Source organism: Streptomyces sp. NPDC102278 (assembly GCF_044766345.1).
In the GTDB taxonomy this organism is placed as follows: Bacteria; Actinomycetota; Actinomycetes; order Streptomycetales; family Streptomycetaceae; genus Streptomyces.
The window spans coordinates 1-50,284 of the sequence record NZ_JBIWLV010000030.1 but is presented as its reverse complement, the minus strand read 5'-3'; the positions used below and the strand labels follow the sequence as shown (position 1 = coordinate 50,284).

Genomic DNA, 50,284 nt, shown 5'->3' with positions numbered 1-50,284 from the left:
CGCTGTTGAGTTCTCAAGGAACGGACGCTTCCTTCGTTCCTGTTTCCAGGCCCTCCGGGCGCTTCCTTCGTTTCCGACTCTATCAGACTCTTTCGGGTCCGATTCCCGGTCGAAGCGGGTTTTGCTTTTGCCTTCCAGGGGGCCGCTTTCGCGTTTTCCCTTTTCGGCGAGTCCGACTCTACCAGTGGATTTTCACCACTCCGACCACTCGCCGTTCTGCCAAAAGGCACACGGAAAGGCAGAGGATGAAGATCAATACTGGAGAGGGGGTTCCCGTCCATCAGCAGTTCGCGAGATGTTCACGCGGTGCGTCCCGGCGGGAGTCACGACAGTACAGGTCGGCCAGTGCCCAGGCAAATCGATTCAGGCGTATGGTCTAGTCCACTACGTTGGTGTCGCGGCCGCACGTCGCAGCCCTGTTTGAGGGGTGCGCTTCATGCGGAACCGGGACATCTCATGACTTACCCTTCTCAAAGTATGCCGTCCAGGACAGGTTGTGACGGCGACAAGAAGAAGCCCCACCCCTGGGAGGCCCCCCATGACCAGCGTGACGTCCCCACTTGCCGGGCGCGCCATCGGACTCGCGGCAGTGCCCGATCCGGTGTTCTCCGGCGCGATGGTGGGACCGGGCACCGCTATTGACCCCGTGCGCGAGCCCTCGGAGGCGGTGGCCCCCGTAGACGGTGTGGTCGTCTCCCTGCACCCGCACGCGTACGTGGTCGTCGACGGCGAAGGCCACGGGGTGCTGGTGCACCTCGGCATCGACACCGTTCAGCTCAACGGCGAAGGCTTCGAGCTGCTCGTGAACAAGGGCGACACCGTGACGCGCGGCCAGGCCGTCATTCGCTGGAACCCCGCCGCGGTCGAGGCCGCCGGCAAGTCCCCGGTCTGCCCCGTCGTGGCACTGGAGGCGACGCCGGACTCGCTCTCCGACGTCATCGACGACGGTGACGTCAAGACCGATGACGTTCTCTTCAGCTGGCAGTGACGTGTCCGCCTCCACACGTGGGTCGGACATTCATCGCGGCGGCGGGGCCGTCGCTCAATCGGAGACGGGTGAAATGGAGACAACGCTGCGAGGCGTCGGCGTGAGCCACGGTGTGGCGATCGGCGAGGTCCGGCACATGGGCACGGCGGTTCTGGAACCCCCGGCCAAGCAGATCACCGCGGATGAGGCAGAGCGCGAACAGGGGCGCGCCCGTCAGGCCGTGGAGGCTGTTTCGGCCGACCTCGTCGCGCGCGGCCAGTTGGCCGGCGGCGAGGCCCAGCACGTGCTGGAGGCCCAGGCGATGATCGCGACGGACCCCGAGCTCATGGCAGACGTCGACCGGCGGATCGCCGTCGGCAGCACGGCCGAGCGCGGTATCTACGACGCGTTCGCCTCCTACCGCGACCTGCTCGCGGGGGCCGGCGAGTACATGGCCGGGCGCGTGGCCGACCTGGACGACGTGCGCAACCGCATCGTGGCGCGCCTGCTCGGCGTACCGATGCCGGGCGTGCCCGACAGCGACGAGCCGTACGTGCTCATCGCCCGGGACCTCGCTCCCGCCGACACCGCGCTGCTCGACCCGGCGCTGGTCCTCGGGTTCGTCACCGAGGAGGGCGGGCCGACCAGCCACAGCGCCATCCTCGCGCGGGCCCTGGGCGTACCGGCGATCGTGGCGCTGCCGGGTGCCGGTGAGATCGCCGAGGGCACCCTGATCGCCGTCGACGGCAGCACGGGTGACCTGTTCGTGGACCCGTCGGCCGAGAAGCGTGCCGAGCTGGAGGCCGCGGCCGCCGAGCGCAAGGCGGCTCTCGCCGCTTCCTCCGGACCGGGCGCCACCTCCGACGGTCACAAGGTGCCGCTGCTGGCCAACGTCGGTGGGCCGGCGGACGTGCCGGCGGCCGTCGAGGCGGGCGCCGAGGGTGTGGGCCTGTTCCGCACCGAGTTCCTGTTCCTGGACGACAGCAAGAAGGCGCCGTCCGAGGAGAAGCAGGTCGAGTCGTACCGCAAGGTGTTGGAGGCCTTCCCCGAGGGGCGGGTCGTCGTCCGTGTGCTGGACGCCGGCGCGGACAAGCCGTTGGACTTCCTGACTCCGGGGGACGAGCCGAACCCGGCGCTGGGTGTGCGGGGGCTGCGGTCGCTGCTGGACCACCCGGACGTGCTGCGCACGCAGCTCACCGCGCTGGCGAAGGCCTCCGCCGGGCTGCCGGTCTACCTTGAGGTCATGGCCCCGATGGTGGCCGACCGGATCGACGCCAAGGCGTTCGCGGACGCGTGCCGCGAGGCCGGTCTGCAGGCGAAGTTCGGCGCGATGGTGGAGATCCCCTCCGCCGCGCTGCGGGCGCGCTCGATCCTCCAGGAGGTCGAGTTCCTGTCGCTGGGCACGAACGACCTGGCTCAGTACGCCTTCGCCGCCGACCGTCAGGTCGGGGCCGTGTCGCGGCTGCAGGACCCGTGGCAGCCCGCGCTGCTCGACCTGATCGCCATGTCGGCCGATGCCGCCAAGGCCGAGGGCAAGAGCTGTGGCGTCTGTGGCGAGGCCGCCTCGGACCCGCTGCTCGCCTGTGTGCTGACGGGTCTGGGTGTCACCTCTCTTTCCATGGGTGCCGCTTCGATTCCCTATGTGCGGGCGACGCTCGCCAAGCACACGCTCGCGCAGTGCGAGCGCGCGGCCGCGGCCGCGCGTGCCACGGACACCGCCGAGGAGGCCCGTGCGGCCGCGCAGGCGGTGCTGTCCGGCGAGTAGTCGGGGCACGTCGTTCGATGGAGGGGCCTTCGCCGGTGGCGAGGGCCCCTCGGTCGTTACGCGGCGGTTGCCCCGTTCGTTCGGGTCAGTGGTGGGGGCCGGGATCGTCCACCTCGTAGCCGGGGCAGTACTCGACGCCCGGTTCGGGGGCCACCGGGTCGCCGGTGTCGGCGTCGGTGCAGTAGGCGTTGAACACGGCCGCCGCGGAGAGGGGGACCAGCCGGCCCCGGTCCAGGCGCCAGCCGTGGACGCGGTCGCGGGACTCCTCGGTGGTGCTGCGCAGGACCAGGCCGCCGGCTCCGCCCAAGGCGATGCCGGCGGCCAGGACGGTCATGAAGTCGAGGCCTTCGCGGCCCTCGATCCGGGGTGGGCGGTCCTGGTCGGCAGTGGTGTCCGCGTGCAGCACGGCGACGAGTTGCTCCGTGTCGGTGGGAATGCTGCACACGAGGTGGTGGTGGCCGGGGCCGGCTCCGTCGACCAGGCGTTTCACCGCGTCGGCGGCCCGTTCGAAGGAGGCCCGGCCGATGTCCTCGCCGCAGTCCGCGCAGGTGCCGGCCTCGGCGAGGAGGGTGCCGGCGTACTCCCAGGTGGCCTGTCGGACGGCCTCGTCGAGGAGGAGGGGGACCAGTTCGTCGATGGGTTGGCCCTGGTATGGCAGGCCCGCGCCGCTGCCGGCGAGTCCGGCGGTGAAGCGGGTCCGGGTGTCGGCGGTGTCCGGATCCAGGCCGTGGTCCGCGCAGTAGTCGGCGTACTCCTCGGGATCGAAGAGGGCGACCGTGGTGTGGATGCCCTGGGCCGCGAGGGAGCGGAGCAGGGCGTCCACGTGGCGGAGGTAGTCCTGGTGGTCGTCGAAGGTGAAGCTGCGGTAGCCGCGCATGGCCGCGAAGTCCCCGGCGTCGGCCAGGAGGCCGACCGTGCCGGGGACTTCGCGACGCAGCGTGCGGCGCAGGACGCGGCGGCGCCTGGCCCCGGGTGTGTCGTTCGAGCGGGTGTTCTTCGGTGGCATGGCTCCCCCTGAGTGATGCGACGGTTCGCTCACTCACCGTAACCATGACCACTGACAGTCACTGTCGGGTGCGGGCCAGCTCCGCGTAGAAGTCGAGGAGTTCCGGGCGGTCGACCGAGCCGATGTTGACGGCCTTGGCCATGGGTGCGCCTTGGAGGAGGCGCTTGACCGGGACCTCGATGCGCTTGCCCGTGAGGGTGTGCGGGACCGCCGGGACCTCGATGATCTCGTCGGGGACGTGGCGCGGGGAGAGTTCCGCGCGGATCGTCGCCTTGATGCGGTCCCGCAGGGCGTCGTCGAGGGTGGCGCCGGGCGCGAGGTGGACGAACAACGGCATCCAGTAGCCGCCGTTCGGTTCCTCCAGGCCGATGACCAGGGATTCCTTGATCTCCGGAAGGCGTTCGACGGCCTCGTAGATGTCGGCGGAACCCATGCGGACGCCCTGCCGGTTCAGGGTGGAGTCGGAACGGCCGTGGATGATCACCGATCCGCGGTCGGTGAGGGTGATCCAGTCCCCGTGGCGCCAGACGCCGGGGAACATCTCGAAGTAGCTCTCGCGGTAGCGGCTGCCGTCGGGGTCGTTCCAGAAGTGGATCGGCATGGAGGGCATCGGGTTGGTGACGACGAGCTCGCCGACCTCGCCGACGACCGGCTTGCCGGCCGGGTCCCAGGCCTGCAGGTCGGTGCCGAGGCCGGGCGCCTGGAGTTCGCCGATGTAGACGGGCAGGGTGGCGACCCCGCCGGCGAAGCAGCTGCACACGTCGGTGCCGCCGCTGACGGAGACGATCCAGAGGTCGTCGGCCACCTCGTCGTGCAGCCAGCGGAAGCCGTCGGGCGGGAGCGGGGAGCCGGTGGTGGCCACGGCCTTCACGGAGGAGAGGTCGAAGTCGCGGGAGGGATGGACGTCCGCCTTGCGGCAGGCCATCACGTACGCGGCGGAGGTCCCGTACAGCGTGGCCCGGGTCCGCTCCGCGATCCGCCATTGGGCACCGGTGTCCGGGAAACCGGGGCTGCCGTCGTAGAGGACGACCGTGGTTCCGGTGAGCAGGCCGGAGACGAGGAAGTTCCACATCATCCAGCCGGTGGAGGTGTACCAGAAGAACCGGTCCTCGGGCCCGAGCTCGCAGTGCAGGCCGATCTGCTTCAGGTGCTCGAGGAGGATGCCGCCCTGGGACTGGACGATGGCCTTGGGCAGGCCGGTCGTGCCGGAGGAGTAGAGGACCCACAGCGGGTGGTCGAAGGGGACCGCCTCGAAGACGGGCTCGGTGTCGGCCGCGGTGAGGTCGGCCCAGGCGCGGGTGCCTTCGGGGGCGGGGGTGCCGAGCAGCGGGATGTGCACGACGGCGCGCAGGGAGGGGAGCTCGGCGCGCAGCTCGGCGACGGTGTCGCGCCGGTCGTGCTCCTTGCCGCCGTAGCGGTAGCCGTCGACGGTGAACAGGACGACGGGTTCGACCTGCTGGAAGCGGTCCAGGACGCTGCGGGCGCCGAAGTCGGGGGCGCAGGAGGTCCAGACCCCGCCGACGGAGGCCGTGGCGAGGAAGGCGACGACGGCCTCGGGGATGTTGGGGAGGTAGCCGCTGACGCGGTCGCCGGGGCGTACGCCCGCGGCGCGCAGTTCGGCGGCGAGCGAGCCGACCTGCCGGCGGAGCTCGGCCCAGGTGACGGGGGTGGGTTCGTGGGTCTCGTCGACGCTGATCAGGGCGGGTTCGTCGGCGCGGGCCGGGTCCTCGCCGGCGCGCAGGGCGTGCTCGGCGTAGTTGAGGGTGGAGCCGGTGAACCAGCGGGCGCCGGGCATGGAGCGGTCGGCCAGCACGGAGGTGTACGGGGTGGTGAACCGTACGTCGAACCATTCGGCGACGGCCTGCCAGAAGGTGTCGAGCGCGTCGACGGACCAGCTGTGCAGGGCCGGGTAGCCGCCGTCCGCGGGGGCTCCGAAGCGCTCGGCGGCCCAGGCCTGGAAGGCGGTGATCCTGGCCGCGGCGATCCGGTCGGGGCTCGGGGACCAGAGGGGTTCCGGCGGGGTGGCTGAGGTCATGGGTCGGCTCCCGGTCAAGTCTGTGGCTCGCGCTTCGTGTGCGTGGGTGCCGTCGCGCGTTCGGTGCGCGCGCGGCGGCTCACAGGGACCATGCCATGTGATCGACATCAGCACCAGGGTCGTCATGGGCGGCGCGTTGTTCCCCCTCCTCGCCCCGCCGGCGGGTGAACGGCGGCTGAACGCCGCCCGCGCGGTCGGGGGCCGGTGGCAGGGTGAGCGGCATGGACGGTCGTGATCTGGTGCGTGCGGTGATGGAGATCGGTACGGCGGGCGGGAGGCGCGCCTGGCGTTCGGCGTTGCGCCACCGGCGCGCGGACGCGGTGGGGCTGCCGCGCCGGGGCGCGGAGCGGGCGCGGGTGCCGGGGTCGCTGACGGGTACGGAGCCCCGGCCGGGCGGGGGTGTGCTGCGGTTCGCGCGCTCGGAGCTGCTGGTACGGGTGACCGTGGGCGGGGCGGTGTTCTGGGGCTGGGACGGGGCGGAGCCGGCTCCGTCGCACGCGGTGGTGGGCGGCGGGCCGGAGCCCGATCCCCGGGCGGTGCTGGAGCCGGACACCGGGGGTGGCTGGCGGGTGGTGTCGGAGCGGGTGACGGTGGCGGTGTCCCGGCTCGGGGCGGTGGAGGTGCGCACGCCGGGCGGGGCGGTGTTGCGGCGGGAGCTGCCGCCGCGCTGGTGGGAACCGGTGGAGGGGTCCCCGGGCGAGGGGGGCGGCGGGGCGCGGTGGCTGGTGCGGGCGGAGGTGCCGGCGGATGCCCGGTTCTTCGGGCTGGGGGGCCGGGCGGGCGGACCGCGGCTGCGGGACGGCTCGTACCGGCTGTGGAACACCGATCCGAAGGGCGGGTTCGGGCCGGGTGACGATCCGCTGTACATCACCATGCCGGTGCAGTGGGTGGTGGCGGACGCGGGCACGCATCTGGCGTTCCACGACAACACGTGGGACGGGCGGGTGCTGCTGCGCGAGGGCCAGGAGGGGGCCGGGTCGGGGGCGGACCGACCCGGGACGAGTGAACTGCGGCTGGAGGGCGGGCCGTTGCGCTGCTGGGTGTTGGTGGGGACGCCGGCCCGGGTGGCGCAGGGCTGGGCGGGGCTGACGGGGTCGCCGGCGGTGCCGCCGGAGTGGGCGCTGGGCTACCAGCACGCGCGGTGGGGGTTCGGGAGCGCGGCGGAGGTGCGGCGGGTGGTGGCGGGGTACGTGTCGCGGGGGCTGCCGCTGTCGGCGGTGCACCTTGACATCGACCACTACGACGGGCACCGGGTGTTCACGGTGGACCGGGAGCGGTTCCCGGACCTGTCGGGTCTGGCGCGGGAGTTGTCGGACCAGGGGGTGCGGTTGGTGTCGATCGTCGACCCGGCGGTGAAGGCGGGCGACGCGCTGCACGACGCGGGTCGGGAGGTGGGGCCGCGCGGCGCCTTCGTGCGGGACGCGGCGGGCGAGGAGGTCCGGGGTGAGGTGTGGCCGGGCGAGTGCGTGTACCCGGACTTCACCGATCCGGCGGTGCGCGACTGGTGGGGCGGGTTGTACGAGGAGCGGCTGAAGCAGGGCTTCGCCGGGGTGTGGCACGACATGAACGAGCCGGTGTCGTTCGCCCCGTTCGGGGACGCGACCCTGCCGAGGTCGGCGCGGCACTCCCTGGAGGGGGCCGGCGGGGATCACCGGGCCGCCCACAACGTGTACGCGCTGGGGATGGCGCGGGCCGGGTGGGAGGGGTTGGTGCGGCTGCGGCCCGAGGAGCGGCCGTTCCTCTTCTCCCGTTCGGGGTGGGTGGGGATGCAGCGGTACGGGGGCACGTGGTCCGGGGACGTGGAGAGCGGTTGGGAGGGGCTGCGGGCCTCGCTGGCGCTGGTGTTGGGGCTCGGGTTGTGCGGGGTGCCGTACTCGGGGCCGGACGTGGGCGGTTTCGGCGGTTCGCCCTCGCCCGAGCTGTACCTGCGGTGGTTGCAATTGGGGGCGTACCTGCCGTTGTTCCGGACCCATTCGGCGATCTGGGCGGGGCGGCGGGAGCCGTGGGAGTTCGGGCCGGAGGTGGCCGAGCACGCCCGGGGGGTGCTGGCGGAGCGGGAGCGACTGCGGCCCTACCTGGTGACGCTGGCCCACCTGGCGCGGCGCACGGGCGCTCCGTACGCGCGGCCGTTGTGGTGGGGGGCGCCGGAGGACCGGGTGCTGCGGGACTGCGAGGACGCGTTCCTGCTGGGGGACGCGCTGCTGGTGGCGCCGGTGTTGGAGTGCGGGGCGGACCGGCGGGCGGTGCGGCTGCCGCGCGGGCGCTGGTACGACACGGTGACGGAGGTCGTGTACGAGGGGCCCGGGCAGGTGCTGTTGGAGGCTCCGCCGGGTCGGACGCCGGTGCTGGCGCGGGCGGGCTCGGTGGTGCCGGTGCGGGGCGGGGACGGGTCGGTGGCCTTGGAGGTGTGGGCTCCGGCGCGGGGGCGCACGGGTGGCGGGGTGGTGATCCGGGAGCCGGGGCCGGGGTTCGAGCCGGGTGTGGTGGAGCGGTACTCCGTGCGGTGGGTCGGGGAGTCGGTGGTGGTGGAGGACGTGGCCGGGGAGGTGGTGGAGGGGGTCGTGGTGCGGGGTCTTGGTGGCCGGTCGCCGGGGCGTCAGGCGTAGGAGCCCGCGAACCAGGCGGCCGCCGCCTCGGTGTGCAGGGGGAACGCCAGGTCGGTCGCTTCGCGCAGCAGGTGCCAGCCGGTGGTCTCGGCGGTGGCGACGGACCTCGGGAGGTCGGCGGCCGGGCGGCGGGGCAGCAGGCCGAAGAGGAGCAGGTGGCCCGCCGGGGAGCTTTTGGCGTCGGCCAGGGTGACCTCGCGGGCGTCGGCCTCGATGCCGGTCTCCTCGCGCAGTTCGCGGACCACCGCCTCCCGCCAGTCCTCGCCGAAGTCGATGAAGCCGCCGGGGAGGGCGACACCGCCCAGGGCCGGCTCGATGGTGCGGGTGATGACGACGAGGCCGGCGCCGTGCGCGTCCTCGACGGGGAGGAGGGTGACGGCCACCGGGAGGGGGTTGCGGTAGGCGGTGGCGCCGCACGTGGTGCACGTGCGGGGCCAGGCGGTCGTGTCGAACAGTGCTCCGCAGGTGGAGCAGTGCGAGTCCCTCGGCTGTACCGGCATCCGGCGATGGTATGCCAAGGCGCATGAAGACGACCGTGGTTGTGGCCCTGATGGGTGCGCTGGTGACGGGTCTGACGGGTCCCCCGCCGCCGGGGTCCGTGGCGCGGGAGGTCGCGCCGGCGGGGTTCGTGGCGCGGGAGGTCGCGCCGGCGGGGTTCGTGGCGCTGGCGGAGGTGGATCCGACGATCGGCCAGGACGTGCGGTACGCGTCCGCGCGGAACTTCACGGGCCGGCCCGTCGAGGGGTACGAGGAACCCGTCTGCCTGCTGGCCCGTCCGGCCGCCGAGGCCTTGCGGCGGGCGCAGGTGCGGCTGTTGAGCGGGGGGCTGTCGCTGCGCGTGTACGACTGTTACCGGCCGCAGCGGGCCGTGGACCGGTTCGTGCGGTGGGCGGGGGACGAGCGGGACCAGTCGACGAAGGAGGAGTTCTATCCGCGGGTGGACAAGTCCCGGCTGATCCCGGAGGGCTACGTGGCCCCGAGGTCGGGGCACAGTCGCGGGAGCACGGTGGACCTGACGCTGGTGCGGGTGCCGGGCGGGGGGCCGGTGGACATGGGGACGCCGTTCGACTTCTTCGATCCGCTCTCCCACACCGATGATCCGCGGGTGGTCGGGGCGGCGCGGGAGAACCGGGAGGTGCTGGGGCGGGCGCTGGCCGAGCAGGGTTTCGTGAACCTTCCGCAGGAGTGGTGGCACTTCACGTACCGGCCGGAGGTCTTCCCCGACCGGTACTTCGACTTCCCGGTCTCTGTCGCGGCGGTGCGGCCCTGAGTACGGTGCCCGCATGACTTTCGGTTCGTACGAGGAGTTCTGGCCCTACTACGTCGCCATGCACTCGAAGGCCGCGACCCGCTGGGTGCACCTCACGGGGACGCTCGGCGGGCTCGCCCTGTCCGTGTACGGGGTGGCGCGCGGCCGCCGGCGCCTCCTGGCCGCTCTGCCGCTGATCGGTTACGGGACGGCCTGGCCGGCGCACTTCCTCATCGAGGGGAACAACCCGGCCACCTTCGGGCATCCGGGCTGGTCGCTGCGCGGGGACGCGCGGATGATCCGGATGATGCTGGCCGGGCGGGACGCGGAGCTGGACGAGATCGCCCGAAAGTGGCTCGCCGAGAACCGGTGACCGGGGGCCGGCCCCGTGCGAGACTTTCTGACGATGCGTCAGAAGTCGATTCGGGGAGGGGCCTTGGAACGCACACGCACACCCGTCGTGAGCGGATGGTTCACCGGGACGGAGGCGGCCGGCGACTTCCGGCTGCTCGGTACCCGGTGTTCCGCCTGCACCGCCGTGTTCTTCCCGCGCGAGGACTCCTGCTGCCGCAACCCGCACTGCCCGGGTGACGGGAAGCTCGTGGAGGTGCCGCTGTCCCCGCGCGGGCGGGTCTGGTCCTACACGGACGGGCGGTACCGGCCGCCCGCGCCCTACGTGTCCGATCCCGCCGAGCCCTGGGAGCCGTACACCCTGGTAGCGGTCGAGCTGGAGGCCGAGGGGATGGTCGTCCTCGGGCAGGCGGCGCCCGGGGTGGGCGTCGCGGACCTGGCGGTCGGGATGGAGGTCGAGGTGGTCGGCGGGGTGCTGAACGAGGACGCCGAGACCGTCTGGACCACGTGGCGGTTCCGGCCGGCGAAGGCGCGCGCGTGAGCGCCGACGTGGCCGTCCTCGGGGCCGGGATGCATCCGTGGGGCAAGTGGGGTCGGGGGTTCGTCGAGTACGGCCGGATCGCCGCCCGATCGGCGCTGGCCGACGCACGGCTGGACTGGACCGACGTGCGGTCGATCGTCGGGGCCGACACCGTGCGCTCCGGCTATCCCGGCTACGTGGCCGGCGCGACCTTCGCGCAGGCGCTCGGCTGGCAGGGCGCCCGCGTCACCAGCGTGTACGCGGCCTGCGCCTCCGGCGCGCAGGCCATCGGCGCGGCGCGGGCGCAGATCCTGGCCGGGTTGGCCGACGTGGTGCTGGTGGTGGGCGCGGACGCCGCCCCCAAGGGGTTCTTCGCCCCTGCCGGCGGGAACCGGCCGGACGATCCGGACTGGTTGCGCTTCCGGGTGCTGGGTGCCACGAACCCGGCCTACTTCGCGCTGTACGCCCGCAGGCGGATGGCCCTGTACGGGGACACCGGCGAGGACTTCGCGCGGGTCAAGGTGAAGAACGCGGCGGCCGGCGCGCTCAACCCGCACGCCCGCTACCGCAAGACCGTGACCGCCGAGGAGGTGGCCGCCTCCGCGATCGTCGCCGACCCGCTGCGGCTGCTGGACATCTGCGCCACCTCGGACGGGGGCGCCGCCCTGGTGCTGAGCAGCATGGACTACGCCCGCTCGCGCGGGGTCACCGACCCGGTGCGGATCCGGGCGGTGTCCACGGTGACGCCCACGTATCCGCGTACCGTCCTCGACCTGCCGGACATCGCCACCGATTCGATGACCGCCGTGCGGCCGGCGCCCGGGTCCTTCCGGGCGTCCATCGCCCGGGCCGCCTACGAGGAGGCCGGGCTGGGACCCGACGACCTGTCGCTCGCGGAGGTGTACGACCTGTCCACGGCACTGGAGTTGGAGTGGTACGAGGACATCGGCCTCTGCGGTGAGGGCGAGGGCGCCAAGCTCGTCCGGGAGGGGGCGACCGCGCTCGGGGGCCGGGTGCCGGTCAACACCAGTGGCGGCCTGGCGTCCTTCGGGGAGGCGGTGCCGGCGCAGGCCATAGCCCAGGTGTGCGAGCTGACCTGGCAGTTGCGGGGCACGGCCGGGGAGCGACAGGTACCGGGCGCGCGGGCCGGGATGACCGCGAACCAGGGGCTGTTCGGGCACGGATCGGCCGTCGTCGTCGTGCGGTGATCCGAGTACGGCGACGACCGCGGTCCGGGGGCTTGACGACCCCTGGTGGCGGGTTCACACTCGCTGCACGGTCCCGCGCCGCGACCGGGATCCCGTGACCCCCCATGAGAGCTGCGGCCCGTACCCCAGTCGGCGGGGGTACGGGCCGCCTCCATGCGCGGGCAGAGCGCGGGGGGCTTCCCGATCCGGTCGTCGGGCCGAACCGGGGCGGTCCCGGTCCGATCGCGGGCCGATCGTTCAGGCGCCGGCCCTCGTCATCCGGCGGCGGGCCCGGGCCAGCGACATGGCGTGCTCCACGACCCCCACCAGCACGTCCTTGACGGACTCGCGGTCGCGGGCGTCGCACAACAGCACCGGCACCCCGGCGTCGAGGTCGAGGGCGTCCCGGACGATCACGACCGGATGCCGGTCGGCGCCGTCGAAGCAGTTGACCGCGACCACGAAGGGAATGCCGCGCCGCTCGAAGTAGTCGACGGCGGCGAAGCAGTCGGCGAGCCGGCGGGTGTCGGCGAGGACGACCGCGCCCAGGGACCCTTGGGCCAACTCGTCCCAGAGGAACCAGAAGCGATCCTGTCCGGGCGTGCCGAACAGGTAGAGCACCAGGTCCTCGCGCAGCGTGATGCGGCCGAAGTCCATGGCCACGGTGGTGGTTGTCTTGCCCTCCACTCCCCCGATGTCGTCGACGCCGATGCCGGGTTCGGAGAGTTGCTCCTCCGTCCGCAGCGGTCTGATCTCACTCACCGCACTGACCAGGGTGGTCTTGCCCACCCCGAAGCCGCCCGCGACCAGGATCTTCAAGGTCAGCGGCTCGACCGGCGATACGGCATGCATCGCGCCGGTGCGGCTAGAGCGCCCGAAGGCCATTGATCACCTCACGCAGAATGGATTCGTCGGGCAGTTCGGCCGGGGGTACCGGCCGGGTCACGTGGACCAGTTCGTCGTCCACGAGATCGCCGATCAGGACGCGGACGACCCCGATCGCCAGGTCCAGCTCGGCGGCGAGTTCCGCCACCGACTGGGGGCGTCCCCGGCAGAGCCCGAGGATGTGGGCGTGTTCCGGGGACAGGGTCACGTCCCAGACCGGATCGTCGGCCGCCGATTCGGCGACGACGAGCGCGATCAGGTCGAGGCGGTGTTGGCCCGAGTGGCTGGTCCGGCCGCGGGTCATCGCGTACGGACGGACGACCGGGCCCGCGTCGTCGTCGAACCAGTGCGTGGGCCCGGGCGCCGTCTCGGGGCTGCCGGGGACGGCGGGGTGGTCCTGACCTGAATCGCTCATGCCGTCCGACTCACCCTCCGGCTGGCAGCCCGGTGCGCGGGGCGGTCGCCAGGTGGTCGCCTACGCGCTTGACCATCAGGGTCATCTCGTACGCGACCTGGCCGACGTCGGACTCGGCGTCGGCGAGCACCGCCAGGCAGCTGCCGTCGCCCGCGGCCATGACGAACAGGAAGGCCTCGTCGAGCTCGACCACGGTCTGACGGACCCGGCCGGAGTCGAAGTGTCGGCCGACGCCCTTGGCCAGGCTGTGGAAGCCGGACGCCACGGCGGCCAGGTGCTCGCTGTCCTCGCGCGTCAGGTCCTTGGAGCTGCCGGTGGGCAGGCCGTCACCGGAGAGGACCACCGCCTTGCGGATGCTGGCGACCTTGTCGACCAGCTCGTCGAGGAGCCAGTTGAGCGGGCCGGAGCCGCGGCCCCTGGTGTCGTTGCCGGTCTGCGGTGCGGTCATCGACCGTCCCCTTCGTTCTCGTATCCGGGATCCGCGGCGGCGGGGGTGCCCGCCGCGGCCGCGGACTGCTGCGATGCGTGCTGATTGCGTCCCGCGGTCCAGCCGCGCTGGAGGGCGGACATGCGGGTGCGTACGTCCTCCGCGTCGCGGTCCTCGACCGGTTCGGCGGCGGTGTCGGCCGGGGCGGCGGCCGGGGAGTTCTTGAGCTGGGGCGCCAGGTTCGCCTGGCGGACCCGGCGGGGCAGGCCGGCGGGGGCCTGGGCCGGCCTGGGGACCCGGGCGGCCCCGGAGGCCTGCGGGGATCCGGACGCCTCGGGTCGGGGGGTCTCGGGTCGGGGGGTCGTCTCGTGCTGGAGTGGTCCGGCCTTGCCGACCGGGGAGAGCGGGGGTGTCTGGCGGGGTTCCACGCGGCGGCCGTGCTCCGCCACCAGGGTCGGGGCGGGACGACGGCGGGGCAGGGGCGCCGTGCCCGAGCCGCGCGGGGCGTCCGGGCGGGCCGTGGACACGGGGTCCAGGCGCGGGCGCGCGGGCCGTACGGGGCCGGTCGGGGCCAACGGCTCGCGTTCGCCGTCGCCGCCGTGTTCGCGGTTGAGGTCCCGGTGGCGGTCCGTGCCGCGGTCGGCGATCCGGTCGCCCTTCCAGGCCGCGCCGCGCTCCGCGAGCCGGTCGGTGTTCGGGCGGCCGGCGGGGCGCAGGCCCAGCAGGGCGCTGCGCGGTATGCCGCCGGGCGGGGTCTCGTCGTCGAGCGTGGCCATCGGGGGCCGGCCGCCGACTCCGGTCAGGCCGGCGATCCCGGCGGTGACCTCGTCGGGGGCGGTCGGTTCGTCGATGCCGTCCAGCCCGAGGAGACCGAGGGGGCTCTCCAGCTCGACCGGGCCGTTCAGGACGCCCGGGGGCAGCGGCCGGCCGGCCGGCGCCCCCTCGATGGCGGTGGATCCCGGCCGGCCCGCGCCCTTGCCGACCTTCGCGGCGGCGGCGGGCTTGAGTCCGTCGAGGCGGATGCCGGCGCCGTTGGTGTCGGGGGCCTCGGTGAGGAGTTCCACCGGGAGGAAGACGACCGCGGTGGTGCCTCCGTACGGGCTGTGTTGGAGGACGACCCGGATGCCGTGGCGGCGGGCGAGCCGGCTGACGACGAACAGGCCCAGCCGGTCGGTGTCGGACAGTTCGAACTCGGGGGTCTCGGCGAGCCGGAGGTTGGCGTCGAGGAGCGCTTCCGGGTTCATGCCGAGGCCGCGGTCGTGGATCTCCAGGGTGAAGCCGTTGGCGACGCGTTCGCCGTGCACCTGGACCGCGGTGTGCGGCGGCGAGAACACGGTGGCGTTCTCCAGGAGTTCCGCGACGAGGTGGGTGACGTCGGCGACGGCGGGGCCTTCGATGCCGATGCGCGGCAGGCGTCGGACCTCGATGCGCTCGTAGTCCTCGACCTCCGCGACGGCGGCGCGTACGACGTCCATCAGCTGGACCGGCTTGCGCCACTGGCGGGAGGGGGCGGCGCCGGAGAGGATCACCAGTCCCTCCGCGTGGCGGCGCATGCGGGTCGTCATGTGGTCGAGGCGGAAGAGGTCCGCGAGTTCCTCGGTGTCCTCGGTGCGCCGTTCCATGGTGTCGAGGAGGGTCAGTTGGCGGTGCAGCAGGACCTGGTTGCGGCGGGCGAGGTTGACGAAGACCTCGGACACGCCCCGGCGCAGTTCCGCCTGCTTGACGGCCGCCTCCACGGCGGCGCGCTGGAGGCTGTTGAGGGCGAGGGCGACCTGGCCGACCTCGTCCTTCTCGAACTCCAGCCGGGGGGCTTCCGTCTCCACGTCCACGTGTTCGCCGGCGGCGAGCCGACGCATGACGCCGGGGAGGCGGACGCCGGAGGCCTCGTGGGCGTCCTTGCGGAGCCGGGACAAGTCGCGGATCAGGTCACGGCCGATGCGTACGGACAGGACGAGGGAGACGAGCAGGGCGATGAAGCCGAGGATGCCGGCGACGGCGGCCTGGACGAGGACGGTCATGGCGGCGGGTTCGACCCGCCGCTGGTAGCGGTCCCCGGCCTCGGTGCCCATCGTGGCGAGTCTGTCGAGGACCTTGCCGGCGGCCTCGTCCCACTGGGCGGCGGTGAACGCGCGCGGGTTGCGGCGGGCGCCGTCGGTGATGAACCGTTCCTCGGCGTCGCGCAGGGCCTTGGTCTCGGGGCCGCTCCAGTAGTGCTCGAAGAGGGTGCGGTCGTCGGCCGGGAGGATGGCGAGGTTGAACTCGTAGAGCAGCGCGCGGTTGGCGGCGAGGTCCGACACGCCGCGCACGTCGAGGGGGCTGACGACCTTGGCGGCCAGGGCGGCGGCGACGACGGCGTCCTCGCGGGAGAGCGTCTCGCGGGCCCGGGTGATGCCGACGAGGGCGCGGCCCTGCTTGTCCATCTCCACGTTCTCCAGGGCGTGGAGATTCATGAGGAACTCGTGGCAGGGGTCGACGAGGCGGCTGTAGAGCTCCAGGGCCTGGTTCGTGTCGAGGCTGTTGCGGTCGACGGACCGGCGCAGCGCCTCGATGCCGCGGAAGGCTTCGAGGATGGAACGCAGGCGTTGGGCGGTCTCGGGGGCGAGTTCGTCCATCACCTCCGGGTCCTTGGCGTTCTCGGTGATGGTCCGGACGGCGGCGTCGGTGGCGCCGCGGCTGCGGGTCAGCTCGGCGGTGGCGGCCGAGGCACGCGGGTCGCCGATGAGGACGAGGGTCTGGCGGCGTTCCTTCTGGATGACCCGGACGACGTCCTCGACGGGGTAGCCGACCTTCTCGATGACGTAGGCGACGTCGAGGAGTTGGACGGCCTGACGACCGGTGATGACCGTCGAGAAGCCCCAGAGGGCGGTCAGGGAGACGAGCGGCACAAGGAGCAACGCCACGATCTTCCGGCGGATGGACTTCCCGCGAAAGCGCATGGCCTCCCCAGCCTCCCCCAGCTCAACCCCGTTGCCGGGGGTAGGTGTTCCGTCTTTTAAACGGCGTGAGCCTACTACTGCCACCGGGCGCCTTCGAAGGCCTGTCCGGACGTTTTCGGCCGACACCCCTGACGAAGATCATGAGTTGTCCGATTGATCCGGTCACGTCCGGCCCGATATGCGGCACATGGCACCTGGTGGGGCGTCAGTTCCCGCAAGTAAGCGGTTGGCTGGAATTCTTTGTTCCGTGCCGATCGGCTGTTCGGGAGAAGTCCGCGATGCGGGAATCTCCGGGCCGTCCTGGACGTCTGTCTGTGCGAGGGGACGTTTTGGGGACACTTTGGTGGAGACGTTCGAATCGTCATCGTCGGGCACGCATGGCGGACGGCGTCGTGGGGAGTGAGCGGACATGAGGATGTACGAAGAGGACGGCGCGGTGGCGGAGGGGCTCGGGCACGGGCTGTGGATCGAGGAACCGGCCAGGCGGTACCGGTTGCCCGATCCGGTGCGGGCGTCCGCGGTGCGGGCGGCGCTGATCGTCTCGGTCACTCTGATTCAGTCCACGATCACCTTCTTCCTCGCGCTGACCGGGTCCTGGCTGGTGCTGCCGATGGCGCTCGGGGCGATAGCCGGCACGGTCGTGGCCACGTGGGGCGTACTGGACGTGCTGATCACGCGACAGACGTGGAACCAGCGGTACGGGGTCGTCTCGGCGCCCGGCAGCACCGCGCGCGACGGGCGCCGGGAGCGGCTGCGGGCCCGCGGGGAGGCCGGCGCCGGGCCGCCGACCGGCCGCCCCGCCCACCGCATACGCCACCCCGCCCCCGGCCGGGGATAGTCCGGGCCGGGGAGCGGGATGCGCCAGGCCGGGTGCGGTCAGGCGCCCACCGCGGAACGGCGGTACATGCGGGTGGCCGTGATCTCGCCGTGGATCGTCTCCTCGTCGGGCGACTGGTGGGGCAGGCCCGGACGCAGGTGCTCCTCGACGCTGATGTACTTCAGGCCCGCGCGCAGGTCCGCGTCGTTGCGCAGCCGGATGACCAAGGGGAACTCCGCGAGCGCCGTGGTGTCGAACAGGCCCGTGGTGTAGAGGAGTTGGACGCCGAGCGCGTCGGAGACGGCCCGCTGGAGTTCCAGCAGGTAGGTGGCGTTCGCGCGGCCGATCGGGTTGTCGAGGAACAACGTGCCCGCGTGGCGGTGCTTGTCGCGGCCCCGGTCGTTGCTGCGCAGTGCCGCCATCGTGCAATACAGGGCGATGGCGGCGGTGAGCAGTTGCCCGCCGGAGAACACGTCGCCCATCTGGCCGACCGGGACGCGCTCGGCGCGCAGCACCGCGTCCGGCTTGAGGATCTCGACCGCGATGCCCTTGGGTTCCAGGGCGGCCTGCACTCCGCGCAGCAGCAGCGACATGCCGTCGCGCCGGCCCTCGCCGAAGGAGGCCGCGCTGTTCTTCTTGACGGCCGCGCGGGTGGCCTCGTCGATGACCTCGCCCAGCCGCTCGGTGAGCGTGGCCTGGTCGGGCTCCTCGAAACGGATGCGCAGGAACTCCTGCCCCGACCACTCCCCCAGGCCCTCGGGCAGTTGGGAGAGCCGCTGGGCGGAGCGCAGGGTGGCCAGGGCGGACTCCACCAGGCCGCGCAGCCGGTCGACGATGCTGCCGCGATTACGTTCCAGCTGTTCCAACTCGTCGGTGAGCACGCGCAGTCGGGGCGCGAAGGCGGTGGCCCAGGCGGCGGCGTGCTCGGGCAGGGCGGAGGCGGGGAGTTCGCGGATCTGCTGGCGGGCGGGGGTGCGGACCTGCTCGTAGCGGTTGGCGTTGGCGTGCCGGACGAGGATGTCGCTCGCCTCGCGCACGGCCGATTCCGCGGCGGAGAGGTCGGCGGCGCAGGCGCGCAGGGAACGGCGTGCCTCGGTGGCCGACTGGCGGGCCTCCTCCAGGGTTCCGGGATGGGGCGCCGGCTCCTGCTCGTCCTCCTGGTGGGTGTGGTCGCGCAGCAGGTCCCGGAGCAGGGCCGCGGTCTCGTCGAAGCCGCCGGCGCCGTCCTCGGCGGTGCGGTGGGCGCGCAGCAGGTCGGCGTGGGCGGCCCGGGCGCTCTCCACGGCGGCGGTGTGGGCGGCGAGGCGGGCGGTGGCGGCGCGCAGCAGGCCCTGGGCCTGTTCCACGTTCTCGGGGACGAGGTCCTCGGGGAGTTCGGTGTGCGCCTCGCCCTCGGCGGGCGCGTGCCGTTCGGCTTCGCCGCGCAGTCGACCGAGCTGCTCGCTCGCGGTCGAGGCGCGGGTCTCCAGCATCTGTACGAGGGATTCGGCGCGGGCGGCGGCGGCCTGCCGGGACGGGCCGTCGGCCCCGTCGGTGCCTTCGAGGAGTTGGGCGGCGCGGGTGCGGACCTTGTTGGTGAGGCGGTCGAGTTCGGCGAGGGCGGTGCTCTCGGCGTTCTCGGCGCGGGCCTGTTCGGCGCGCAGGTCGGCGCCGACGCCGACCTTCTCGTAGAGCTGCGAGGCGGCCCGGTAGGCCTCGCGCAGGTCGGGCAGCGGGGCCTTGGCGGAGCCGTCGTCCACCGGGAGCGGCTCGGGGGCGCCGGCGATCTCGGAGCGCTCGGCCCGCAGTGCGCGGGAGGTGCGGCGGGCGTCGTCGGCGGCGCGCTGGGCGGCCCGGCGGTCCTCGTCGGCGGCGCGGGCCCGGTCCAGGCAGACCTCGGCGCGGGCCTCGGACTCGGCCGCCTCGTCGGCGAGTTCGCGCAGCCTGGCCTGCCAGCCGGCGCGCTCGCGCAGGCGGTGGGCGAGGCCGGCGAGGGCGTCGGCGACGCGGCGGGCGCGCTGGGCGGTGTCCTGGCGTTCCTCGCGGACGCGGGCGGCGTCGGCGGCGGCCTCGTCCGCCTCGGCCCGTACGGTGCGGGCCTCGGCCAGTTCGGCGTCGGCCTCCTCGGCGAAGGCGCGGGCGGCCTCGGCGTGCCGGGCGAGTTCGGTGAGGCGGCCCGGCGGGCAACCGGTGCGCCAGGAGGCGAGTCGGGCGGCGAGTTCGCGGTCGCCGGAGAGCCGGGCGGCCAGGTCCCGGATCTCGGTGTCGCGGGCGGTGGCGCGGCCGCGCAGGGCTTGGCGTTCCGCGTCGGCGGCCTGCTCGTCGTGCATGGCGGGGTTCGGCGCCACGATGAAGATGCCGCTGACGTCGCCGTCGGCTTCGGTCGGGGGCAGCGGCGCCAGCAGGGCGGCGGCGGTGCCGACCGCGACGGTGGAGCGGGGCAGCAGCGCGGCGCCGGACAGGGCCTCGCGGGCGCGGGCGTGGGTGTCGGGGTCGGTGATGACGACGCCGTCGACGAGTTCGGGGCGGGCGGCGAGGACGGCGGCGTGGTCGGCGGGGTCCACGGACTGGGCGAGGTAGCGCCAGCCGGGAAGGGCGGGGATGCCGTGTTCGCCGAGGTACTCGACGGTGGCGAGGACGTCGGGTCCGGGGGGCAGGAGTCCGCCGTCGCCGAGGGCGCCGAGGATGCGGGCGTCGTCGGCGGCGGCGGTGCGCAGCTCGAAGAGTTGCCGTTCGGCGGCGGCCACCCCGTCGGTGAGCAGGGTGCGGAGGTCGTCGGCGCCCCGGTCGAGGTCTTCGACGGTGAGGCCGCCGTGCGCCGCGGGGCCGTCGGAGGCGTCCGAGCCCTGCTCGGGGGGCGCGGGGGCGCCGTTCGGGGTGCCGTCGTCGCCGCGCGGGTGCGGGACGGTGGCGTCGGGGGCGGCCGGGAGGCCCAGGAGGGCGGCCAGGCGCGGGGCTTCGGCGAGCGAGGCGGCGGCGCGGGCCTCGGCCTCGTGGGCGGATTCGGCGGCGTCGGCGGCGTCGGCCGCGCGGGCGGCGGTGAGTTCGGCGCGGGATTCCGCCGTGGCGGCCTCGCGGGCGGTCTCGGCGGCGCCGCGGGCGGCTTCGCGGGCCTCGTCCCAGGCCGCGACGGCGGTCTTCTCGGCGTCGTTGGCGGCGAGGGCGGCGCGGGCGGGGTCGGCGTCGGGTTCGCAGTCGTCGAGCCAGCCGGCGCTGACGGCCTCGGCGGTCTCCTGTCGGACCTCGTCGAGGCGGGCCCGCAGGTGCTCGGCCTCGCTGCGGGCGCGTTGGGCGGAGGTGGCGGCGGAGGTGGCGTCGCGGTGGGCGCTCTCGCCGACGGCCTGGAGTTCCGCGGACCGTTCCTCCTCCTCGTTGGCGAGGGTCTCGCCGTGTTCGGCGGCGGTGTGCAGGGCCCGTACGAGATCGGCGGCGGCGGTGGCGCGGGCGGCCAGGGCCGGGGCGGCGTCGCGCTCGGCTTCGAGGATCGCGGCGGCGACGCGGGCGGAGCGGTCGGCGGCGGCCCGGTGGCGCAGCACGATCTCGGCGGCCTGCCAGGCGGAGTGCAGGGTGCGCGCTTCGAGGAGTTCGCGGCGTTGGGCGGCGGCCGCCTTGTCGGCGACGGTGAGGGCCAGCGAGGCGTGCCGGTAGGCGAGTTCGGCGGACACGGCTGCGCTGCGGGCGCGGGCGGTCTCGGCGCCGGTGACCTCGTGGGCGGCGGCGGTGACCCGTTGGGCGAGGTCGGCGGCGCGGCCCCGTTCCTCGACGGCGCGGGCGGACAGCCGCCGGGCGAGGGTGCGCGTGCGGCGTTCGGCGCCGGCGTGGACGTCGCGCAGCCGGGAGCGGGTTCCGGCGGCTTCGACGATGCGGTGCAGGAGGTCCACGGAGCCGGCGGTGAACTCGCGTTCCGCCATGAGTTCGGCGCGACGGCCGAGTTTGTTGCCGAAGCCGTGGACGAGGTCGGCGAGGCCGTCGGTGTCGCGGGTGTCGGTGACGGCGCGCAGCAGCAGGTCGGTGAAGTCGGAGTCCTTCTTGACGGCGAAGAGGCCGGCGGCCTCGCCCTCGTCGGCGTTCATCTCGCGCTGGTAGCGGAACAGTTCGGGGTCGAGCCCGACCTCGGTGAGGTGTTCGTTCCAGCGGTCGTGGATCTCCTCCCAGTACACCTCCAGGTGCGGGTACGCCTTGCCGGCCTCGGTGAGGGCGTCGCGGAAGCCCTTCATCGTGCGGCGGCGGCCCTGGGCGCCGGACGCGCCCTCCGCGGGCGGTCGGACGGCGGTGGCCTCGGCGACGGGGAGGTTGTCGAGGCCGAGTCCGGGGCCGGGGCGGAAGGAGTACCAGGCCTCGGCGAACTTGCGGGGGTCGTTGGAGACCTGGCGGCCGCGCCATTCGCTGACCTTGCCGACGACCACGCACTCGCCGGTCTGGGTGTGCTGCCATTCCAGGGCGACGTGGCCGCAGTCGTCGGCGAGCAGGAACTTGCGCAGGACGCCCGAGCTGGCGCCGCCGAGGGTGTTGCGGTGGCCGGGGAGCATCACCGAGAAGATCAGCTTGAGGAGGACGGACTTGCCGCCGCCGTTCTCCAGGAAGAGCACGCCCGCGGGCGCCGGGCGCCGGGGCGGTCCGGTGGGCTCGTCCTCGAAGAACTCCGCCTGGGTGGGCGCCGGGTGGGGCACCGGTTCGCCGACTCCGCGCAGGTCGAGCACGGTGTCGGCGTAGCGCGCGCCGGCGGGCCCGATGGAGTAGAGGCGGATCCGGGACAGCTCGTACATGGCGGCGGACTCTCGTGGTCTCTCGTGGGTCGTACGGCGGACGGGTCGTACGGGTCGGGTGGCGCGGTGGCTCAGGCGTGGAAGGGGAGCCCGGCGTCGGCGGCGAGCTCCAGGTCGTCGCCCTCGGGCGGCGGCAGCAGGGTGGCGGAGCCGTCGCTGACGCGGATCACGCCGAGTTCCAGCAGTTCGGCCATGGCCGAACTGCCCGCCATGTCGCGGACCTGGAGCTGGTAGCGGGGGGTGGTGCGGTAGGTGCCGCCGGAGTCGTCCCCGGTGCGCTGGAGGAAGCCGGACTCGGTGAGGAAGGCGGCGGCCTTGCCGACGATGCCGGTGGTGGAGCCGGCGAGCCGGCGCGCGTCCTTGGTGGCACCGGTGGCGGAGCGGCGGGCGTAGACCCGCCAGGCGGCCTCCAGGCCGGGGGCGTCGGAGGCGGGGTCGGTGTTCTCGCCGAGTTCCCCGGCGCGCTCTTCGAGGCGGCGGCAGGTCTGCCGGACGAAGGCGTCGACGCCGTTGACGGTGATCCGGCCGATGTAGCCGTCGTCGGCGAGGTCCTCGGGGCGCGGGAAGGCGAGGGCGGCGACGGCCAGGTGGGCGAGGCCGTGCAGGAAGCGGTCGCCGCCGTCGGCGGTGGTGCGGCGGGCGTAGTCGCCCATCCGGACGGCGAAGACGGAGTCCTCGCCGGCGGCCACGGCCATGCCGGCGCGCGGGGAGACCTCCAGCACGATCAGGCCGAGTCCGGTGGCGACGGCGTCGGCGAGGCGGCCGAAGGCGGGCTCCTCGCGGTAGCGGCGCAGCAGTTCGGCGTACTCGGCGTCGCGGGCGGGCAGCAGCTTGGGCTGGAGTCCGAACGCGACGAGGCGCGCCGCGTCGGCGGCGTCCGCCGGGGTCACGGGGGTGGTGGTCCCGGTCGGAGCCGACGCCGCGTCGGGCTCGCTCCACGCGGGGTGCTCGGCGTGGGTCTCGCTCACGGGTGCGGCTCCTCGGCAATGCGGTACGGGTGGTGGTGGTCTCGGGGTGCGCGGGCCGGGTCGGCGCCGGGCCGGGAGGCGGGGCGGCGGCGCCGCGGGAGTGCGTGCGCCGGGGGCCGCGGGCCGTCCGGGCGGTGGTCGGCCCGTGCCTGTGTGACGGGCGCCCCGGCCGTGGCCGCACCGGTCGTGGTCGCACCGGTGGCGGTGACGCCGGCGGCGGTGACGCCGGTCGTGGTGATGCCGGTGGTGGTGATGCCGGTGGGCCTCATGCCGCCTCCGTGCGGTCCGCGGTCATCGCCGCGGAGTCCAGGAGCGCGGTGCCGACGATCAGGTCGGCGCCGCCGAACTCCGGGTCGTCGAGCTCGGCGCCGTCGTCGACGGCGAACAGCAGGCGCTCCTCGCCCTGCCGGTAGGCCGTGCCCACGGCGGGGCTCGCGGCGTGGACGGCGAGCAGCGCCACCAGGTACGGCAGGTCGGGGTCCTCGCGGCGGGCCTCGGCGAGCAGTCCGGAGAGCCGGCGCGGGGCGTCGTGCGGCAGGTCCAGCAGCTTCATGGCGGCGGCCAGTTGCTCCTCGCTGAACCGGCTGTCGTCGGGGGTGGCGATCAGGTCCGGTTCGGGCATCTCCACGCCGAGGTGTTCGCGTTCCAGGGGCGGGGTCAGCAGGATCTCGACCAGGTCCGTCAGCCGGACCGAGACGGGGGTGCGCAGTCCGGTGCCCGCCGCGAAGAAGGCGTCGGTGACACGGGTGGCCTGTTCCAGCGGCAGCGGCAGGACCGGGGAGACGAGTTGTCCGTACAGGTCGATGCCGGTGCGCGGCGCGGGGGCGGCGAAGGCCTGGCGGTCCTGTTCGGCGCGGAAGAGGGGGCCGGCGTCGAGCAGTCGGGACTGGAGCTGGGTGTGGCGGCGGATGCAGTCCTTGACGATGTCGACGAGTTCGGCGGCGCGCCGCTTGTTGTCGGGGTCCTCGGCCTCGTCGCGGGCCTTGCGGATGTTGGTCAGGATCGCGTTCTCGTGCCGGTAGCGGTCGGCCACGTGCTCCAGCGCTTCGGCGATCATGTCCGGGACGGCCTCCAACCAGTCCACGGCGCGTACGTTGCGGCGCGTGGCGTCCAGGGTGCGGCGCAGGGTCTCGGCGTACTGGACGGTGCGGTAGCGCGCCTGTTCGGCGGCCAGTTGGGCGTCCGCGAGGCGGCCCCGGCTGATCAGCACCTCCAGCTTGACCTCGGCGGCGATCTGCGCGCTCGTGACGTCGGTGTCGAGGGCTCCGACGAGGACGTTGACGGCCTCGTCGGTGGTGCGCAGGTAGACGGCTCCGCCGTGGCCGGGGACCTCTTCGATCAGCTTGAAGTCGTAGTCGCGGCGGACGTACACGCCGTCCGGGCCGAAGGTGCCGTAGATCGCGCGGAAGCCCCGGTCCACGCTGCCGACGTTGATCAGGTTCTCCAGGACCCAGCGGGCCACCCGCTCGTGCTCGGCGACCGGCCGGGCGGGCGCCTGTGCCGCGACGCGCGGCAGCAGCCTGGCCACTATCTGCTCGTGGTCCGCGCCGGTGTCGAAGTCCATGTTGAGCGTGACCAGGTCGATCGCGGACAGGGCGACCTCGGCCATGGCGTAGACCCCGTACTCGCCGGCCAGATTGGCCTTGCGCACGTCGAGGTCGTGGAGCGGGGCGGTGCAGGCGAGGGCGCGCAGCCGCCGGGCCAGGCCCTCGTCGGCGGCCGGGCCCGGCGCCGGGGACGGAAGGGTCTTCGCCGGGGCAGGGAGAGTCACGACGGAAAGACTAGGCGCTGACACGGACAACATCCCAAACGGCATGGTTCGGCCGGATCGTCCCCGGCCGTTCGGAGCGGACGCTGTTCTACGCTCACCGCATGGCTTCCATGATCACACCGATGGCCGCGGCCGCGCACCCGCCCGTGATCGACCTCAACGCCGACCTCGGCGAGGGGTTCGGTCGCTGGACGCTGACCGACGACGAGGCGTTGCTGTCCGTCGTCACGAGCGCCAACGTGGCCTGCGGTTTCCACGCCGGGGATCCGTCCATCATGCGTCGCGTGTGCGAGCTGGCCGCCGAGCGGGGGGTGCGGATCGGGGCGCAGGTCTCCTACCGGGACCTCGCGGGTTTCGGCCGGCGGGCGATGGACGTGCCGGCGGGCGAACTGGCGGACGAGGTGGCGTACCAGATCGGGGCGTTGGAGGTGTTCGCGCGGGCGGCCGGTTCCCGGGTGTCGTACGTGAAGCCGCACGGCGCCCTGTACAACCGGACCGTGCGCGACGCGGGGCAGGCGGGCGCGGTCGTCGCGGGCGTCCGGTTGGCGGCCGGGGCGGCCGGGTTGCCGGTCCTGGGCCTGCCCGGGTCGCTGCTCCTGTCCGCCGCCGAGGAGGCGGGGCTGACCGGCGTGCCGGAGGCCTTCGCGGACCGGGCGTACACGGCGGCGGGGACGCTGGTGCCGCGCGGCGAGCCGGGGGCGGTGGTGCACGACCCCGACGCGGTGGTCGCCCGCGCGGTGCGGATGGCCGCCGAGCGGGCCACGACCGCGATCGACGGGTCCCCGGTGGCCGTGCCGGCGCGCTCCCTGTGCCTGCACGGGGACACCCCGGGGGCGGCGGACCTCGCCCGGCGGGTGCGCTCGGCGTTGGGCGCGGCCGGGGTACGGGTGGAGGCCTTCGCGTGAGGGCGCTCCCGGTGGGCGGGCGGGCCCTGCTGCTGGAGGTGGACTCGGCCGGGGAGGTGGCGGCGCTGCACGCGGAGCTGCTGCGGCGGCGCGCGGAACTGGGCGGGGTGCGGGAGATCGTGCCGGCCGCGCGGACCGTCCTGTTGGACGGGGTGGCGGAGCCCGCCGCGCTGGCGGCCCGGATCGCCGCGTGGGGGGTGCCGGCGCTCGCGGAGAGCGAGGGGCCGCTGGTCACCGTCCCGGTCCGCTACGACGGGCCGGACCTGGCGGAGGTCGCACGGCTGTGGGGGGTGGGGCCCGGGGAGGTGGCGGGCATCGTGGGGTCGGTGGACTTCCGCGTCGCGTTCTGCGGGTTCGCGCCCGGCTTCGGCTACCTGACCGGGCTCCCCGAGCGGTTCCACCTGCCCCGGCGGGCCACGCCCCGTACGGCCGTCCCGGCGGGCTCGCTGGCCCTGGCGGGCGCGTACGCGGGGGTGTACCCGCGCTCCTCCCCCGGTGGCTGGCAGCTGATCGGGTCCACCGGGGCCGTGTTGTGGGACCCGGGGCGGGAGCCGGCGGCGCTGTTCGCGCCGGGGGTGCGGGTGCGCTTCGAGGAGGAGGGGTCGTGAGCGCGGTCGTGAGCGGTCTGCTGGTGGTGCGGGCCGGTGCGCTGACCACCGTCCAGGACCTGGGCCGGCCGGGGTACGCGCACCTGGGCGTCCCCCGTTCGGGCGCGCTGGACGTCGGGGCGCACGCCCTGGCCAACCGGCTGCTGGGCAATCCCCCGGACGCGGCGACGTTGGAGACCACCCTCGACGGGGTCGGGCTGCGGGCCTCGGCCCCGGTCACGGTGGCGGTCACGGGGGCGCCCTGCGCGGTACGGGTCGACGGTCGTCCGGTGGCCTGGGGGGCGCCGGTCCCGCTGCGGGCGGGGGCGGAGCTGGAGGTGGGGGCGGCGGAGTCGGGGTTGCGCGGCTACGTCGCGGTGCGCGGGGGCTTCGCCGTGGCCCCGGTGCTGGGCAGCCGGTCCACGGACCTGCTGTCGGGTCTGGGGCCGCCGGTGCTGTCGGCGGGCGCGCTGCTGCCGGTGGGCCTCCCCGGCGGGGATCCGGTGCCGGGGGTGGACGCCGCGGGGGTGCCGGGGCCGCCGGCGGAGCTGGTGCTGCCGCTCGGGCCGGGGCCGAGGGCCGACTGGTTCGAGCCGGATTCGGTGGCCCGGCTGCTGCGGGCCCCGTACCGGGTGTCGGCGAGGTCGAACCGGATCGGACTGCGCACGGAGGGCGGCCCGGCCCTGGTCCGGCGCCGGGCGGGGGAACTGCCGAGCGAGGGCATGGTCCTGGGGGCGGTCCAGGTGCCGCCGGACGGGCTGCCCGTCGTCTTCCTGGCCGATCATCCGGTCACCGGCGGCTACCCCGTCGTGGGTGTGGTTGCGCCGGGCCCCGCCCTGGACGCGGCGGCCCAGGCCCGGCCGGGGGTGACGGTCCGTTTCGTGCGGCGCCGGTGAGGCGGCTCCGGGGCGCGGGCGGCTCGCCGGGCCGCCCGCGTCATCCGGTCACACCGTCGACTCCGGTGCGATGCGGCTGCGGACCGCCGACTGCACGTCTTCCTCCTCCGCCGGGTCCGCCGCCAGGCGGCGCAGGCGGGGGGCGACGCGGGCGTCGGCCGTCTCGGCGTGGCGGGCGGCCACCTCGCGGGTGGTCTCCTCGCAGTCCCACAGGCATTCCACCGCGAAGCCGGCGCCGAACGACGGATCGGTCTGGGCCAGGGCCCGGGCGACGCGACCGCGCAGGTGGGACGAGGCGGTTTCGCGGTAGACGTGGCGCAGTACGGGCGCCGCGCAGCCGATGGCGAGGCGTCCGGCCCCGTCGACGAGGGCGAACAGGCTCCGGGTGTCGGGCCCCGAGCCGCGCACCGTGGAGCGCAGGGCGCCCAGGACCAGGCCGGCGTCCTCGGCTCCGCCGCGGGCCGCCAGGAGGGTCGCGGCGGCCGCTCCGAGGGCGTCGGGGCGGTGCACCCAGCGACGGGCCCGCTCCACGGCCCCGGGGCCGCACATGCGCTCGTAGGCGGCCACGGCGGGCTCGTCCCCGGCGGCTTCGATGAGGTCCAGGACGGCCGGGTTCTCCGGTTCGGCGAGGACCAGGTGGTGCAGGGCGGTGGCCCGGGCCGCCTCGCCGCAGGCGCCGGCGGCGGCCGCGAGGATCGCGGGGCGGTCCTCGGGCGCGGCCACGGCGGCCAGGCAGCGGGCCGCTGGGACGTGCAGCGGGGTGCCGCGTCCCAGTCCGTCGGCGGCCCAGTCGAAGACGGCTTGGACTCCCCAGCCGGGCTGCGGGCCCTTGGGGGTGAGTTGGCGTTGCCAGCGGTCGAAGGAGCCCTGTTGACGGGCGGCGCGCAGTCGTTCCCCGTGGGGGGCGGACTCTTCCCACAGGCACCAGGGCCGGGGTTCGTACGCGTCGCGGATGGCGGCGGCCAGCCGCGCCTCGCCCTCGACGGTGGCCGGGAAGCGGGCGATGACGGGTGCGGCGAGGGAGCGCAGCCCCTCGTCGTCGTCGCGCAGCGCGAGTTCGTCGAGGGCCCAGGCCCAGTTCGCGCCGGAGGCGGCGTAGCGGCGCAGCAGCATGAGCGCGTCGTCACGGCCGTACGAGGCGAGGTGGCCCAGTACGGACAGGGCGAGCCCGGTGCGGTGGTCCTCCTCGTCGAGGAGGTCGTCGGCGCTGAAGAGGTGGCTCTCGATGGCCCCGAGGGGGCCGTCGAGATCGAGGTAGAGCCGTGCGTAGTAGAGCGAGCGGTTCTCGACCTGCCAGTCCTGGCGCGGATCGCTGATCACGCACTGGTCGAGGGCCTCCAGGGCCTCCGCCCGGGGCGCCGCGAGTGCGTGCAGCGTGCCGTCGCCGCGGCCCCTCTGGAGGAGCCCGAGCAGGGTGCCGCTTGGCGCTATGACTGGTTCGAACATGGGAGGGGCCTCAAATCAAGCTGGGGACGCAACCGGGAATCGGGATTCACAGGGCCGCGTAACAGCATGTGAGGACGTCCGCCGTCATGTTCCGCTCGATGTAGACCATTGCCTTCTCACTCTCGTCGGTGCTCCGCGACCACACCGGCCGGTTCGGCAGGGAGGGTATGGACACCTCTTGTGTCCAGCCCGCTCCTGCCCGTCCGTCATGTTCGCGAATCGAATCCGACGCCATGATGACCCAGGCGGTTTGTGCACCGCGACCACATTTACGGCCGCCGTGACCAACCCGTGAGGTCCGGGACCGGTCAGACCTTGCCAGGTCACGGCTAAAACCGGACTACTTGGCTCCGAACAGTTCCAGCAGGTCGGTCTTGGCGAACATGCGCGCCGTGTCCACCGCGGAGGGGGTTCCGGCCTCGGGATCGGCTCCCCCGGCGAGCAGTGCGCGGATGACGGCCTCCTCGCCCTTGAAGACGGCGCCCGCGAGCGGGGTCTGGCCCCGGTCGTTGGCCCGGTCCGCCTCGGCGCCGCGGGCGAGCAGGGCCGTGACGGCGTCGGCGTGGCCGTGGTAGGCGGCGAGCATGACGAGGGTGTCGCCGCGGTCGTTGGTGAGGTTCGCCGGGACCCCGGCGTCGAGGTAGGCGGCCAGGGTCTCGGCGTCACCCTGACGGGCGAGGTCGAAGATCTTGGTGGCCAGCTCGATGACGTCCTCGTCGGGAACGCCCTGCGGGCCGGCGCCCTCCGGGGTGTGCTCGCTCATCGTTCGTACCGCCTTTCGCTTCGCCGTCACGACACGGGTTTCCCCAGGCCGGGCGGGCAGGGGGACGCACGGCGCTGCGTCCGTGCGGGTGAAGCGTCAGAGTAGCGCCCGATCCGGCACATGACGGGCGCGGCCCGAGGCAAGGATCACCCATGCCCCCCGGAGCCCGGCGCGCCAGCCGGGCAGGTCCAGTCAAGTGAAAATCGCCGGGATTCACCCGTATGCACCTTTTGTCGCATTGATACTTGCTGTGAGCCTGGAAGGACTGATGGTGACCGTCCCCACCCACCAGGAGAACCCCTCATGGTCCTGTCCATCTCAGGTGTCGTCCTGCTCGGCATCATCTGCTTCCTCTTCTTCAAGAAGGACGGGATGAAGCTGAGCCACGCGTTCGTCTGCGCGCTCTTCGGCTTCTTCCTCGCCGGCTCCGCCATCGCACCCAGCATCACGGCGAGCACCGCGAGCCTCGCGAGCCTTCTCGGCGGGATCAAGCTCTAGGGAACGTCGTCGAAGTGGCGCCGGCCGCCCGCCGGCGGGCGGGACTTCGGCGACACGCCCCAGGACTCCCGACCGCACCGTCCCGCCACCACCACGACTCCAGGAGACGCCCGTGGCCAGGCGCCCACTCCCCCGCATCCTCGGCAGCGGCACCCTGACGCCGGCCCGGGGCCGCGACCTCGCCCGCACGGCCGCCGACAGCGCCACGGACGTCCTCCATCCGCTCCTCGTCATCGGACGCGGCCTGCGCGTCCTGGCCCGCGCCGGGCGGCGCAAGTGGTCCGACACCCCCAAGGACAAGCGCGGTCCCGCGCTGTTCCTGGGAGCCGCCTGCGTCCTCGTGGTCGCGCTCGTCCCCTACGGCCCGCTGATCGCCCTGGTGAGCCTGATGGCGGCGGCGGGCTGGCACGGACGCGACCGCACCCCGGTCAAGACCGGCCCCAGCGACGCCGAGACGGAGCGGCTCGCCTCCCTGTACGAGGCCCTCGTGCCGTACTTCTCCATCCCGGAGGACCCCAACCCGCTCTTCGCCCACGGCGGGGAGTGGGACCGGGCCTTCAGCGGCCACGTCTTCGACGACGCGGGCCGTGTCACCCGGCTCCGCATCCGCTACCCGGCCTACTTCGCCGACGGCGATCCCGCCTCGCGGGCCCGGATCGAGGCCCTGTTGCACGCCAAGTCGGGGCGCGGGCGCGAGTACCTCTTCGACTGGGACGAGGAGGCCAACCAGCTCGACCTCAGCGTGCTGGAGGCGCTCGCGACGGGCATCGCCGCCCAGCGGTTCGTCACCTCCCCCGGGGAGACCGTGCTGGGCCTCACCGACGCGGGGGGTGTCCAGCGCACCCTGCCCGTCGTGGAGGGCGAGCAGAGCCGGGACGTCCCCCCGGTGATCTGGCGCACCGGCCCCCGCTCCACCGAACCGCACCTGCTGGCCGTCGGCCAACCCGGCAGCGGGACGTCCACCCTGCTGCGCTCCATCGCCCTCCAGGCGCTCCACCACGACGGCGACGTGCTGATCGTCGAGGGCGGCGGCAGCGGCGAGTACTCCTGCCTCTCCGGCCGCGCGGGCGTCCTGGCCGTCGAGTGCGGCCCGACGGGGGCACCGGCCACCCTGGAGTGGGCCGCGCACGAGACCGAGCGCCGGCTCGTCGCGACCCACCGGGCCCGCGAGGCGGGCCGGCCCCTGCCCGAGGACACCCGGCGCCCCCTGTGGATCCTGCTCGACCGCCCCAGCGTGCTCACCCACCTCGCGGCGGCCGAGGGGCGGCCGGACCCCCTGGCCCGGCTCCAGGTGCCGTTGCGGCACGGCCGGGCCGCGCACGTCACGGTGGTGGTCGCGGAACAGTTCGAGCACCTGGAACTGCTCGACGACGCCGTCTGGCAGCACACCCGGGCCCGTGTCGTGCTGGGCTCCGCGTCGATCCAGCAGATCACCGACGTGCTCGGGCTGCCCCCGCACACCACCCCGACCGCGACGGTGCCGCCCGGGCGCGGGTACGCGCGCCTGGGCACGGGCCCCGTGCACCGGGTGCAGGTGCCCGCGACCCCGGACCCGTACGACGACGCCGCGCATCCGGCGCACCGTCAGGCGGTGCTGGAGCTGCTGCCGGAGCGACAGGCCCGGCCGGCGCCGGTCGCGGAGCACGTCACGACGGCGACGCCGCTGCACATCGTCCAGCCCCCGGCCCAGGCGCAGGGCCCCTCGATCGACGCGCGGGAGGTCCCGGCGGCGCCGGCGGAGACTCCGCACGCCCGCGGCCCCTGGCCGGTCGGGCCGTAGCGATCGGACGGGCCCGCGCGGCCCGGCCGTCGACCGTCAGGCGACGAACGTGCGCGGGGGTTCCGCCCCGCTGCCGCCGGCGCCCGTGCCGACCAGCCGGGCCGCCGCCGCCAGACGTGCGGCGGCCTCCTCGGCCACCGGGCCGCCGACCGTGAACGGCAGCCGGACGTACCCCTCGAAGGCGCCGTCCACGCCGAACCGGGGGCCCGAGGGGACCCGTACGCCGACCCGCTCCCCCACCTCGGCCAGCCGGGACCCGGACAGTCCGCCCGCGCGGGCCCACAGGGTGAGCCCGCCCCGGGGGACCTGGAACTCCCAGTCGGGCAGTTCCCGGCGCACCGCGGCGACGAGCGCGTTGCGGTTCTCCCGGGCCTGGTCGCGGCGGATCCCGACGGCCTCCTCCCAGCCTCCGGTCCGCATCAGCCAGTTCACCGCGAGCTGTTCCAGCACGGGCGTGCCGAGGTCGGCGTACGCGCGGGCCGCGACCAGGCTGCGGATGACGTCGGGGGCGGCGCGGACCCAGCCGATCCGCATGCCGGCCCAGAAGGCCTTGCTCGCGGAACCGACGGTGACGACCGTCGAGCCGGCCGGGTCGAAGGAACACACCGGGCGGGGCATCTCCACGTCCGGGTCCAGCAGGAGTTCGGCCATGGTCTCGTCGGCGACGAGCACGGTGCCGGCCGAGCGGGCCGCCTCCACCATCGCGCGCCGCTGCTCGTCCGAGGCGAGGGCCCCGGTGGGGTTGTGGAAGTCGGCGACCACGTAGGCGAGGCGCGGGGCGGAGTCGCGCAGCACCTGCCGCCAGACGTCCATGTCCCAGCCGCTCAGCCCGGCGGCCATCGCGACGGGCACGAGGCGCACGCCGGCGGCGCGCATGAGTTGGAGGATGTTGGCGTAGGACGGGGACTCGACGGCGATGCGCTCGCCCCGCCCCGCGAAGAGGCTGCAGATGGCGTCGATGGCGCCCATGGCCCCGGTGGTCACCATGATCTGTTCGGGCATGGTGGGGATGCCGCGCTCGGTGTAGCGGTCGGCGAGCATCCGGCGCAGGGCGGGCAGGCCGGCGGGGTAGTCGCCGTGGGTGTGCGCGTAGGGCGGCAGTTCCTCCAGGGCCCCCTGGACGGCCTTGGTGAGCCAGGGTTCGGGGGCCGGCAGGGCGGCGCAGCCCAGGTCGATCATCGAGCCGAGGGACTCGGGCGGCAGGGGTTCCAGGCCCCGGGAGGGAAGGGGGTTCCCGGCGGGCACGGCGGTCCAGCTGCCCGCGCCCCGGCGGGATTCCAGGAACCCTTCGCCGCGCAGCGCCTCGTAGGCGGCGGCGACGGTGGTGCGGCTGACGGAGAGCGCGACGGCCAGCTCCCGCTCGGCGGGCAGCCGGGCGGCGACGGGGACTCGTCCTTCCAGGACGAGGAGTCGGATGCCGTCGGCGAGGGTGCGGTAGGCGGGCGGCTTGCGCGTGCCGGTCGCGGCGGAGCGTCCCTGTTGCGAGGCGATGAGGCGGGCGAGCTGTGCGGCGCCGACCGCCGAGGTCCACTGAGCCATGCTGTCCGGTCCACCTTCGTCGAATTGGCCCCGTCCGGCCCGAGGGGCGACCGGTATTGGATTGGTTCCGCGCGATCCAGGGTGTCACGGGGCGGTCCATTCGAGCCACAGGGCTCCCGGGGCGGGCCGCGGAGGGGACGGAGAGGACGGGCCGCGAGGGCGGTCACGGAAGGGCCGGCGCCGCCCCGCGCGGGCGCGTTCATCCCGCGGCCATCCGGACGCTCCCGTCCCAGCCGCGACAGGGGGCATACTGCGGCTTTGTGACGCACGCACGCCTTCGGCACCCGTATCTGGACCATCCCGCTCCGATCCCCTTCGCGCACCGGGGAGGGGCCGCGGACGGGCTGGAGAACACCGCCGCCGCCTTCCGCCGGGCGGCCGACGCGGGGTACCGCTACTTCGAGACCGATGTGCACGCCACGGTCGACGGGAAGCTGGTCGCCTTCCACGACTCCACCCTGGACCGGGTCACCGACGGGCGGGGACGGATCGCCGAACTGTCGTGGAAACGGATCCGGGAGGCCCGGGTGGCGGGCACCGAGCCGCTGGCGCTGTTCGAGGACCTCCTGGAGGAGTTCCCGGACGCCCGCTGGAACGTCGACGTCAAGGCCGAGTCCGCCCTGCACCCGTTGGTGAACCTGATCGCGCGCGCCCGGGTCTGGGACCGGGTGTGCGTGGGCTCCTTCTCGGAGAGCCGGGTGGCCCGGGCCCAGAAGATCGCCGGCCCCAGGCTGGCGACCTCGTACGGGGTCCGCGGCGTGCTGGGGCTGCGGCTGCGGTCGTTCGCCATCCCGGCGGCGCTGCGCGCGGGGGCGGTGGCGGCGCAGGTTCCGGAGACCCAGGGCGGTGTCCGGGTGGTCGACCGGCGCTTCGTGCGGACGGCGCACGAGCGGGGGCTCCAGGTGCACGTGTGGACCGTGAACGAACCGGAACGCATGGAGTCTCTTCTGGACCTGGGAGTCGATGGCATCATGACCGACCGGATCGACATCCTGCGCACGGTGCTGGACCGGCGCGGAGCCTGGGCCTGACCGCCCGTTCGGACTCCGCGGGGGCCGCGGCGGCCGGGGCGGCACGGGACAGCGAGGGGGCACCGGCATGACGGCGCGAGACACATCTCCACCGGAGGAAGCGGATCCGGGGACGGAGGACGCCGGAGCAGGCGCCGGTCGCGACCCGGAGAGGGCCGCCCGAAGACGCGAACAGCACGGCTGGTACTTCTACGACTTCGCCTGCTCGGTCTACTCGACCAGCGTGCTCACGGTGTTCCTGGGGCCCTACCTGACGGCGGTGGCCAAGGCCGCGGCGGATGCCGAGGGCTACGTGCACCCGCTCGGCATCCCGGTCCGGGCCGGTTCCTTCTTCGCGTACGCGGTCTCCGCGTCGGTGCTCGTGGCCGTCCTGATCATGCCGCTGGTGGGGGCCCTCGCCGACCGGAGCGGCCGCAAGAAACCACTGCTGGCGGTGGCCGCGTACACGGGCGCGGCGGCGACGGCCGGGATGTTCTTCCTCGACGGCGAGCGCTACCTGCTCGGCGGGTTCCTGCTGATCGTGGCGAATGCCTCGCTGGCCGTCTCGATGGTGCTGTACAACGCCTTCCTGCCGCAGATCGCGGCGCCGGACGAGCGGGACACCGTCTCCTCGCGGGGTTGGGCCTTCGGCTACACCTCGGGCGCCCTGGTCCTTGTCCTGAACCTGGTGCTCTACCAGGGCCACGACTCCTTCGGGCTGTCCGAGGGGGCGGCGGTGCGCGTCTGTCTGGCGTCCGCGGGGCTGTGGTGGGGCGCTTTCGCGATCATCCCGCTGCGCCGGCTGCGTGACCGGGCGGTGGTCCGGGAGGCGGGTGCGGCGCCACCGGTCAGCGGGTGGCGGCAGTTGGTGGCCACCTTGAAGGACATGCGGCGCTATCCGTTGACGCTGTCGTTCCTGCTGGCCTACCTGATCTACAACGACGGCGTGCAGACGGTGATCTCCCAGGCCTCGGTCTACGGGTCGGAGGAACTGGAGCTGGAGCAGTCCACGCTGATCGTGGCGGTGCTGCTGGTCCAGGTCCTGGCGGTGGCGGGAGCCCTGGGGATGGGTCGGCTGGCGCGGGTGTACGGCGCCAAGCGGACGATCCTCGGTTCGCTGGCCGCGTGGGCGGTCACGTTGGCCGCCGGGTACTTCCTGCCGGCCCGGACGCCGGTGTGGTTCTTCGCGCTGGCGGCGATGATCGGGCTGGTGCTGGGCGGGAGCCAGGCGCTGTCGCGTTCGCTGTTCTCGCACCTGGTCCCGGCGGGCAAGGAGGCCGAGTACTTCTCCGCCTACGAGATGAGCGACCGCGGGCTGAGCTGGGTCGGACCGCTGGTCTTCGGCCTGACGTACCAGGTCACGGGCAGTTATCGGGACGCGATCATCTCGTTGGTGGTGTTCTTCGCACTGGGTTTCGTGCTGCTCGCGAGGGTGCCGGTGCGGCGCGCGGTGGAGGCGGCGGGCAATCCTGTTCCCGAGAGGATCTGACAGCGGGTCCGGGAACCGAATTCGGAACGAATTTCGACGTTCAAGCGAAGGGCCGGTAGTGTACGCCTTTGGCCTGCCAGGCGGACCGTTACTGCGCGCTCAAGAAGAGTGGACGTTGGGTGACATCTGCTGCCAGATGTGACAAAACGGGCACTGGTGGGTACAACAAGGGGCGGTACGACGGGCGACGCATGACCCGGAGCGGGAATCTATACCGCCGACCGGACGTTGACCGGATGACGACGACAGCGACACCTGTCCTGTGGGCGACAAGCCCGGGAGGCACGATTCATGAGTGAGCGAGCTCTCCGCGGTACGCGGCTCGTGGTTACCAGCTACGAGACGGACCGCGGCATCGATCTGGCCCCGCGCCAGGCGGTGGAGTACGCATGCCAGAACGGACATCGATTTGAGATGCCGTTCTCGGTTGAGGCAGAAATTCCGCCGGAGTGGGAGTGCAAGGCGTGCGGCGCCATGGCACTCCTGGTGGACGGGGACGGGCCCGAAGAGAAGAAGGGCAAGCCTGCGCGAACGCACTGGGACATGCTCATGGAGCGACGCACCCGCGAGGAGCTGGAGGAAGTGCTTGCCGAGAGGCTCGCGGTCCTTCGTTCCGGCGCCATGAACATTGCCGTGCATCCGCGGGACAGCCGCAAGTCCGCCTGACAACCGGACTGAGAACAAAGCCGAGGGCCCCCGCCACATCCGTGGCGGGGGCCCTCGGCGTGCCCGGGGGTCGGCGGATCAGGGAGTCAGCGGCGGCCGGTGACCGGCGTCCGGGCCGGCCTGGCCCGCTCCGGGCCCCGGCCGGTCCTCACGGATGACCTCGCCCTGGACGACCTTGCCGTCTGGCTGGTGGATCCGGGCCTGCTGGAAGGCGTCACCGAAGGTGCCGGCGGGAGCGGCGGCCATCTTGCGCTCCAGGGAACGCGTGGCGCGGCGGCCGACGAGTGCCCGGACGGGCGGGAGCAACAGGAGCAGTCCGGCCACGTCGGAGATCAGCCCGGGCAACATCAGGAACAGGCCCGCGAGCATGATCAGGCCGTTGCCCTGACCGGGCTGCTGCGCGGCCTGCTCGGGACCCTGTCCCCGCTGGGCGCGCTGGAGGGTCTCGGTGAGGTTCTTGAAGGCGCGCCGCCCGGCGCGCTTGATGACGACGGCGCCGAGCAGCATCCCGCCCGCGATCAGCAGGGCGACGGTCAACCCGCCGGCGGCCCCGGCGACCAGGCTGAGCAGCCAGATCTCCAGGATCAGCCAGGCGGCGACCGCCAGGGGAAGGAGAGTGCGGGCGGGCGAGCGCCGTCGTGGGGCCGTCGAAATGCCGGTCGTCATGTCACCAGTGTGCCTGGGGCGGTGTAAAAGCGACCTCAGTCGGAGGTACCGGACATCCCTTAGGGGCTGCCGTGGGCATCCGGGAGGCGGGCCGGTGCGGGGGCGGGTCCGTGCGGAGGCGGGTCGGCACGGAGGCGGGTCCGTCCGCAGGCGGGCCGGTGCGGGGGCGGTCCGTCCGCAGGTCCGCCGGTCAGTACGGGGGCCTGCCGGTCAGCTTGGCGGCCCGGGCCCTGATGCCCCACTGGGTGACCCGCCACAGGGCCTCCACCACGATGTCCTTGCTCATCTTGCTGTCGCCGAACTCGCGCTCGACGAAGGTGATGGGCACCTCCACGACCCTGAAGCCCTGGCGGATGGCCCGGCGGGCCAGGTCCACCTGGAAGCAGTAGCCGGCGGAGGCCACCTCCTCCAGGCCCAGGCCCTCCAGCGTCTCGCGGCGGAAGGCGCGGTAGCCGCCGGTCACGTCGCGGATCGGAACGTCCAGGAGCAGCCGGGAGTACGTGGAACCGCCGCGGGAGAGCATCTCCCGGCTCTTGGGCCAGTTGACCACGCGCCCGCCCGGCACCCAGCGGGAGCCCAGGACCAGGTCGGCGTTGCCGAGCGCGGTGAGCAGGCGGGGCAGTTCCTCGGGGCGGTGGGAGCCGTCGGCGTCCATCTCCACGAGGACGCCGTAACCGTGCTCCAGGCCCCAGGAGAAGCCGGCCAGGTAGGCGGCGCCGAGCCCTTCCTTGCCCTTGCGGTGCAGGACGTGGACCTGCTCGTCGGCCGAGGCCAGCTCGTCGGCGAGCTTGCCGGTGCCGTCGGGGCTGTTGTCGTCGGCGACCAGGACGTGTGCTGCGGGGACGGCGGCCCGGACCCGGCCGACGATGAGGGCGATGTTCTCGGCCTCGTTGTACGTCGGAATGATCACCAGGGTGGTGCCGAGCGGCCCGTAGGTCCGCTGTCCGCCATCGCTCACTGGGTCCCCTTGCGTGTTTTCTCGTCCGGCCGGCCTCGTACGTCCCGTCACAGCAGGATGATTTTAGAACAGCGATCGGAGCCGGCGGTCCTTCGGGCCGGCCCGGCTCCCGCTGGCTGCGGGTCACCGTGGCCGTTGTCTACTGGACCGCCGGGCACCGACCTGGGGCCACCAGCCGCCGGCGAAACCTTCCCTCGCCCCCGAGGCGCGGGTGCGCTGAGCGGACGGATCCGTCCGGTACGGACGTCCTGTGGTGGACCCGGCCGAACCTATCCGGGTCGGGCCGCCCGGACCGAACCGAGGCCGGTCGGATCACCCCTGTGGGCGTACGAAAACCTCCCGGCCGCCGACGACGGTGGCCAGGCACACGGGCAGATCCCCGCCGGGGGTCAGGTCGGGCAGCCCCGGGGTGCCCGAGCGCGGGTCGGTGGACCAGCGGGCGACCCGGTCGTCGGGGGCCTGGACGACCAGTTCCTCGGTCCGCCAGACGGCGTAGTCGGCAGGCGCGCCGGGGACGAGGGTGCCCGCGTCGTCCCGGCCGAGGGCCCGCCAGCCGCCCCGGGTGTGGGCGGCGAAGGCGGCCCGTACGGAGATCCGGTGCTCGGGGGTGCGGTGGAAGGCGGCCGCCCGGACGGTGCCCCACGGGTCGAGCGGGGTGACGGGGGCGTCGGAGCCGAAGGCGAGCGGGACGCCGGCCTTCAGCAGGGCCGCGTACGGGTTGAGGGTGCGGGCGCGCTCGACGCCGAGCCGGTCGGCGTACATGCCGTCCTCGCCGCCCCAGGCCGCGTCGAAGGCGGGCTGCACGGAGGCGGTGAGGCCCAGTTCCGCGAAGGCGGCGATGGTGGCCGGGGTCATCATCTCGGCGTGCTCGACCCGGTGCCGGGCGGCCCGCACCCGGGCGAGTCCGACCTTCTCGGCGGCGGCCCGGACACCCTCGACGACGGCGCTCACGGCGGCGTCGCCGATGGCGTGGAAACCGGCCTGGAGGCCCTGTTCGGTGCAGGCGGCGACGTGTGCGGCGACGTCGCCGGCGTCCAGGTAGCCGGTGCCGGTGTGCGCGGCGTCGTTGTACGGGGCGTGCAGGCACGCGGTGTGGGAGCCGAGCGCGCCGTCCACGAAGAGGTCGCCGGCGGCGCCGACCGCGCCGAGCCGCTTGGCCAGGTCGAGGTCCCGGTCGGCCCAGTAGCCGAAGACGCGCGGGCCGAGGTGGCTGCGCGCCAGGTCGAGCAGGGCGGTGAAGTCCTCCGGGGAGGAGATCTGCGGGCCGCCGCACTCGTGCACCGAGCCGATGCCGAGGGAGGCGGCCCGGTCCAGGGCGGCCCGCTGGGCCTCGGCGCGCTGGGCCGGGCCGACGGCGCCGAGCGCGACGGCGCGTACGGCGTGGTGGGCGTCGGCGGTCAGCGGTCCGTCGCCCGCGACCATGCCCGTGCCCCCGGGGACGAGGTCGAGCAGCGCGGTGGTGACCACGGCCGAGTGGACGTCGATGCGGCTGAGGTAGAGCGGACGGCCGCCGGTGGCCCGGTCCAGTTCCTCGCGGCGCGGGGCACGGCGCTCCGGCCATCGGGCGGCGTCCCAGCCGTGCCCGAGGAGCACCCGGTCGGCGGGGCGGCGGTCGGCGTGGGCCCGTACCCGGTCCAGGGCGTCCGCGAGGGTGCGGGCGTCGGAGAGGTCCAGGCCGGTGAGGGCGAGTCCGGTGGAGGTGGTGTGCACGTGGGCATCGGTGAACGCGGGCGTCACGAGCGCCCCGTCGAGGTCGACGACCTCGTCGACGCCCTGCGCGAAGGCGTCGGCGGCGCCTTCCGAGCCGACCCAGGCGACGTGGCCGCGCTCGACGACCATCGCGGTGGCGAACGGGTCGGCGGGGCTGTGCACCTCGCCGCCGCGCAGGAGGACGGTGCGGTCGGGTACGGGGGCTCCGGCGGCGTCGGCGGAGGCGGTGCGGTCAGTCATGGGACCCAGTCTCCCGCCTCGGTCGGGCGGGCCCGACCTCGGGTCCCGCCGGGGCGGGGGGCCGGGGCCGGGCGGCGCGGGAGGCGGGTCGCAGGGCGGGTCGGGAGGTCGTCAGACGCGGGGCGGGCGGGACTCGTACGGGGTGGACAGCACCACCGTCGTCCGGGTCGAGACGTGCGCCAGGGCCCGCAGTCGGCCCAGCAGGTCCTCCAGTTCCAGGGGGGTGCCCACGCGGACCTTGAGGATGTAGTTCTCGTCTCCGGCCACGCTGTGGCAGGCCTCGATCTCGGGGACGCCCGCCAGCCGGTCGGCGATGTCGTCCGGTGCGCTGGGGTCGAACGGCTTGACCGAGATGAACGCCGTCAGGGGCAGCCCGACGGCCTCGGGGTCGACCACGGCGGCATAGCCGCGGATCACTCCGCGCTGCTCCAGGCGGCGTACTCGCTGATGGACCGCCGACGTGGACAGTCCCGTGGCCTTGCCCAGATCCGTGTAGCTCATTCGCCCGTCCCGCACGAGCAGATCAACGATCTGGCGGTCCAGCTCCTCCATTGCGCTCATAGCCGCTCAACCTATGGCCCAATGCCGCTTCAGGCACAGCGGTGTCCACGGGTTGGGTGGCACCTGCGGCGGGCATGTGACCAAGGCCACAGGGGTGCGGGGGCGTACCGCGGGCGGTTGTGGTTACTCGTGCCGTGCGACGGGAAGTGCTTGGTGTGGCCGTGGCTGAAGAACCTGCCCGCCCGGCCCATTCAAGGGGGAGTACATCCATGCTGAACGCCAAGCGCGCCGGTCGCATCGAACCGGAGCCTCCGGAACTGCTCGATTCCGACGAGGACGGCTACCTCGACGAGGCCGAGGGGTTCGAGATCCACCACGCGGTCTGCCCCGACTGCGGCCAGTCGATCGCCCTCGTCGCGGATGAGGAGTACCTGCCGCAGCACGCGCTCTGCCCGTCCCCGTGGAACCCGTTCGGGCTCACGGTGTGCGCGGGTACGGGCCGGCCGGCTTCCGACGCGCTGCCGACCGTGGGCGGGTTCCAGTACGACGCGCAGGAGCTCGACCCGATCGTGCACCTGTCGCTCCCGCAGGGCCTCGACTGGCGGACGCAGCCCTTCTCGCACGTCGGTGGTCCGGGCTCGCGTCCGGTCCGCGTGACGGCCCCGCTGCCGCCGCAGATGCGCCAGCACGCGCAGGCCGCCTGACGGACCGCCCGCCCTACCAGTACGTCCCCTGCACCATGGCGGCGAGGGCGGCGTGGTGCAGGATCAGGCCGTCCGGGTCCGCCGGGACCTCGACCTCCCCGAAGTGCGCCTGCCGGTAGGCGATGCGCAGCATCACGATCCCGTGCCGCAGGGCGGCGTAGAGGGTGTGGAAGTCCATGTCCCGCGGGGTGTGCCCGGTGAGTTCGGCGTACCGGCGCTCCACGTCGTCGCGGCGCAGGAAGTCGGGCAGGCCCGGCTGACCGAAGCCGACGGTCAGGTCCTGGAAGAAGCGGTGCAGGTAGACGGTCCAGCCCAGGTCGACCTCCCGGGGGGCGTACGCGGCCATCTCCCAGTCGAGCACGGCCACCGGCTCGAAGCCCTCGGCCTGGTAGACGACGTTGCCGATGCGCGCGTCCCCCCAGTTGAGGACGGGGGCGCCCTCGTCGGCCGGCCAGAGTTCCTCCAGCCGGTCGAAGGCCCGCTCCAGGAGCGGTGAGCGGGCCAGTCCGGCCACCACCCATGCGTAGTAGGCGCGTTGGGCGGCGACGTGCCGGCGCAGCGGACTGCCCTCACCGGGTGGGAGGAGGAAGCGCGCCTCCTCGGCGGGGAACTGGTCGTGGAGACGGGCGAGGAGGGAGACGCTCGCCTCCTGGAGCCGGGCGCGTTCGGCGTCGGTGGCGGAGTGCAGCCAGTTGCCCTCGTACGTGTAGGGCATGACGTCGGGCGGTACCCGGCCCTCGGCGCGGGCCATGACGAAGAAGGGCGCGCCGAGCGGCCCCGGGTCCTCCTCCAGCCAGCGCACGCGCGGCACGGGCAGGTCGGTGTGCGTGGCGACCAGGCTCATCACGCGGTGTTGGCGGGGCAGGTCGTAGGTGGGGAAGACGGTGTAGGCGGCCGGGTCCGCGGCAAGGCGCAGGGCGCAGGCCCGCTCGGGGGTGTCGGGGTGCTCGATGTCGAAGAGCAGGGTCTCGCTGGACATGCCGTTGGAGCCGGGGACGGAGGTGTTGGTGACCTTCGCGCCGGGGAGGGTCGTGTCGAGCCAGGCCGCGAGGCGCCGGCCGAGTTCCTCGGGCTCACGGGTGGAGGTGCGGGGACGTGGCGGCGTTGCCATGGCTGGTCCTGCCTTCCTTTCCGGTGGGGCGTCGTCCGCGGGGTCGGCTCGGGGTCAAGGGGCCACGGAGGTGTGGTCGGTGAAGCCGCTGGGGTCGTGCCGGCCGAAGCTGCCGTGCTCGAAGATGCCGTGTCCGACCCGGCCGTCGAGGGTGAAGCGGGCCGAGTGGTCGGTGACGCCGAAGGCGGCCATGGGGTGCGCGGTGGGGTCGGAGAGGTCGTAGGAGCGCCGGTCGGTCCAGGCGCGGCCCTGCCAGGTGCCGTGCTGCCAGTCGGTGGCGGGCGGGTAGCCGGCCCCGATGGCGAGGGGGGAGGAGTTGAGGATCCGGACGCCGAGTTCGAGGGGTTTGCGGCCGGCCGGGTCGGTGAGGTGGACGACGGCGCTCTCGGGGTGGCGGCTGCCGGGGCGGTAGCGGATGTCGGTGTGCGGCCAGCCCAGTTGGACGTCGTGGCGGTCGTCGCCCTCGGGGAAGACCTGGACGGCCTCGTTGAGGATGCGGTGGCCGTCGGCGTCCTCCTGGACGATGACCATGAGGAAGCGGTCCTCGAAGCGGACGGGCATCCAGAGCCAGTGGAAGCCCTCGGGGCGGTGCTCCTGCGCCGCCCGGCCGCCCTCCTCGCCGGGGATCGGCCGCACGCCCCAACTGCGGTCGCGGGTACCGGTCCACGCGCCGGGGGTGGGGGTGAGTTCCTCCCGCCTGAACCGGATGGTGCCGGTGACGTTGCCGGCCTGGACGAAGCGGCGGCCTTCCAGCATCAGGCGGTCGCCGCGGCGCTGCACGTGGTGGGGTTCCCAGACGGCGGGGAACTCGGCGGTCCAGGTGACGTCGTACGAGAGGCCCTCGGGGTCGGCGGGGTCGGCGTCACAGTGGAGGCCGATCCGCTTGAGGGGTTCGTCGACGGTGATGCGGAGCGGGCCGACGCGGAGGTTCATCCGATCGTCGCCGAGGGCGTCGGAGGCCCGGACGGCGAGGAGTTCGTCGCCGACGCGCAGGGTGGCGTAGGCGTCGATGACACCGGCGTTGGGGTAGACGCCGAGGCCGAGGATGAGGACGGCCCTGCCGGCGTGGTCGAAGACGTGGAAGATGCAGCGGTCGTAGGCGTTGCGGTCGCCGCTGACGAGGTGCTTCATCGACAACGGCGCCTGGTGGATGGGGTATTCGTCGAGGGGGACGGGCCGGTCGGCGGACATGGCGGACCTCCTGGGCGCGGCGGCGTGGCGGCGCGTGACGTGACGTGGCGCGGGTTGGCCTGGTGCGGACTCCAGCGGACATGACGGTACGTCAGAAACCGTTTTGAGCAACAGGCTTGTGGCACTACGCGACAGGAGGGCACATCCGGACACCCGGGCCCGCGGTGCGGGGGGCGGGGGGAAGGGCAACGGCCGGCCGCCGCGGTCACCCACGGGCCACCGGTCGGGAGGCAGCGGCCCAGGGCGGCCCGGCCGGTGGTCGCGCCGGGGACACGTCGAACGGATGGCCGTGGGCGGGGACCGGTTACCCGGGAGCCGATCTCGCGTTCTGCCGTGCATGACCACGCTTGAGACGTCCACGCCGAGAACGGGTCGCAGGCGCCGCCCCACGCCTCACGGGTACGAAGAATCGGTTCCGCTGCGGAACCCCGACGCACCCATCTACAGCGCGCTCCTCGCCCGCTGGGCCGCCGAGGGCCGGACGGTACCGGGGCGGCGCGATCCCGAGTGGTCACGGGTCGCCTCGTCCCCGATCTGGCCCAGCGGCCCCCTGTACGGGGGCTGAGCCGACCGGCCCGACGCACGCCAGACGGCCGACGACCGGTCCGCGGTGCACCGGGCCCGCCGGCCGGTCGGCGCCCCCGCCCGGCCGCGGACGCCTCAGCGGGTCTCGGGGCCCGCGAGGTGGCGGGCGATGACCATGCGCTGGATCTGGTTGGTGCCCTCCACGATCTGGAGCACCTTCGCCTCGCGCATGAGCCGCTCCACCGGGAAGTCCGCGGTGTACCCGTAGCCGCCGAGGACCTGCACCGCGTCCGTCGTGACGGCCATGGCGGCGTCCGTGCAGAACAGCTTGGCCATGGCGGCCTGGCGGGAGAAGGGCTTGCCGGCGTCCCGCAGGCGCGCGGCGGCGAGGTACAGCGCCCGGCCCGCCTCGATCTTGGTCGCCATGTCGGCCAGCATGAAGCGCAGCCCCTGGAAGTCCGCGATGGGGTGACCGAACTGCTTGCGGTCCAGGGCGTAGACCAGGGCCTCGTCCAGGGCCGCCTGGGCGACGCCGATCGCGCAGGCGGCGATCCCGAGCCGGCCGGCGTCCAGGGCGGCCAGGGCGATGGTGAAGCCCTGGCCCTCCTCGCCGATGCGTCGGGTGTCGGGGACCCGCACGCCGTCGAAGTGCAGCTGGGCGGTGGGCGAGCCCTTCATGCCCATCTTCTTCTCGGGGACGGCCGCCGTCAGACCGGCCGCGTCGCCGGGGACGAGGAAGGCCGTGATGCCCTTGGGGCCGTTGACACCCGTGCGCGCGAGGACGGTGTAGAAGTCCGCGACCCCGCCGTGCGTGATCCACGCCTTGGTGCCGGTGATGATCCAGTCGTCCCCGTCACGGACGGCCTTGGTGGTCAGGGAGGCGGCGTCGGAGCCGGCGGCCGGCTCCGAGAGACAGTAGGCGCCGAGCAGGCCGCCGCCGAGCATCGCGGGGAGGTGGGCGCCCTGCTGTTCCTTGGTGCCGTAGCCGGCGAGGCCGTGGCAGGCCAGGGAGTGCACGCTGACACCGAGCCCGACCGTCAGCCGGGCCGCGGCGAGCTCCTCCAGCACCTGGAGGTAGACCTCGTACGGCTGCTCGCCACCGCCGAACTCGCCGGCGTACGGGAGTCCCAGCAGGCCGGCCTCCGACAGGAGCGTGAAGACCTCCCGGGGGAAGCGTCCGTCGTCCTCCTCCTCGGCGGCCCGGGGGCGGATCTCCCGCTGCGCGATCTCTCGTACGAGCGCGAGCAGATCACGGGACTCTTCGGTGGGCAGTTGTCGGTCCACCGGCTGCGGGGCGCGGTCGGTCATGGCGGCGCTCTCCTCCCTGGTCGGGCACGGCGGCGACGCGTGAGGTGTGGGACGCGCCACCGGATCTCGGTGCTCTCACAGCCGATACTGCCCTCCCGGATCGCGGAAGGGCCTGTTCAGTGGCTGCGGCGGCTTGAGTATGCCCGATCAGGGGCTTCCCGTCACCGGTGCATGATCACCGGGGCCGGCGGGGGCCTCGTGCGCGGGTGGAGCGGGGTGGTCGGGGGCGAACTCCTCGATCACCGTCAGGGTCGCGCGCAGCTGCCGGACGAGCAGCGCCGCGACCTCGTCCCGGCCGGGCTGCCCCGCCCCGCCGAGGCCGCCGATCCACTCCAGGGTGATCCCCTCGACCCCGGAGAGCCAGCCCACGAGCGCGAGCCTCGCGAGCGGCGCCACCGTGCGGCGGCCGTACGCGGCCTCGGCGATGGTGGCGACCAGTTCCTCACGGACCGCGTCGCGGATGGCGAGGACCTCGGCGTCGGAGCCGACGCCGCCGGTGACGATCGTGCGGTACGCGGCCTGGTGGTGTTCGGCGTAGTACAGGTAGCCGTCGATGGTGCGGCGGGCGCGTTCGGAGCCGGCCAGTTCGGTCTCGGCGGCCGCGCGGGCGACGAGTTCGGCGACGGACTCCTCGACGATGGCGAGGTAGTAGCCGCGCTTGCTCTTGAAGTAGTAGTAGATCAACCCCTTGGCGACACCGGCGTGTTGGGCGATGTCGTCCATGGACAGCGCGTCGTAGGAGGTGTCGGCGAACAACTTGCGCCCGATCGCCATGAGTTCGGCCCGGCGGACCTGCGAACGGCCGGTCGCGCCGCGCTGTTGACTATTATTCAAATTCGGCCCTAGCCTCGAACTCCCACAGGATGCCCGCAGTATGGCAGACCTGTCTCATGCACTTCCCTGCGCACGGACGACGTACGGGAGGCACCTCCATGAGCACGAACAGCGGCCGCGAGGGCCGGGTCAAGTGGAAGAGGACGGCAGCGGTCGCCCTGCCCGCGGTGATCGCGGTCGGGGCGATGGGCGTCGTCATGGCGCAGGGCGCGCTCGCCGCGTCCTTCGCCGTCTCGGGGACCTCCTTCCAGGTCTCCTCATCCAAGTTGAGCAGCAAGGGTCTGGCGTCCTACGTGCAGACGGACCGTTCCGTCGACGGCAAGGGGCATCCGGTCGCGCTGCTCGGCATCGGCGAGGCCACGCTGGCCGACATCTGCCAGTCCGCCCGGGTGGACACCCCTGTGGGCACCGTGGTCTTCAAACTGAGCGCCGGCGGACCGGCCGGCCAGGTCACCGCCGAGAACCTGGTGATCGACGGCGAGGACCTCGACGGCGACGCCACCTTCGGAACGGCGCAGATCGGCCGGGACGCCTCCACCCTCGACCAGGTCGAGGGCGTCAGGGGGGAGCCGGGCAGGTTCGGTCTCCAGGCCGGGAACATCGAGGTCCTGAACGTGCGCTCGCACGCCTGGTCCGCGACCGGCGGCAACTTCCGGCTCAAGGGCATGAAGTTGAGCGTCGGCCTGGACGGCAAGCAGTGCTTCTAGGGGCGCGCCGACGCCGACCCGCGGATCCGGGCACGGGGCGGTGGGCGCCGCGGCTCCCCCTGCCCGGCCCGCGGCGACGACTGCGCGCCTGGCGGCGGACCCGGCCGTTCTGGGGCGGGCTGCTGCTGGTGTTGGGCGGGACCGAGCTGCTGCTGGTCCCGCTCTCCCCGCTGACCGTGCTGGTCAGCCTGGGCCTCGGCGGGATCGCGGCGATCGGGATCGGGGCGGCGCTGGTCGTGGCCGGGCTGTTCCTGTGGTTCCTGCCGCAGGCCCGGGCCTACGTGTCGATCCACGCCCTGCTGCTGTCGGTGCTGTCCTTCGTGACGACGAACCTGGGCGGGTTCCTGGTCGGGATGCTGCTCGGCATCGCGGGCAGTGCGCTGGCCTTCGGCTGGACCCCGCTGCCGGAGAAGGAGACGGAGGAGCCCGACTCGGCGGAGGGGGACGCCGCCGCGAAGGCGCGCGCCCGGCCCGCGCCCGGGGCCGCTCCGGGCCCGGGCGGTGGCGGGTACCGGGCGTCGGCGGTGGCGCTGCCCGTGGCCCTGCTGGTCGCGTTGACCTCGGGCGCCCCGCAGGCCGAAGCCGCCGCGCAGGGGCCGCCGAGGGCCGGCCGGACTCCCCCGACGGTGACCACGTCGCTCTTCGCGCCCCAGGGCTTCGCCCTCGCGGGGGTCACCGAGTTGGACACGGTCGACGGACCGCGCAAGGTGTTGGTGTTGAGGATGGCGGCGGCCTCGCTGTACGACTACCGGCTGCGCACCCGGGACGGCGGGGACGAATACGGATTGGCGGCCCGGTCCTTGACCCTGCGGGGCGATGTCACCCTGTACCTGACCCGGTTCAGCGGCTGTATCGAGGGGCTGCTGTGCGTCACCTTCAGCCCCGAGGGGTTGCCCGCTCCCCCGGTGATCCCGCCGTTCGTCTTCATGACGCGGGTGACCGCCGAGCAGGCGCTGGTCACCTCGGACGTGATCGTCACCGACGGGCTGCGGCTGGAGGCCTCGTGATCCGGCGGCCCCACCGCACCGAAGGGTCGACCTGGGGTCCTGGCGTCAAAGTGCGCCACGGGCCAGGCGAAACTTTGACGACGGGGCCTAGAGCCAGCCGACCTGGGTGACGAACATGGCGATGACGACCACCAGGGTCCAGCCGAGCACGTGCTCCAACCAAGCGGAGCCGTCCTTCGGGCCGCCCGTGCGGGCGAGGCTGCGGGCGCGGTCGGTCGGGGCTGCGGCATGTGTGGTCATGCCGACCAATGTGGCAGCATTCGCGGCTCTTGCGGTAGGTACGAGAGACGAGCGTCACGGGTGGCACACGTCACGCCCGCCGGGATCGGGCGGGCGTGACGGGATGGTGCCGTGCCGGGGGTGCGTCGCGGTCAGCCGGCGCGCCGGTCGCGACCGGCCATGCCCGCCATGGCCAGGGCCAGCAGCAGGGCGACGGCGCCGGCGATGACGTTGCTGAGAACGGTGCGGGTCGTGGAGACGTCTCCCGCGATGACCCACGGGGCGACGATCGTCCAGGCCGCGATGACGACGGCGGTCCACGCCATCGCGTGCGTGCGTTCGTAGGCGGACCCCAGGCCGCCCATGCACAGGCAGTACGCCAGTCCGGCGATCAGGTTGTTGACCGCCAGCGAGCCGAAGCCGCTGAATCCGACGATCCACGGCGAGGCCGCGATGTACAGGCCCGTGATCAGGGCCATCGCCTCGATCGCCTGCGCTCGTGGCGTGCTGGTGACCTGCTCGAAGCGGGTGCGCATCTCGGCGAGGTCGGGGTGTTGCTCGATGTTCGGGTGGGTGGTCATGGCGGGCCGCCTCCTGTTGAAGCTCGTGTCTGCCCTGTGCCTACACACGTCCTGTGCCCTTTATGTTCCACTTACAACCCATTCGGGTCAACGGAAACGGGCGGGGACCTCTTCGCACTTCCGACAAACGGACCGCCGACCCCCTTCAGAGCACCCCCACCGTCCGCAGCGCCCGGATCGCGGCCGCCGACGGGCGGGCCGGGACGTACAGGTAACAGACGCCGCCGGTGCCCGAGACCTCCTTGCCCGTGGCGTTGCGGCGCTTGGTGCGGAGCCAGATCGTCTCCCACTCCCTGCGCCGGTAGACGCGGCGGACGGAGGGGTTGTCCGCCGAGTTGGGGTCGTTGGCGATCACGTCCCCGGCCGCCGTGAAGCCGATGACGGTCATCAGGTGGCCGGCCGTGCCGTAGCCCGCGCCGGTCAGCTCCTCGGCGCGGAAGGACTGCGAGGTGATGGCCGGGATCCCGGCGCGGACCAGGACCTCCAGGTCGGCGAGGGACGTCAGCCGGGTGACGACCCCGGCCATGTCCCGGTACGTGGCGGCGTAGGCGGCGTTGAAGGGCCAGTTGCCACAGCCCTTGTACGCCGCGTCGTACGTGGACCGGGCGGCGTGGCAGACCTGCGGGTCCGAGTACCCCTCGCGGACCCAGCCCAGGGCCTCCGCGCCGGCCTTGCGCCCCCAGAACTCGATGATCATCTGGGAGGAGGTGGGGCTGCACCAGGCCTCGCCGCCGTTGTCGTACTCGGGGTACCGGCCGATGTGGACCTCCTGCGAGTACCTCGGGACCTTCAGTTCGTGGGCCGGGCCCGAGGGGGTGGAGGCGGGGACGGTGAACCGGTCCGGTACGTCGGAGACCATCGCCCCGGCCAGCCAGACCGTCGGGCCGCGCTCGGCGCCGGGCTTGCGGTAGAGGGTCAGGCACAGTTGCCAGTCGCGGATGCGCAGACCGGCGGCCTTGGCGGGGCCGTCCAGGGCCAGCGTGTCGGTCCAGACGGTGCTGCGCCCGTCGCTCTGACCGTCGACGGAGGTGCGCCGGATGTCGCCGTCGCCGGAGGCCCAACGGCCCATGACGTACCACGGGGTGGCGGTGCCGTCGGTGTACGTGCCGCGCAGCTCGATCCGGATCCAGGTGCCGGCCGGGGTGCGGGCGTTCCAGGAGGCGATGGCCTCGGTGGCGGGAACGGCCGAGCGGTGCACCGGGGAGGTCCAGGAGGCGTACTCCCAGGTGGCCTTTCGCGCGGTGTGCGGGTCGGTGTACTCGGTCCGGCCGGCCGGGGTCTTGATCTCCAGGCCGGGTCGGGCGCCGCCGACCGCCGCGGTCCCCCGGTGGGAGCCGGCCAGCCAGTGCGCGTGGGAGTACCAGAAGCGGTTGTCGACCGTACGGGCCCCGGCGGCCCCGGCGGGGAGCTTCGCGCCGCCCCGGGGCGCGCCGGCGGCCGAGGCCGCCCCGCCGGGAACGGTGGCCGCGGCGGCGGCCGCGAGGGCGACGGCGAGCAGGGCCCGGCGTGGTGTGGCTGCGGTCATCGGTGGTGGCCCCCTGGGTCGGTGCGGTGGCTCGGCTGGTCCACCCTTCCAGTTCCCGGCTGCCGGGCCGCGAAGCCACGGGGCCCGTGTCGGCCCTGCCACCCGGCCGGTCCCGCCGGGTCCGCGGGGCGAGCCGGATCCCGGGGACCCGAACCCCCAGCGGGTCAATACACCTAGTGACCTGGTTTTGAGGTCTTGGTTCGCCTCATGAGTCGTGTTCTGTTTCAGATCTTGGGTTCTGCCTGACGGGGCCGGGGTCGGTCCGGTG

General features: G+C 73.7%; 45 protein-coding genes. 19 read left to right on the top strand and 26 right to left on the bottom strand.

Going from position 1 to position 50,284, the window contains the following annotated elements:
• The first annotated feature begins 538 nt into the window (after nt 1–538).
• Nucleotides 539–988 carry a PTS glucose transporter subunit IIA gene (locus ACIRO3_RS35920; protein WP_366001239.1) on the top strand — a complete coding sequence of 150 codons (450 nt, stop codon included), beginning with the start codon at nt 539–541 and terminating at the stop codon, nt 986–988.
• 73 nt (nt 989–1,061) lie between these two features.
• Nucleotides 1,062–2,732 carry a phosphoenolpyruvate--protein phosphotransferase gene (gene ptsP, locus ACIRO3_RS35915; RefSeq protein ID WP_361779264.1) on the top strand — a complete coding sequence of 557 codons (1,671 nt, stop codon included), beginning with the start codon at nt 1,062–1,064 and terminating at the stop codon, nt 2,730–2,732.
• An 85-nt stretch (nt 2,733–2,817) separates the two neighbouring features.
• Here ptsP and ACIRO3_RS35910 read toward each other — a convergent pair whose 3' ends face one another.
• Nucleotides 2,818–3,738 (bottom strand): hypothetical protein, encoded by a 921-nt coding sequence (locus ACIRO3_RS35910; RefSeq protein WP_404143856.1) that lies wholly within the window; start codon nt 3,736–3,738, stop codon nt 2,818–2,820.
• 58 nt (nt 3,739–3,796) lie between these two features.
• Nucleotides 3,797–5,773 carry an acetoacetate--CoA ligase gene (locus ACIRO3_RS35905; RefSeq protein WP_404143854.1) on the bottom strand — a complete coding sequence of 659 codons (1,977 nt, stop codon included), beginning with the start codon at nt 5,771–5,773 and terminating at the stop codon, nt 3,797–3,799.
• Between the two features lie 221 nt (nt 5,774–5,994).
• On the opposite strand from ACIRO3_RS35905, the gene ACIRO3_RS35900 reads away from it, so the two are divergent.
• Nucleotides 5,995–8,379, top strand: coding sequence for a TIM-barrel domain-containing protein (locus ACIRO3_RS35900; RefSeq protein WP_404143852.1), 2,385 nt, complete (start codon nt 5,995–5,997; stop codon nt 8,377–8,379).
• Here ACIRO3_RS35900 and ACIRO3_RS35895 read toward each other — a convergent pair.
• Nucleotides 8,370–8,879 (bottom strand): NUDIX domain-containing protein, encoded by a 510-nt coding sequence (locus ACIRO3_RS35895; RefSeq protein WP_404143850.1) that lies wholly within the window; start codon nt 8,877–8,879, stop codon nt 8,370–8,372. The genes ACIRO3_RS35900 and ACIRO3_RS35895 overlap by 10 nt on opposite strands.
• Before the next feature lie 23 nt (nt 8,880–8,902).
• On the opposite strand from ACIRO3_RS35895, the gene ACIRO3_RS35890 reads away from it, so the two are divergent.
• The 4 genes from ACIRO3_RS35890 (at nt 8,903) to ACIRO3_RS35875 (ending at nt 11,707) form a co-directional block, all read left to right on the top strand.
• Entirely contained in the window at nt 8,903–9,649 is a 747-nt protein-coding gene (locus ACIRO3_RS35890) for a M15 family metallopeptidase (RefSeq protein WP_404143848.1), read from the top strand.
• Between the two features lie 13 nt (nt 9,650–9,662).
• The gene (locus ACIRO3_RS35885) at nt 9,663–10,001 is read left to right on the top strand and encodes an Mpo1-like protein (protein WP_404143847.1); all 339 of its coding nucleotides are present in this window, start codon (nt 9,663–9,665) and stop codon (nt 9,999–10,001) included.
• Nucleotides 10,002–10,064: 63 nt separating this feature from the next.
• On the top strand, nt 10,065–10,520 hold the full coding sequence (locus tag ACIRO3_RS35880; RefSeq protein ID WP_404143845.1) for a Zn-ribbon domain-containing OB-fold protein: 456 nt from the start codon (nt 10,065–10,067) through the stop codon (nt 10,518–10,520).
• Nucleotides 10,517–11,707: a lipid-transfer protein gene (locus tag ACIRO3_RS35875; protein WP_404143844.1), complete on the top strand. Its 1,191-nt coding sequence runs from the start codon at nt 10,517–10,519 to the stop codon at nt 11,705–11,707. The genes ACIRO3_RS35880 and ACIRO3_RS35875 overlap by 4 nt, the downstream gene beginning before the upstream one ends.
• A 237-nt stretch (nt 11,708–11,944) precedes the next feature.
• On the opposite strand, the gene ACIRO3_RS35870 is transcribed toward ACIRO3_RS35875, so the two are convergent.
• Genes ACIRO3_RS35870 through ACIRO3_RS35855 form a run of 4 tightly spaced genes read right to left on the bottom strand, consistent with a single transcriptional unit; the run spans nt 11,945 to nt 16,349 of the window.
• Nucleotides 11,945–12,571 (bottom strand): ATP/GTP-binding protein, encoded by a 627-nt coding sequence (locus tag ACIRO3_RS35870; RefSeq protein WP_361779242.1) that lies wholly within the window; start codon nt 12,569–12,571, stop codon nt 11,945–11,947.
• A complete protein-coding gene (locus tag ACIRO3_RS35865) occupies nt 12,552–12,986 on the bottom strand; it encodes a DUF742 domain-containing protein (RefSeq protein ID WP_361779239.1) in 435 nt (144 codons plus the stop codon). Before ACIRO3_RS35865 ends, ACIRO3_RS35870 begins: the two co-directional genes overlap by 20 nt.
• A gap of 10 nt (nt 12,987–12,996) precedes the next feature.
• On the bottom strand, nt 12,997–13,434 hold the full coding sequence (locus ACIRO3_RS35860; protein WP_361779236.1) for a roadblock/LC7 domain-containing protein: 438 nt from the start codon (nt 13,432–13,434) through the stop codon (nt 12,997–12,999).
• The gene (locus tag ACIRO3_RS35855) at nt 13,431–16,349 is read right to left on the bottom strand and encodes a nitrate- and nitrite sensing domain-containing protein (RefSeq protein WP_404143842.1); all 2,919 of its coding nucleotides are present in this window, start codon (nt 16,347–16,349) and stop codon (nt 13,431–13,433) included. Before ACIRO3_RS35855 ends, ACIRO3_RS35860 begins: the two co-directional genes overlap by 4 nt.
• Nucleotides 16,350–16,758: 409 nt before the next feature.
• On the opposite strand from ACIRO3_RS35855, the gene ACIRO3_RS35850 reads away from it, so the two are divergent.
• A complete protein-coding gene (locus ACIRO3_RS35850) occupies nt 16,759–17,187 on the top strand; it encodes a hypothetical protein (protein WP_404143841.1) in 429 nt (142 codons plus the stop codon).
• 38 nt (nt 17,188–17,225) lie between these two features.
• On the opposite strand, the gene ACIRO3_RS35845 is transcribed toward ACIRO3_RS35850, so the two are convergent.
• The 4 genes from ACIRO3_RS35845 to ACIRO3_RS35830 form a co-directional block, all read right to left on the bottom strand.
• Nucleotides 17,226–21,911, bottom strand: coding sequence for a hypothetical protein (locus ACIRO3_RS35845; RefSeq protein ID WP_404143839.1), 4,686 nt, complete (start codon nt 21,909–21,911; stop codon nt 17,226–17,228).
• Between the two features lie 71 nt (nt 21,912–21,982).
• The gene (locus tag ACIRO3_RS35840) at nt 21,983–22,879 is read right to left on the bottom strand and encodes a hypothetical protein (RefSeq protein WP_361779225.1); all 897 of its coding nucleotides are present in this window, start codon (nt 22,877–22,879) and stop codon (nt 21,983–21,985) included.
• Nucleotides 22,876–23,148 (bottom strand): hypothetical protein, encoded by a 273-nt coding sequence (locus tag ACIRO3_RS35835; protein WP_404143836.1) that lies wholly within the window; start codon nt 23,146–23,148, stop codon nt 22,876–22,878. Before ACIRO3_RS35835 ends, ACIRO3_RS35840 begins: the two co-directional genes overlap by 4 nt.
• On the bottom strand, nt 23,145–24,695 hold the full coding sequence (locus ACIRO3_RS35830; protein WP_404143835.1) for a hypothetical protein: 1,551 nt from the start codon (nt 24,693–24,695) through the stop codon (nt 23,145–23,147). Before ACIRO3_RS35830 ends, ACIRO3_RS35835 begins: the two co-directional genes overlap by 4 nt.
• Nucleotides 24,696–24,796: 101 nt before the next feature.
• Between ACIRO3_RS35830 and ACIRO3_RS35825 the strand changes: the two genes are divergently transcribed.
• Genes ACIRO3_RS35825 through ACIRO3_RS35815 form a run of 3 tightly spaced genes read left to right on the top strand, consistent with a single transcriptional unit; the run spans nt 24,797 to nt 27,038 of the window.
• Complete coding sequence (locus ACIRO3_RS35825; protein WP_404143859.1) at nt 24,797–25,555, top strand: LamB/YcsF family protein; 759 nt, start codon at nt 24,797–24,799, stop codon at nt 25,553–25,555.
• Entirely contained in the window at nt 25,552–26,163 is a 612-nt protein-coding gene (locus ACIRO3_RS35820) for an allophanate hydrolase subunit 1 (protein ID WP_366001225.1), read from the top strand. Before ACIRO3_RS35825 ends, ACIRO3_RS35820 begins: the two co-directional genes overlap by 4 nt.
• On the top strand, nt 26,160–27,038 hold the full coding sequence (locus ACIRO3_RS35815; protein ID WP_404143833.1) for a biotin-dependent carboxyltransferase family protein: 879 nt from the start codon (nt 26,160–26,162) through the stop codon (nt 27,036–27,038). Before ACIRO3_RS35820 ends, ACIRO3_RS35815 begins: the two co-directional genes overlap by 4 nt.
• A 48-nt stretch (nt 27,039–27,086) precedes the next feature.
• Here the strand turns inward: ACIRO3_RS35815 and ACIRO3_RS35810 are convergent, their stop codons facing one another.
• From ACIRO3_RS35810 to ACIRO3_RS35800, 3 genes are all read right to left on the bottom strand, one after another.
• Nucleotides 27,087–28,484: a HEAT repeat domain-containing protein gene (locus tag ACIRO3_RS35810; RefSeq protein WP_361779210.1), complete on the bottom strand. Its 1,398-nt coding sequence runs from the start codon at nt 28,482–28,484 to the stop codon at nt 27,087–27,089.
• Nucleotides 28,485–28,530: 46 nt separating this feature from the next.
• Complete coding sequence (locus ACIRO3_RS35805; RefSeq protein WP_404143831.1) at nt 28,531–28,659, bottom strand: hypothetical protein; 129 nt, start codon at nt 28,657–28,659, stop codon at nt 28,531–28,533.
• 165 nt (nt 28,660–28,824) lie between these two features.
• A complete protein-coding gene (locus ACIRO3_RS35800; protein ID WP_361779207.1) occupies nt 28,825–29,247 on the bottom strand; it encodes an ankyrin repeat domain-containing protein in 423 nt (140 codons plus the stop codon).
• 303 nt (nt 29,248–29,550) lie between these two features.
• Between ACIRO3_RS35800 and ACIRO3_RS35795 the strand changes: the two genes are divergently transcribed.
• Together ACIRO3_RS35795 and ACIRO3_RS35790 are read left to right on the top strand one after the other, a co-directional pair.
• On the top strand, nt 29,551–29,745 hold the full coding sequence (locus tag ACIRO3_RS35795; protein ID WP_008743136.1) for a hypothetical protein: 195 nt from the start codon (nt 29,551–29,553) through the stop codon (nt 29,743–29,745).
• A gap of 112 nt (nt 29,746–29,857) precedes the next feature.
• Nucleotides 29,858–31,525: a hypothetical protein gene (locus tag ACIRO3_RS35790; protein WP_404143829.1), complete on the top strand. Its 1,668-nt coding sequence runs from the start codon at nt 29,858–29,860 to the stop codon at nt 31,523–31,525.
• 36 nt (nt 31,526–31,561) lie between these two features.
• Here ACIRO3_RS35790 and ACIRO3_RS35785 read toward each other — a convergent pair whose 3' ends face one another.
• A complete protein-coding gene (locus ACIRO3_RS35785; RefSeq protein ID WP_404143828.1) occupies nt 31,562–33,064 on the bottom strand; it encodes a PLP-dependent aminotransferase family protein in 1,503 nt (500 codons plus the stop codon).
• Between the two features lie 260 nt (nt 33,065–33,324).
• On the opposite strand from ACIRO3_RS35785, the gene ACIRO3_RS35780 reads away from it, so the two are divergent.
• From ACIRO3_RS35780 to ACIRO3_RS35770, 3 genes are all read left to right on the top strand, one after another.
• The gene (locus ACIRO3_RS35780; RefSeq protein WP_361779196.1) at nt 33,325–34,095 is read left to right on the top strand and encodes a glycerophosphodiester phosphodiesterase family protein; all 771 of its coding nucleotides are present in this window, start codon (nt 33,325–33,327) and stop codon (nt 34,093–34,095) included.
• Between the two features lie 67 nt (nt 34,096–34,162).
• Nucleotides 34,163–35,563: an MFS transporter gene (locus tag ACIRO3_RS35775; protein WP_404143826.1), complete on the top strand. Its 1,401-nt coding sequence runs from the start codon at nt 34,163–34,165 to the stop codon at nt 35,561–35,563.
• Nucleotides 35,564–35,854: 291 nt separating this feature from the next.
• Nucleotides 35,855–36,229: an RNA polymerase-binding protein RbpA gene (locus tag ACIRO3_RS35770; protein ID WP_007262928.1), complete on the top strand. Its 375-nt coding sequence runs from the start codon at nt 35,855–35,857 to the stop codon at nt 36,227–36,229.
• A 78-nt stretch (nt 36,230–36,307) separates the two neighbouring features.
• On the opposite strand, the gene fxsA is transcribed toward ACIRO3_RS35770, so the two are convergent.
• The 4 genes from fxsA to ACIRO3_RS35750 form a co-directional block, all read right to left on the bottom strand.
• Nucleotides 36,308–36,895 carry an FxsA family membrane protein gene (gene fxsA / locus ACIRO3_RS35765; RefSeq protein WP_404143824.1) on the bottom strand — a complete coding sequence of 196 codons (588 nt, stop codon included), beginning with the start codon at nt 36,893–36,895 and terminating at the stop codon, nt 36,308–36,310.
• A 190-nt stretch (nt 36,896–37,085) separates the two neighbouring features.
• Complete coding sequence (locus tag ACIRO3_RS35760) at nt 37,086–37,853, bottom strand: polyprenol monophosphomannose synthase (protein ID WP_404143823.1); 768 nt, start codon at nt 37,851–37,853, stop codon at nt 37,086–37,088.
• A gap of 312 nt (nt 37,854–38,165) precedes the next feature.
• Nucleotides 38,166–39,803 carry an amidohydrolase gene (locus ACIRO3_RS35755; RefSeq protein WP_404143821.1) on the bottom strand — a complete coding sequence of 546 codons (1,638 nt, stop codon included), beginning with the start codon at nt 39,801–39,803 and terminating at the stop codon, nt 38,166–38,168.
• 111 nt (nt 39,804–39,914) lie between these two features.
• Nucleotides 39,915–40,355 carry an Lrp/AsnC family transcriptional regulator gene (locus tag ACIRO3_RS35750; protein ID WP_053681811.1) on the bottom strand — a complete coding sequence of 147 codons (441 nt, stop codon included), beginning with the start codon at nt 40,353–40,355 and terminating at the stop codon, nt 39,915–39,917.
• Nucleotides 40,356–40,573: 218 nt separating this feature from the next.
• On the opposite strand from ACIRO3_RS35750, the gene ACIRO3_RS35745 reads away from it, so the two are divergent.
• On the top strand, nt 40,574–41,008 hold the full coding sequence (locus ACIRO3_RS35745; RefSeq protein WP_366000339.1) for a hypothetical protein: 435 nt from the start codon (nt 40,574–40,576) through the stop codon (nt 41,006–41,008).
• 13 nt (nt 41,009–41,021) lie between these two features.
• Here the strand turns inward: ACIRO3_RS35745 and ACIRO3_RS35740 are convergent, their stop codons facing one another.
• From ACIRO3_RS35740 to ACIRO3_RS35725, 4 genes are all read right to left on the bottom strand, one after another.
• Complete coding sequence (locus ACIRO3_RS35740; RefSeq protein WP_404143819.1) at nt 41,022–42,119, bottom strand: phosphotransferase family protein; 1,098 nt, start codon at nt 42,117–42,119, stop codon at nt 41,022–41,024.
• A 54-nt stretch (nt 42,120–42,173) separates the two neighbouring features.
• Complete coding sequence (locus ACIRO3_RS35735; protein WP_404143818.1) at nt 42,174–43,310, bottom strand: hypothetical protein; 1,137 nt, start codon at nt 43,308–43,310, stop codon at nt 42,174–42,176.
• A gap of 660 nt (nt 43,311–43,970) precedes the next feature.
• Complete coding sequence (locus tag ACIRO3_RS35730; protein WP_267799440.1) at nt 43,971–45,143, bottom strand: acyl-CoA dehydrogenase family protein; 1,173 nt, start codon at nt 45,141–45,143, stop codon at nt 43,971–43,973.
• Nucleotides 45,144–45,290: 147 nt separating this feature from the next.
• A complete protein-coding gene (locus tag ACIRO3_RS35725; protein WP_361779172.1) occupies nt 45,291–45,977 on the bottom strand; it encodes a TetR/AcrR family transcriptional regulator in 687 nt (228 codons plus the stop codon).
• A 98-nt stretch (nt 45,978–46,075) separates the two neighbouring features.
• Here ACIRO3_RS35725 and ACIRO3_RS35720 point away from each other — a divergent pair, with 98 nt between their 5' ends.
• Together ACIRO3_RS35720 and ACIRO3_RS35715 are read left to right on the top strand one after the other, a co-directional pair.
• The gene (locus tag ACIRO3_RS35720; protein WP_404143817.1) at nt 46,076–46,684 is read left to right on the top strand and encodes a DUF6230 family protein; all 609 of its coding nucleotides are present in this window, start codon (nt 46,076–46,078) and stop codon (nt 46,682–46,684) included.
• Entirely contained in the window at nt 46,675–47,691 is a 1,017-nt protein-coding gene (locus tag ACIRO3_RS35715) for a DUF6114 domain-containing protein (protein ID WP_404143815.1), read from the top strand. The genes ACIRO3_RS35720 and ACIRO3_RS35715 overlap by 10 nt, the downstream gene beginning before the upstream one ends.
• An 87-nt stretch (nt 47,692–47,778) precedes the next feature.
• Here ACIRO3_RS35715 and ACIRO3_RS35710 read toward each other — a convergent pair whose 3' ends face one another.
• From ACIRO3_RS35710 to ACIRO3_RS35700, 3 genes are all read right to left on the bottom strand, one after another.
• Nucleotides 47,779–47,931: an SCO1431 family membrane protein gene (locus ACIRO3_RS35710; RefSeq protein ID WP_361779163.1), complete on the bottom strand. Its 153-nt coding sequence runs from the start codon at nt 47,929–47,931 to the stop codon at nt 47,779–47,781.
• A 131-nt stretch (nt 47,932–48,062) separates the two neighbouring features.
• Nucleotides 48,063–48,491 (bottom strand): SPW repeat protein, encoded by a 429-nt coding sequence (locus ACIRO3_RS35705; protein WP_361779160.1) that lies wholly within the window; start codon nt 48,489–48,491, stop codon nt 48,063–48,065.
• Between the two features lie 145 nt (nt 48,492–48,636).
• Nucleotides 48,637–50,016, bottom strand: a complete 1,380-nt coding sequence (locus tag ACIRO3_RS35700) for a peptidase C39 family protein (RefSeq protein WP_404143813.1) — start codon at nt 50,014–50,016, stop codon at nt 48,637–48,639.
• Nucleotides 50,017–50,284 lie beyond the last annotated feature (268 nt).

Coding starts and splice junctions, on each gene's coding strand:
- ACIRO3_RS35920 (WP_366001239.1), top strand. CDS start 539: ATGACCAGCGTGACGTCCCCACTTGCCGGGCGCGCCATCGGACTCGCG.
- ptsP (WP_361779264.1), top strand. CDS start 1,062: ATGGAGACAACGCTGCGAGGCGTCGGCGTGAGCCACGGTGTGGCGATC.
- ACIRO3_RS35910 (WP_404143856.1), bottom strand. CDS start 3,738: ATGCCACCGAAGAACACCCGCTCGAACGACACACCCGGGGCCAGGCGC.
- ACIRO3_RS35905 (WP_404143854.1), bottom strand. CDS start 5,773: ATGACCTCAGCCACCCCGCCGGAACCCCTCTGGTCCCCGAGCCCCGAC.
- ACIRO3_RS35900 (WP_404143852.1), top strand. CDS start 5,995: ATGGACGGTCGTGATCTGGTGCGTGCGGTGATGGAGATCGGTACGGCG.
- ACIRO3_RS35895 (WP_404143850.1), bottom strand. CDS start 8,879: ATGCCGGTACAGCCGAGGGACTCGCACTGCTCCACCTGCGGAGCACTG.
- ACIRO3_RS35890 (WP_404143848.1), top strand. CDS start 8,903: ATGAAGACGACCGTGGTTGTGGCCCTGATGGGTGCGCTGGTGACGGGT.
- ACIRO3_RS35885 (WP_404143847.1), top strand. CDS start 9,663: ATGACTTTCGGTTCGTACGAGGAGTTCTGGCCCTACTACGTCGCCATG.
- ACIRO3_RS35870 (WP_361779242.1), bottom strand. CDS start 12,571: ATGGCCTTCGGGCGCTCTAGCCGCACCGGCGCGATGCATGCCGTATCG.
- ACIRO3_RS35865 (WP_361779239.1), bottom strand. CDS start 12,986: ATGAGCGATTCAGGTCAGGACCACCCCGCCGTCCCCGGCAGCCCCGAG.
- ACIRO3_RS35860 (WP_361779236.1), bottom strand. CDS start 13,434: ATGACCGCACCGCAGACCGGCAACGACACCAGGGGCCGCGGCTCCGGC.
- ACIRO3_RS35855 (WP_404143842.1), bottom strand. CDS start 16,349: ATGCGCTTTCGCGGGAAGTCCATCCGCCGGAAGATCGTGGCGTTGCTC.
- ACIRO3_RS35850 (WP_404143841.1), top strand. CDS start 16,759: ATGAGGATGTACGAAGAGGACGGCGCGGTGGCGGAGGGGCTCGGGCAC.
- ACIRO3_RS35845 (WP_404143839.1), bottom strand. CDS start 21,911: ATGTACGAGCTGTCCCGGATCCGCCTCTACTCCATCGGGCCCGCCGGC.
- ACIRO3_RS35835 (WP_404143836.1), bottom strand. CDS start 23,148: ATGAGGCCCACCGGCATCACCACCACCGGCATCACCACGACCGGCGTC.
- ACIRO3_RS35830 (WP_404143835.1), bottom strand. CDS start 24,695: ATGCCGTTTGGGATGTTGTCCGTGTCAGCGCCTAGTCTTTCCGTCGTG.
- ACIRO3_RS35810 (WP_361779210.1), bottom strand. CDS start 28,484: ATGTTCGAACCAGTCATAGCGCCAAGCGGCACCCTGCTCGGGCTCCTC.
- ACIRO3_RS35800 (WP_361779207.1), bottom strand. CDS start 29,247: ATGAGCGAGCACACCCCGGAGGGCGCCGGCCCGCAGGGCGTTCCCGAC.
- ACIRO3_RS35795 (WP_008743136.1), top strand. CDS start 29,551: ATGGTCCTGTCCATCTCAGGTGTCGTCCTGCTCGGCATCATCTGCTTC.
- ACIRO3_RS35785 (WP_404143828.1), bottom strand. CDS start 33,064: ATGGCTCAGTGGACCTCGGCGGTCGGCGCCGCACAGCTCGCCCGCCTC.
- ACIRO3_RS35775 (WP_404143826.1), top strand. CDS start 34,163: ATGACGGCGCGAGACACATCTCCACCGGAGGAAGCGGATCCGGGGACG.
- ACIRO3_RS35770 (WP_007262928.1), top strand. CDS start 35,855: ATGAGTGAGCGAGCTCTCCGCGGTACGCGGCTCGTGGTTACCAGCTAC.
- fxsA (WP_404143824.1), bottom strand. CDS start 36,895: ATGACGACCGGCATTTCGACGGCCCCACGACGGCGCTCGCCCGCCCGC.
- ACIRO3_RS35755 (WP_404143821.1), bottom strand. CDS start 39,803: ATGACTGACCGCACCGCCTCCGCCGACGCCGCCGGAGCCCCCGTACCC.
- ACIRO3_RS35750 (WP_053681811.1), bottom strand. CDS start 40,355: ATGGAGGAGCTGGACCGCCAGATCGTTGATCTGCTCGTGCGGGACGGG.
- ACIRO3_RS35745 (WP_366000339.1), top strand. CDS start 40,574: ATGCTGAACGCCAAGCGCGCCGGTCGCATCGAACCGGAGCCTCCGGAA.
- ACIRO3_RS35740 (WP_404143819.1), bottom strand. CDS start 42,119: ATGGCAACGCCGCCACGTCCCCGCACCTCCACCCGTGAGCCCGAGGAA.
- ACIRO3_RS35735 (WP_404143818.1), bottom strand. CDS start 43,310: ATGTCCGCCGACCGGCCCGTCCCCCTCGACGAATACCCCATCCACCAG.
- ACIRO3_RS35730 (WP_267799440.1), bottom strand. CDS start 45,143: ATGACCGACCGCGCCCCGCAGCCGGTGGACCGACAACTGCCCACCGAA.
- ACIRO3_RS35720 (WP_404143817.1), top strand. CDS start 46,076: ATGAGCACGAACAGCGGCCGCGAGGGCCGGGTCAAGTGGAAGAGGACG.
- ACIRO3_RS35710 (WP_361779163.1), bottom strand. CDS start 47,931: ATGACCACACATGCCGCAGCCCCGACCGACCGCGCCCGCAGCCTCGCC.
- ACIRO3_RS35705 (WP_361779160.1), bottom strand. CDS start 48,491: ATGACCACCCACCCGAACATCGAGCAACACCCCGACCTCGCCGAGATG.
- ACIRO3_RS35700 (WP_404143813.1), bottom strand. CDS start 50,016: ATGACCGCAGCCACACCACGCCGGGCCCTGCTCGCCGTCGCCCTCGCG.